This is a genomic window from Haloarcula halophila, from assembly GCF_029278565.1.
Taxonomy (GTDB): domain Archaea; phylum Halobacteriota; class Halobacteria; order Halobacteriales; family Haloarculaceae; genus Haloarcula; species Haloarcula halophila.
Map to the genome: position 1 here is coordinate 57,139 of NZ_CP119562.1, position 54,652 is coordinate 111,790.

General features: G+C 58.6%; 64 protein-coding genes and 1 pseudogene (1 of these 65 cut by a window edge). 19 read left to right on the plus strand and 46 right to left on the minus strand.

Annotated features, from left to right (window positions below; all coding sequences use genetic code 11):
- From P0204_RS20630 to P0204_RS20675, 10 genes are all read left to right on the plus strand, one after another.
- Positions 1-229: the 3' portion of a hypothetical protein gene (locus P0204_RS20630; protein ID WP_276224403.1), read on the plus strand. 38 nt of this gene lie to the left of the window's left edge; only the last 229 of its 267 coding nucleotides appear in the window; its start codon lies beyond the left edge, outside the window; its stop codon occupies positions 227-229.
- Positions 222-713: a hypothetical protein gene (locus P0204_RS20635; protein ID WP_276224405.1), complete on the plus strand. Its 492-nt coding sequence runs from the start codon at positions 222-224 to the stop codon at positions 711-713. The genes P0204_RS20630 and P0204_RS20635 overlap by 8 nt, the downstream gene beginning before the upstream one ends.
- 49 nt (positions 714-762) lie before the next feature.
- Complete coding sequence (locus tag P0204_RS20640) at positions 763-2,712, plus strand: DUF8186 domain-containing protein (protein WP_276224489.1); 1,950 nt, start codon at positions 763-765, stop codon at positions 2,710-2,712.
- Positions 2,713-2,734: 22 nt separating this feature from the next.
- Complete coding sequence (locus P0204_RS20645) at positions 2,735-3,574, plus strand: hypothetical protein (RefSeq protein ID WP_276224491.1); 840 nt, start codon at positions 2,735-2,737, stop codon at positions 3,572-3,574.
- Positions 3,575-3,681: 107 nt separating this feature from the next.
- The gene (locus tag P0204_RS20650) at positions 3,682-6,324 is read left to right on the plus strand and encodes a TrbL/VirB6 family protein (RefSeq protein WP_276224493.1); all 2,643 of its coding nucleotides are present in this window, start codon (positions 3,682-3,684) and stop codon (positions 6,322-6,324) included.
- Positions 6,321-9,656 carry a VirB4 family type IV secretion system protein gene (locus tag P0204_RS20655; RefSeq protein ID WP_276224494.1) on the plus strand — a complete coding sequence of 1,112 codons (3,336 nt, stop codon included), beginning with the start codon at positions 6,321-6,323 and terminating at the stop codon, positions 9,654-9,656. Before P0204_RS20650 ends, P0204_RS20655 begins: the two co-directional genes overlap by 4 nt.
- Positions 9,653-10,036, plus strand: coding sequence for a plasmid mobilization protein (locus P0204_RS20660; protein WP_276224495.1), 384 nt, complete (start codon positions 9,653-9,655; stop codon positions 10,034-10,036). The genes P0204_RS20655 and P0204_RS20660 overlap by 4 nt, the downstream gene beginning before the upstream one ends.
- Entirely contained in the window at positions 10,033-10,458 is a 426-nt protein-coding gene (locus P0204_RS20665; RefSeq protein ID WP_276224496.1) for a ribbon-helix-helix protein, CopG family, read from the plus strand. The genes P0204_RS20660 and P0204_RS20665 overlap by 4 nt, the downstream gene beginning before the upstream one ends.
- 22 nt (positions 10,459-10,480) lie before the next feature.
- Entirely contained in the window at positions 10,481-11,092 is a 612-nt protein-coding gene (locus tag P0204_RS21295) for a relaxase/mobilization nuclease domain-containing protein (RefSeq protein WP_465260850.1), read from the plus strand.
- Positions 11,089-13,647, plus strand: a complete 2,559-nt coding sequence (locus P0204_RS20675; RefSeq protein ID WP_276224500.1) for a type IV secretory system conjugative DNA transfer family protein — start codon at positions 11,089-11,091, stop codon at positions 13,645-13,647. The genes P0204_RS21295 and P0204_RS20675 overlap by 4 nt, the downstream gene beginning before the upstream one ends.
- A 1,021-nt stretch (positions 13,648-14,668) precedes the next feature.
- Here the strand turns inward: P0204_RS20675 and P0204_RS20680 are convergent.
- Both P0204_RS20680 and P0204_RS21300 read right to left on the minus strand, forming a co-directional pair.
- Positions 14,669-15,103, minus strand: a complete 435-nt coding sequence (locus tag P0204_RS20680) for a TRAM domain-containing protein (RefSeq protein WP_276224502.1) — start codon at positions 15,101-15,103, stop codon at positions 14,669-14,671.
- 101 nt (positions 15,104-15,204) lie between these two features.
- On the minus strand, positions 15,205-15,354 hold the full coding sequence (locus P0204_RS21300) for a DUF7837 family putative zinc-binding protein (protein WP_465260851.1): 150 nt from the start codon (positions 15,352-15,354) through the stop codon (positions 15,205-15,207).
- A gap of 475 nt (positions 15,355-15,829) precedes the next feature.
- On the opposite strand from P0204_RS21300, the gene P0204_RS20685 reads away from it, so the two are divergent.
- Positions 15,830-16,195, plus strand: a complete 366-nt coding sequence (locus P0204_RS20685; RefSeq protein WP_276224504.1) for a hypothetical protein — start codon at positions 15,830-15,832, stop codon at positions 16,193-16,195.
- Positions 16,196-16,952: 757 nt separating this feature from the next.
- On the opposite strand, the gene P0204_RS20690 is transcribed toward P0204_RS20685, so the two are convergent.
- The 7 genes from P0204_RS20690 to P0204_RS20720 all read right to left on the minus strand — a co-directional run bounded on the left by P0204_RS20690 (position 16,953) and on the right by P0204_RS20720 (position 20,772).
- On the minus strand, positions 16,953-18,002 hold the full coding sequence (locus tag P0204_RS20690; RefSeq protein ID WP_276224506.1) for a single stranded DNA-binding domain-containing protein: 1,050 nt from the start codon (positions 18,000-18,002) through the stop codon (positions 16,953-16,955).
- Positions 18,003-19,253: 1,251 nt separating this feature from the next.
- Positions 19,254-19,409: a hypothetical protein gene (locus P0204_RS20695; protein ID WP_276224508.1), complete on the minus strand. Its 156-nt coding sequence runs from the start codon at positions 19,407-19,409 to the stop codon at positions 19,254-19,256.
- A gap of 120 nt (positions 19,410-19,529) precedes the next feature.
- Positions 19,530-19,697 carry a hypothetical protein gene (locus P0204_RS20700; protein WP_276224510.1) on the minus strand — a complete coding sequence of 56 codons (168 nt, stop codon included), beginning with the start codon at positions 19,695-19,697 and terminating at the stop codon, positions 19,530-19,532.
- 50 nt (positions 19,698-19,747) lie between these two features.
- On the minus strand, positions 19,748-20,194 hold the full coding sequence (locus tag P0204_RS20705; RefSeq protein WP_276224512.1) for a hypothetical protein: 447 nt from the start codon (positions 20,192-20,194) through the stop codon (positions 19,748-19,750).
- A gap of 1 nt (position 20,195) precedes the next feature.
- Positions 20,196-20,330 (minus strand): hypothetical protein, encoded by a 135-nt coding sequence (locus tag P0204_RS20710; RefSeq protein WP_276224514.1) that lies wholly within the window; start codon positions 20,328-20,330, stop codon positions 20,196-20,198.
- Between the two features lie 42 nt (positions 20,331-20,372).
- On the minus strand, positions 20,373-20,585 hold the full coding sequence (locus tag P0204_RS20715) for a hypothetical protein (protein ID WP_276224516.1): 213 nt from the start codon (positions 20,583-20,585) through the stop codon (positions 20,373-20,375).
- Complete coding sequence (locus P0204_RS20720) at positions 20,578-20,772, minus strand: hypothetical protein (protein WP_276224518.1); 195 nt, start codon at positions 20,770-20,772, stop codon at positions 20,578-20,580. Before P0204_RS20720 ends, P0204_RS20715 begins: the two co-directional genes overlap by 8 nt.
- 74 nt (positions 20,773-20,846) lie before the next feature.
- Between P0204_RS20720 and P0204_RS20725 the strand changes: the two genes are divergently transcribed.
- Positions 20,847-21,074, plus strand: coding sequence for a hypothetical protein (locus tag P0204_RS20725; RefSeq protein ID WP_276224519.1), 228 nt, complete (start codon positions 20,847-20,849; stop codon positions 21,072-21,074).
- Positions 21,075-21,366: 292 nt separating this feature from the next.
- On the opposite strand, the gene P0204_RS20730 is transcribed toward P0204_RS20725, so the two are convergent.
- The 13 genes and pseudogenes from P0204_RS20730 to P0204_RS20795 all read right to left on the minus strand — a co-directional run bounded on the left by P0204_RS20730 (position 21,367) and on the right by P0204_RS20795 (position 32,040).
- Positions 21,367-22,086: a hypothetical protein gene (locus P0204_RS20730; RefSeq protein WP_276224521.1), complete on the minus strand. Its 720-nt coding sequence runs from the start codon at positions 22,084-22,086 to the stop codon at positions 21,367-21,369.
- A 511-nt stretch (positions 22,087-22,597) separates the two neighbouring features.
- Positions 22,598-22,852, minus strand: coding sequence for a type II toxin-antitoxin system HicA family toxin (locus P0204_RS20735; protein WP_276224522.1), 255 nt, complete (start codon positions 22,850-22,852; stop codon positions 22,598-22,600).
- Between the two features lie 10 nt (positions 22,853-22,862).
- Positions 22,863-23,108, minus strand: coding sequence for a type II toxin-antitoxin system HicB family antitoxin (locus P0204_RS20740; RefSeq protein ID WP_276224523.1), 246 nt, complete (start codon positions 23,106-23,108; stop codon positions 22,863-22,865).
- Positions 23,109-23,190: 82 nt separating this feature from the next.
- The gene (locus P0204_RS20745) at positions 23,191-23,430 is read right to left on the minus strand and encodes a hypothetical protein (RefSeq protein WP_276224525.1); all 240 of its coding nucleotides are present in this window, start codon (positions 23,428-23,430) and stop codon (positions 23,191-23,193) included.
- A gap of 294 nt (positions 23,431-23,724) precedes the next feature.
- Positions 23,725-25,104 carry a Cdc6/Cdc18 family protein gene (locus P0204_RS20750; protein WP_276224527.1) on the minus strand — a complete coding sequence of 460 codons (1,380 nt, stop codon included), beginning with the start codon at positions 25,102-25,104 and terminating at the stop codon, positions 23,725-23,727.
- Positions 25,105-25,934: 830 nt separating this feature from the next.
- Complete coding sequence (locus P0204_RS20755; protein WP_276224529.1) at positions 25,935-26,963, minus strand: hypothetical protein; 1,029 nt, start codon at positions 26,961-26,963, stop codon at positions 25,935-25,937.
- An 88-nt stretch (positions 26,964-27,051) separates the two neighbouring features.
- Positions 27,052-27,681, minus strand: a complete 630-nt coding sequence (locus P0204_RS20760; protein WP_276224531.1) for a hypothetical protein — start codon at positions 27,679-27,681, stop codon at positions 27,052-27,054.
- A gap of 92 nt (positions 27,682-27,773) precedes the next feature.
- Entirely contained in the window at positions 27,774-28,580 is an 807-nt protein-coding gene (locus P0204_RS20765; RefSeq protein ID WP_276224532.1) for a hypothetical protein, read from the minus strand.
- Between the two features lie 57 nt (positions 28,581-28,637).
- Positions 28,638-28,919 carry a hypothetical protein gene (locus P0204_RS20770; RefSeq protein WP_276224534.1) on the minus strand — a complete coding sequence of 94 codons (282 nt, stop codon included), beginning with the start codon at positions 28,917-28,919 and terminating at the stop codon, positions 28,638-28,640.
- 354 nt (positions 28,920-29,273) lie between these two features.
- Positions 29,274-29,519 (minus strand): DUF7389 domain-containing protein, encoded by a 246-nt coding sequence (locus tag P0204_RS20775; RefSeq protein ID WP_276224536.1) that lies wholly within the window; start codon positions 29,517-29,519, stop codon positions 29,274-29,276.
- A 63-nt stretch (positions 29,520-29,582) separates the two neighbouring features.
- On the minus strand, positions 29,583-30,407 hold the full coding sequence (locus P0204_RS20780; protein ID WP_276224538.1) for an N-6 DNA methylase: 825 nt from the start codon (positions 30,405-30,407) through the stop codon (positions 29,583-29,585).
- A 964-nt stretch (positions 30,408-31,371) separates the two neighbouring features.
- Positions 31,372-31,479: pseudogene (locus P0204_RS21245) on the minus strand (IS1595 family transposase); the annotation flags it as partial.
- Positions 31,480-31,587: 108 nt separating this feature from the next.
- The gene (locus P0204_RS20795) at positions 31,588-32,040 is read right to left on the minus strand and encodes a hypothetical protein (RefSeq protein WP_276224540.1); all 453 of its coding nucleotides are present in this window, start codon (positions 32,038-32,040) and stop codon (positions 31,588-31,590) included.
- Between the two features lie 106 nt (positions 32,041-32,146).
- Between P0204_RS20795 and P0204_RS20800 the strand changes: the two genes are divergently transcribed.
- The gene (locus tag P0204_RS20800; protein WP_276224543.1) at positions 32,147-32,512 is read left to right on the plus strand and encodes a hypothetical protein; all 366 of its coding nucleotides are present in this window, start codon (positions 32,147-32,149) and stop codon (positions 32,510-32,512) included.
- On the opposite strand, the gene P0204_RS20805 is transcribed toward P0204_RS20800, so the two are convergent.
- Together P0204_RS20805 and P0204_RS20810 are read right to left on the minus strand one after the other, a co-directional pair.
- Entirely contained in the window at positions 32,509-32,817 is a 309-nt protein-coding gene (locus P0204_RS20805; protein ID WP_276224545.1) for a hypothetical protein, read from the minus strand. The two genes, P0204_RS20800 and P0204_RS20805, sit on opposite strands and share 4 nt — an antisense overlap.
- A complete protein-coding gene (locus tag P0204_RS20810; RefSeq protein ID WP_276224546.1) occupies positions 32,814-33,260 on the minus strand; it encodes a DUF8030 family protein in 447 nt (148 codons plus the stop codon). The genes P0204_RS20805 and P0204_RS20810 overlap by 4 nt, the downstream gene beginning before the upstream one ends.
- 542 nt (positions 33,261-33,802) lie before the next feature.
- Between P0204_RS20810 and P0204_RS20815 the strand changes: the two genes are divergently transcribed.
- A complete protein-coding gene (locus P0204_RS20815) occupies positions 33,803-34,573 on the plus strand; it encodes a hypothetical protein (RefSeq protein ID WP_276224547.1) in 771 nt (256 codons plus the stop codon).
- Positions 34,574-34,703: 130 nt separating this feature from the next.
- Here P0204_RS20815 and P0204_RS20820 read toward each other — a convergent pair whose 3' ends face one another.
- The 16 genes from P0204_RS20820 to P0204_RS20890 all read right to left on the minus strand — a co-directional run bounded on the left by P0204_RS20820 (position 34,704) and on the right by P0204_RS20890 (position 44,426).
- Positions 34,704-35,600 (minus strand): transcription initiation factor IIB, encoded by an 897-nt coding sequence (locus P0204_RS20820; RefSeq protein ID WP_276224549.1) that lies wholly within the window; start codon positions 35,598-35,600, stop codon positions 34,704-34,706.
- 56 nt (positions 35,601-35,656) lie between these two features.
- The gene (locus tag P0204_RS20825; protein WP_276224551.1) at positions 35,657-36,322 is read right to left on the minus strand and encodes an SWIM zinc finger family protein; all 666 of its coding nucleotides are present in this window, start codon (positions 36,320-36,322) and stop codon (positions 35,657-35,659) included.
- A 58-nt stretch (positions 36,323-36,380) separates the two neighbouring features.
- A complete protein-coding gene (locus tag P0204_RS20830) occupies positions 36,381-36,620 on the minus strand; it encodes a DUF8129 domain-containing protein (protein ID WP_276224572.1) in 240 nt (79 codons plus the stop codon).
- Positions 36,617-36,922 carry a hypothetical protein gene (locus P0204_RS20835; protein ID WP_276224573.1) on the minus strand — a complete coding sequence of 102 codons (306 nt, stop codon included), beginning with the start codon at positions 36,920-36,922 and terminating at the stop codon, positions 36,617-36,619. The genes P0204_RS20830 and P0204_RS20835 overlap by 4 nt, the downstream gene beginning before the upstream one ends.
- On the minus strand, positions 36,919-37,221 hold the full coding sequence (locus tag P0204_RS20840) for a hypothetical protein (protein WP_276224574.1): 303 nt from the start codon (positions 37,219-37,221) through the stop codon (positions 36,919-36,921). The genes P0204_RS20835 and P0204_RS20840 overlap by 4 nt, the downstream gene beginning before the upstream one ends.
- Before the next feature lie 88 nt (positions 37,222-37,309).
- Positions 37,310-37,651, minus strand: coding sequence for a DUF5615 family PIN-like protein (locus P0204_RS20845; protein ID WP_276224575.1), 342 nt, complete (start codon positions 37,649-37,651; stop codon positions 37,310-37,312).
- Positions 37,651-37,932 (minus strand): DUF433 domain-containing protein, encoded by a 282-nt coding sequence (locus P0204_RS20850; protein WP_276224079.1) that lies wholly within the window; start codon positions 37,930-37,932, stop codon positions 37,651-37,653. The genes P0204_RS20845 and P0204_RS20850 overlap by 1 nt, the downstream gene beginning before the upstream one ends.
- A gap of 86 nt (positions 37,933-38,018) precedes the next feature.
- The gene (locus P0204_RS20855; RefSeq protein WP_276224576.1) at positions 38,019-38,354 is read right to left on the minus strand and encodes a hypothetical protein; all 336 of its coding nucleotides are present in this window, start codon (positions 38,352-38,354) and stop codon (positions 38,019-38,021) included.
- A 45-nt stretch (positions 38,355-38,399) separates the two neighbouring features.
- Positions 38,400-38,768, minus strand: a complete 369-nt coding sequence (locus tag P0204_RS21250) for a zinc finger domain-containing protein (protein ID WP_419181166.1) — start codon at positions 38,766-38,768, stop codon at positions 38,400-38,402.
- Positions 38,657-39,454 carry a hypothetical protein gene (locus tag P0204_RS20860; RefSeq protein WP_276224577.1) on the minus strand — a complete coding sequence of 266 codons (798 nt, stop codon included), beginning with the start codon at positions 39,452-39,454 and terminating at the stop codon, positions 38,657-38,659. The genes P0204_RS21250 and P0204_RS20860 overlap by 112 nt, the downstream gene beginning before the upstream one ends.
- Before the next feature lie 39 nt (positions 39,455-39,493).
- Positions 39,494-40,168 carry a hypothetical protein gene (locus P0204_RS20865; protein WP_276224578.1) on the minus strand — a complete coding sequence of 225 codons (675 nt, stop codon included), beginning with the start codon at positions 40,166-40,168 and terminating at the stop codon, positions 39,494-39,496.
- A gap of 81 nt (positions 40,169-40,249) precedes the next feature.
- The gene (locus tag P0204_RS20870) at positions 40,250-40,906 is read right to left on the minus strand and encodes a hypothetical protein (protein ID WP_276224579.1); all 657 of its coding nucleotides are present in this window, start codon (positions 40,904-40,906) and stop codon (positions 40,250-40,252) included.
- The gene (locus P0204_RS20875) at positions 40,899-41,744 is read right to left on the minus strand and encodes a DUF6884 domain-containing protein (RefSeq protein ID WP_276224580.1); all 846 of its coding nucleotides are present in this window, start codon (positions 41,742-41,744) and stop codon (positions 40,899-40,901) included. Before P0204_RS20875 ends, P0204_RS20870 begins: the two co-directional genes overlap by 8 nt.
- Before the next feature lie 150 nt (positions 41,745-41,894).
- On the minus strand, positions 41,895-42,221 hold the full coding sequence (locus tag P0204_RS20880; RefSeq protein ID WP_276224581.1) for a HalOD1 output domain-containing protein: 327 nt from the start codon (positions 42,219-42,221) through the stop codon (positions 41,895-41,897).
- Positions 42,222-42,463: 242 nt separating this feature from the next.
- On the minus strand, positions 42,464-43,402 hold the full coding sequence (locus tag P0204_RS20885; protein WP_276224582.1) for a DUF6610 family protein: 939 nt from the start codon (positions 43,400-43,402) through the stop codon (positions 42,464-42,466).
- A 67-nt stretch (positions 43,403-43,469) separates the two neighbouring features.
- Positions 43,470-44,426: an ArdC-like ssDNA-binding domain-containing protein gene (locus P0204_RS20890; RefSeq protein ID WP_276224583.1), complete on the minus strand. Its 957-nt coding sequence runs from the start codon at positions 44,424-44,426 to the stop codon at positions 43,470-43,472.
- Positions 44,427-44,628: 202 nt separating this feature from the next.
- Here P0204_RS20890 and P0204_RS20895 point away from each other — a divergent pair, with 202 nt between their 5' ends.
- Positions 44,629-45,012 carry a hypothetical protein gene (locus P0204_RS20895; protein ID WP_276224584.1) on the plus strand — a complete coding sequence of 128 codons (384 nt, stop codon included), beginning with the start codon at positions 44,629-44,631 and terminating at the stop codon, positions 45,010-45,012.
- A gap of 57 nt (positions 45,013-45,069) precedes the next feature.
- On the opposite strand, the gene P0204_RS20900 is transcribed toward P0204_RS20895, so the two are convergent.
- The 3 genes from P0204_RS20900 to P0204_RS20910 form a co-directional block, all read right to left on the minus strand.
- A complete protein-coding gene (locus tag P0204_RS20900) occupies positions 45,070-45,327 on the minus strand; it encodes a DUF8069 family protein (protein ID WP_276224586.1) in 258 nt (85 codons plus the stop codon).
- A gap of 126 nt (positions 45,328-45,453) precedes the next feature.
- On the minus strand, positions 45,454-46,212 hold the full coding sequence (locus P0204_RS20905) for a beta clamp domain-containing protein (RefSeq protein ID WP_276224587.1): 759 nt from the start codon (positions 46,210-46,212) through the stop codon (positions 45,454-45,456).
- A 175-nt stretch (positions 46,213-46,387) separates the two neighbouring features.
- Positions 46,388-46,729 carry a hypothetical protein gene (locus P0204_RS20910; protein ID WP_276224602.1) on the minus strand — a complete coding sequence of 114 codons (342 nt, stop codon included), beginning with the start codon at positions 46,727-46,729 and terminating at the stop codon, positions 46,388-46,390.
- Here P0204_RS20910 and P0204_RS20915 point away from each other — a divergent pair.
- The 4 genes from P0204_RS20915 to P0204_RS20930 all read left to right on the plus strand — a co-directional run bounded on the left by P0204_RS20915 (position 46,614) and on the right by P0204_RS20930 (position 49,966).
- Positions 46,614-47,615, plus strand: a complete 1,002-nt coding sequence (locus P0204_RS20915) for an outer membrane protein assembly factor BamB family protein (protein ID WP_276224657.1) — start codon at positions 46,614-46,616, stop codon at positions 47,613-47,615. The two genes, P0204_RS20910 and P0204_RS20915, sit on opposite strands and share 116 nt — an antisense overlap.
- Before the next feature lie 120 nt (positions 47,616-47,735).
- Complete coding sequence (locus P0204_RS20920; protein WP_276224588.1) at positions 47,736-48,260, plus strand: hypothetical protein; 525 nt, start codon at positions 47,736-47,738, stop codon at positions 48,258-48,260.
- 636 nt (positions 48,261-48,896) lie between these two features.
- Positions 48,897-49,070 (plus strand): hypothetical protein, encoded by a 174-nt coding sequence (locus tag P0204_RS20925; RefSeq protein WP_276224589.1) that lies wholly within the window; start codon positions 48,897-48,899, stop codon positions 49,068-49,070.
- Between the two features lie 86 nt (positions 49,071-49,156).
- Positions 49,157-49,966, plus strand: coding sequence for a hypothetical protein (locus P0204_RS20930; RefSeq protein WP_276224590.1), 810 nt, complete (start codon positions 49,157-49,159; stop codon positions 49,964-49,966).
- Positions 49,967-51,147: 1,181 nt separating this feature from the next.
- On the opposite strand, the gene P0204_RS20935 is transcribed toward P0204_RS20930, so the two are convergent.
- From P0204_RS20935 to P0204_RS20945, 3 genes are all read right to left on the minus strand, one after another.
- On the minus strand, positions 51,148-51,975 hold the full coding sequence (locus P0204_RS20935; RefSeq protein ID WP_276224591.1) for a hypothetical protein: 828 nt from the start codon (positions 51,973-51,975) through the stop codon (positions 51,148-51,150).
- A gap of 190 nt (positions 51,976-52,165) precedes the next feature.
- Complete coding sequence (locus P0204_RS20940) at positions 52,166-53,173, minus strand: arsenic resistance protein (protein ID WP_276224592.1); 1,008 nt, start codon at positions 53,171-53,173, stop codon at positions 52,166-52,168.
- 546 nt (positions 53,174-53,719) lie between these two features.
- Positions 53,720-54,535 (minus strand): IS5 family transposase, encoded by an 816-nt coding sequence (locus tag P0204_RS20945; RefSeq protein ID WP_276223952.1) that lies wholly within the window; start codon positions 54,533-54,535, stop codon positions 53,720-53,722.
- Positions 54,536-54,652 lie beyond the last annotated feature (117 nt).

A 54,652-nucleotide genomic window follows, 5' to 3' on the forward strand; every position in this document is an offset into this window, starting at 1 on the left:
GGAGTTCGAAGAGAACGCCGAGAGCTTCAACATCTCGGGATTTGTCCGGCAAAAGCTCGACGAAGAAGTCATTCCAAACGACCAGATTCCCGAAGAACATCTGCCTGACCCATCGTCTGGCATCACACTCCACGATTATCAGAAGGAGTTCATCCGATGGATGCTGAGTAGACAGGCCATTCCGGACACCGACACGTCTGAGACACCTACCACAGTTACCAATGACTGACGATACTACTGATCCTGATACCCCCGCCGACGAACCGCTTTTCAAGACACTGCGATCGCAGGCCAAAACCCACGCCGAAGCAACCCTCCAAGATCCACTCGCCCACGTCACAGCACAGGCCGGGTTTCTCTGGATGCTCTTGGGAGGCCAAGCCTCCCTCTACGTGATGCCCGTCGTCGCAGCGAACACCTCGACGATCGGGAGTGTATTCTGTTCAACTCCAGTTGCCGACGGAATCGGACTCATCTTCGGCGCGATCGCCGGCCTGGGACTCCCAGCGACGATGTTCTTCATGGGCCGTTCGGGCCTCTCATACATGCGATCCTCGGGGAACCCGAACAAGAAAAACAAGGCCCGGTCCGATCTGATCCTGACCGCCACCGGCTTCGGGATCGTTGCCCTCGCGATTGTCGCTCCCGAACTCGTCGACAAGGTCGGCAGTACGATCGGCTTTGGCTTCTCCAGCTGTGTGATGCCATACTAATCCCGGATACTGCCTCGTCCCCATGTCCCCTGTGCTCAAAATCGGTCTGTTGGTCCTCTCCCTCGCTGCGATAGTCGGTCCGGCCGCCGCCGGTTCGGCATCCCAGACAGCCAGCGACGCGGCTGTCAATAGTGAGATATCCCACGATCTCGGCAGTGAGTACCGACAGGTCGACTGCTTCAACGGGTCCTCTTCGCCCACGAAACATCCGAACGCGACGAAACTCCCCTCGCGGGTTCACTCACTCAACGAGACACAGTTCCGCATGTACTGGTCCGGTGACATGGATTATACGAATCCGAACATCAGCCGGAGCCAGATCCGAGGGCCTGCCAGCTTCCGGGGAGCGACCGCCTGCCAAGACGATATCTGGTTTCCCTCCCCGCCCGACATGAGTGGGTGGAACAACCAGGAGTTGAAGCGGTACAACTCGCTGGGAAAACGAATCTCGGTCTATCCAGACCGTGCAAAGCTGAAATCCAACGGATCGATCAGAGACGCCTACATTGAGATAGTCCGGGTGACCCCTTCCACCGTCGTTCATCACAGCAATAACACAACGCAGTACGTTCGGTCAAATGGGTCAGTGAAGGCGATTGCGAACTATCGTGTCGAGACCCCTCCGCCGGTCATCAAGCCAACACGGACCGTCATATGGACCGTCTTGGACGCTGAAATCGAAGATCCGGAATTATGGATCAACGGCTCAATCGAGGACTCCGTCTCCTCGACGACAAAGCCGACGTTCCAGTTCACGAACACTACCGGGAACTCGACCCTAAAAGTCAACGGGACAGTCGATGTGGCTCTGCAAAAGACGACGACGTTCAGCGCCAATGGGACGGTCAAAACCTCGAAGCAGGTTGTGACCCAGGATATCTCAGATACGCGGCGAGTGAGGACTCAGCGGCTGAACGGAACGACAGTGTATGGAGAGACAGCTGTCCATCGTAACAGCACAGGCGCCGTTGTGAATGTCCCCCGGATGTGGCAAAACATCAAGTTCACAACCATCGACCGGACTGTTCACAGCCGGTGGTTCTTTTACACTCGGAGCCCGCCTGGATGGGAACACTGGTCGAAGTCGACGAGCCCACGGAGCAAACCAGGTGGGCCGCCGTTCAATGAGATCCGGCCGCTACAAGTTCACGCTGTCCCAATAAAAAGCGCTCCAACAAGCGGATTACGAGAGGAAAAGCGGGGAGCGGATCGCACATTCCTCGATGGGAGCCGGGGCTACACCCGGAGCAACCGAGAGTTCCGCGTCGCAAAAGCGACCGGGCCAAACACGTCTGGTCCTGTCAACACCTCACAGACAGTAAACATAGACGTATCTGAAGAATACAGGAGGACCAAACGAGTCGAAGTTCGGGACGCTGGCTCGAACAACCCATACAAGTACCAAGATATCATGGTGAAGGGGATTGTCCGCGGAAGCCAGCAATCGGCCCGGCTTCGGAATCCCACTGTGGTCCACCCGGCTAACCTGACTGCCAAGGTAACGAACCGGAGCAAGAAAGGGACAGAGTTCGAGATCTCAATTCTGTCGCCCACCGACCAGCCGGTTAAAAAAGGGACGCTGATTCTTGATCCTGGGCAGCCAGGTGCGAGAACTGGCATTAATATAACTCACGCATACACAACCGGTGGCGCTCCCCGGTCCCCTGCGACAGTCATAAACACGTACGCCAGCGGCACCATCGTCGTTAGAATCCCTCAGACAAACATTCGGGAGTTCGAGATGCTGTATATCCCACCGGAGCCGTGGTGGGATCAGTACATACGCCTTGGGCCGGTTGTCGCGGCGATGGGGAAAACTAGGACGACCCTGCGCGTTGGAACAGGGCTCCCACCGTTCAAACGCTTGATCGAACTGGCAGTGGTGACATTGCTATGGTTTGGACCGCTGCTGGGGATGCTATACCTCGCAGATGTATTGACAAACGGACGACTCATCGGACTGTATTCCAATGACTCACAACACGAATTCGCAGACTGACCCACGTATCGACCGTCGAACCATGCTCAGCCTCACCGGGAGTGGGATGACCGCTCTAGCTGGCTGTATCGGTGGCTCTGGATCGTCATCACCAGATTCAACGGCCACTCCAAGCCCAACGGAAGTTGAAGAAATCAGGAAAATCGAGTATAACACCCCAACCGAAGCGACGCTTGGTTCAGATATCTGGCTAGATATCACTCTCCGCGAGGGACACGGGATACGGAAAATAAATCTAATTTCTGATGGTGAATTATTTGATTCGGTACGCCTGGCAGAAGGAGAAACCAAGGCTCGTCTTTCAATCATTGGCGCAGATCCATTCACTGGAAACAGTGCCGGTAGTATCTCGCCAAACGATACTGAGGTCATCCTCATTAGCAACAAGGGAAAGACAAAGACACCACTGCGTTACAAGCCGGAAATCAAATTCAAACAGGTACTGGCCCCTGGCGAACATGAAGATCTTAGCAAATATGATCCCCACATTGGGATTCTTGTAGAAAACCCGACAAACAAGCCGGCCTTACTAAAACAGGTCAGGCACCGCTATTCAGGTGGGACTCGGGGCACCGACTGGATGGAAACTTACTACCCATTAGAACAAATTATCCCAAAAAATTCGGAACATCTCCTTATTGATAAAGAATTTCTTAATGTCCGACTATGTGAGGATCTTTCGGGAGAGACACACGATGAAAGGATCTCAATTTCGATGGCGTTTGCCGAGGATTTGGGTCTGAAAATTCCAGTGTCCTACAATCAGGAAAATAAAAGCGATGGTTGCCAGACTTCGTTAGCCGGTGAAGCAGAAACAGCTCCTCCGAGGACTGAAACTCCGACAGAAACTGATCAGGGGTAACAATGATAGAGGGGACTACAGGACGGTACACAGACGACTCACCGGATGCGCTAGCCGAACTTACAAGCTCAGATACCAGTGTCACAGCGGCCACTGGAGAGAGTGGCGTGACTACCGAGTCGGCTACCACTGCTGGGATCAATTCATCAACGGTTCAATCAGCTGAAATAGCATCACAACCCAGCAACTCGTCGATAGCTGAGGCGTTGGTCTCAAATTCAAATCTGTCAACATCTGCTTCGGTATCTGCACCCCCGGGTGGCGGAGTCCCCCAATCGGGCTTTCTCCCGAACGGGTCACTCACGAATGCAACATACCTTTCCGAAGGGGTATCAAATGGCGTTGGAGGTTTATTCACCGGTATTCTCACTGGTATTATAAAAGAAATTGAAAGATTACTTACTGGAATGTTGAAGACATTGGTTGGTACACCCGGTCCCGAAGGCGCTGGGAGTGGGATCAATATCGCATATATGAGTGCTACAAATTCGCCGTGGAAGGCGCTGATAAACGATCTGTATTGGCAGTATTCCTTGGGTTTAGCGATCGGGATTCTAATAATTGTTCTCGCATTCGTTGGACTCCGATATAATGCGATAGATCCAGGAGTCCGAAAGAAACTCACTCGGAGGATTTTCTTTGCATTTTTGTCGATTTTTTTCTGGTTGCCGATGGCCTCGCTCGCAACTCAGTTTCTCAATGAAGTGGGAATTGTGATCGCTAACGGAGCTGGAGGGGGAACCAGCCTTACAACGGTTGAAACATTTATTCTCGAAGGTGTCAACCTAGCGTTAAATAATAAGAAGGGTCTTGGTCAGTTCTTATTTGTATCTGGAATTGTCATATACATATACCTCAAAGTTATATTCACCGCACTTGGGCGCTGGGCCGGGATATTCCTCCTGACGATCTTTATGCCTGTTTTGGCGGTCTTCTGGGCGCTAGAGGTATGGCCATTAAATCGCTTTGCTGGACTCTCAAAAAGGATTGCGGGAGCATATCCAGGCCTCATAGCTGGTGGCCTCCCAGCCGCAATGTTGGTCCGCCTCAGTGTTATAGGGGGCAATTGGGGGCTACCAGCCGAGGTTGGGGCCTATGTCGATATCCTCGCTTTGTTTATCGCGGTCAAAGCCCAGCTGGTCATGGTAAAAAAGAGCAGTAAGCTTGCTGCAAAGCCTGCGAAGATTGGTGGCGCAATGCTGGCGACAACTTCCGTTGCAGCCTCGTACGCTGTCGGAGGTCCTGCTGCCGGTGCAGCAGCCAGTGGAGCACAAAAGGCTGCAAAGGGGCAGACCGGGGGGATGGAAGCATACCAGCTTCACCGGGCAATGTCCTCCAAACAACCACCACAGATCGGGTCCCAGAATAAAAGCTCTGGAGCACAAGATGAAGAGACACCATCGGGTAGCAACAGTTCGTCACCTGGGGACAGCTCCAATAGTACATCTGATGAGGGGGAGCTATCTGGAGATCTCTCTGGTAGTTCTCCTGATGAGGAACCGACAGAGAGTGGCGGCAGTGAAACCCCCAATACGGACGACGGCGACACCCCCGAAGATTCGGGAAGGAACACCGATCAAGAGACCCCAGGTCAATCTGCGGAGGGTCCAGAACAATCTCCCGACACTAATTCGACCGGGAGCGGTTGGTTCAGTGCGACGGAGTCCGGCCAAAGCAGCTCCGAGATAGCCGACGCTTCACAAGAGGGCTATTCTCAGGGCGACCGCGTGGTAATCGACTCAGAGGACTTCGATCACACTGATAAACGTGCTGTCGTCACCAGCTCCGTCCCTGGTCACGTCAAAGTCCGGCCCGAGTCGCGTGAGCGATCTGAAGACATGACACTGGAAGCCTCTGAGGTTGCGATGTACGAACCCGGACCAGAGGTTGACCGCCAGTTCAATCCCGGGGATCCAGTTCGGATCACTGCCGATGAATTCGAGGCTGCTGATAGCCGGGCGACCGTCACAAAGCCCCCCGTCCCTGGGAAGAAAGCCACCGTACGGCCAGTCAATCTGCCCGGAGAGATCGAAGTGTCAGAAGCTGACCTCGCTGCTGTCCCCACAGAGAGTCCCCAGCCGACAGATACCAGCGAACCAGAGCCTGCCGTTCCCGAAGGCTGGGACGGCGATGACGGCCGCGATTCACCCGTTGAACCGGAACGGATTGCTCCAGTTGGACCACGAACTACCACTACCCAGTCCGACCCCCTCGCTGATCTCCAGGGCCAGGACTCCGGCCAGTCTGTAGTAACCGAATCGAGTGACACTAGCACGTCTGCTGGTGAGCACGGCTCCGAGCCCCAGGGAGAGCGCAGTGGATCGGAACCAGTGTCGGCTGATCCACCCCAGCCTGGTGATGAAGTTCCCAACACCGAAGGGGTCGAAACCCCCGGGCGATCGGCAACTGAAATCACAGATACCTCCCCAGGTGATCAGCCCCCTCAAGAGAAGAAGACAGCCACAACATCGGAACTCGATCCATCGGATCTCGTCGCGAACCCAGATGCCGAAAAGTATCAACAAGGGTTCGACGACAGGTCCCAAGAGACGACCCAGGACGCACCGGAAGCAACCGAACGGAGTTCTCAACAATCCGACTACCGCAGTTCGGAGACTGAAGACACCGACGTGGGCTCAGACTCCAGCCAAACCATCGACGAAGCACTCGCGACCGACGACGACATACTCGGTCGTGAAGCCTACGCAGACCCCTTCGAGACGGAAACTACCGAGAGTGATGACTCATGAGTGAGACAAACACCGAGTACAGCACGAACATCATCCACGAATCCCTCGGAAGCAAAACCGAGTTCTGGGGAGAGTATACCCTAGCAGAACTCGCCCTGTTCGTCGTCCCGATCTTCGGGTATTTCCTCTTCCTAGGCATCCCCTTCGTGCCAGCAAGTGCGTTCCTGCCAGCAACAGGCGCCGTCATCGCCCTCGAAATCTTGCTGTTTGCACTCTTCCAGGTCAAACCCAGCTACTACCGACTGACCGAGTGGCTCATGGTGAGACTGCGATTCGCCGTCCAGAAAGAAAAACACACCATCGACGACGGCAATCAAGATACCCGCCATGTCACTCGCCTCAAACGGATCATGCCCCACGGAATCGAGCGCATCGACGGTGCCCACGTCGGGGCTGTCGAAGTTCGCCCGGCAAACATGGCCCTCGAAGACGGCAAGCAGTGGGCCAATGCCGTCTCCTCGCTCACAGACCTCGTCACTGCCCTCGAAGGGACCGCCGAAATCTACGTTACGACCACCAACGTGAGCAACCGGCCACATATCGAAGCCCACGAAGAGCGCTTGCAGGACCCCGATGTCCAGAGCCTCCCCATGCTTCGAGGCGTCCTCTCCCAATGGGTCAACCGCTATACCAACGATGACGGCGAAATCCAGGATTCCACCGAGATGCAGCGGGAATACTATATCATCATCACGGTCACCGACAGCGACATCGACGAACTCGAGCGGGAGTCGACATCGCTGCTGGGCTACTTCGAAGACCTTCCCGGAATCGGCAGAGCCGTCTCGAAGCTTACCCCAGAGACGTTCACTGACGCCGAGCGCGAGAAGTACAAGGCGAAGAAACTGAACGACCGCCTGGGGAACGTCTCGCGAGCGGTCGACAACCTCTATCGCTGTCGTGGGAATGCCGTCTCGCCGTTTGACCTCGCACAGCTTACCAAGGACTATTGGGCCTGCGAGTCCCGGCCGCACTCGGACTTCGCGTCGACGGCCGGCATCTCACCGATCAGTTACTCGGACGACCAGGACAACGGCGGCGACGACGTCAACGACGCGCTGACTGCCGAGGACCTTGCTGACGATGATGATGCTGACACTGCTCCAGCGGACGCCGGCGACACCGAGGAGACAGAAGCTAAGGAGACCGAAGCCAGAGAAGATCTAGAGCACGTCGAGGAAGCTGGCGAAGAAATCGAATACATTTCACCGGATGTCTCCCAGCCGGGTCGGAAGCATCAGTCGATCGTAGCGCCGACGGCAATCGACTGGCAGACGGACTACACGCTGATCGAGAACGAGACCTATGCGCGGACCTTCTGGATCGAGACGTTCCCAGAGCATCCGACCAACGGCCTCTTCGAGCGGTTGTTGCTGGATACCGATCTGCGGGCCGACGTGAACATCCACGTTGACCCCTACGACTCCCAAGATGCAGTCCAGGTCATGTCAGAGTGGATCACCTCGCTGCGGATGGTCCAAAACGACATGGGCGAACTCGAAGCCGAGGACATTCGCGACGATATCAACCGGGCAAAATACCTCCGCCAGTTAGTCCGGCGCAACAGAGCCTCGCTCTACCAGGCCGGCGTCTTCGTCCGGATTACCGCCGACTCGAAAGAAGAACTGCGAACACAGACCAACCAGCTGGAAACCCTCCTGCGGGACGCCCCGGCGAACTGCTCGGTCAAACGAGCAACCCGACGCCAGGAACAGGGCATGGTCACTGTCTCGCCACTAGGCGGGAACGAACTCGGCCGTGGCCGGTTGTCGGCGATGACCGGCGAAGCCCTCGGCTCGATGTTTCCGTTCTCGTCGAATTACCTCCGCATGGAAGACGGAATCGAATACGGCACCCACGGCCACAACGGGTCGTCGCTGCTGATCGATCCCTGGGAACTGGAGACTGGCCACTCCGAATTGGTCACCGGAATGCCCGGCGGCGGAAAATCCCACGGGACTCAGGCCCGATCGATCAGGATGATGAAAAAACGGTCGGACGTCAAGCAGGTGTTTATCGACCCCGTCGCCGGGATGCGTGGGTCGGCGAAGATGCTCAACGCCAAGACGATCACGGTCAGCGGAGAGACGCCGCTGAACCCGTGTGAAATGCATCCCACACCGGAACACATCCTGCGAAAGTCTCCGGACATGCAGCCGGTCGCCTCGAAGAAAGACGAGGTCTTCGGGGTAATCGAGAACTTCCTGAAGAGCCGGAATATCGACCTGGAGATGCACTCGGGGCTGATCACGTTCCTGATCGATGCAATCTTCGAGCAGTCCGACATCGACCCCGACGACCCGTCGACGCACACGCCGGAGAACTCCCCCAGCATGGCGGACTTCCTGGACCTGATCGACGATATTCAGGAGGACCCGTCGCTGTTCCCTGGTGCAACCACCGAGTCCTCGCGACAGAAGATTCGAGAATACGCCAATGAACTGTCGGTGGCACTACACCCGTTCCGGCAGGGCTCGACCTACGGAAACCTCTCCGAGGAGTCGAACCTGAACCTGATCGAAGACGACAGCAAGGCGGTCTATCTGGACCTCCAGCAGATCGAGGGATCCGGCAGCGGCCTAGGCAAGCAGTCGTTCATCATGCAGTTGCTGCTGAGCAATCTCTACCAGCAGGCCAAGAACATGGACCAGAAGGTCGAGATCATCATCGACGAAGCCCATTACCTGTTCAACGACGATGCGAATCTAGCATTCCTGAACCAAATCGCCCGCCACCAGCGCCACGCCGGGCTCCGGCTGGTGATGCTCTCCCAGACGCTCCAGGAGTTCTACGACGAGGGTGTCGCCGAAGAGATTGCGGGGATGTGCCCGATCATGGTCCACCATCGCGAGCCGGACCTGGGCGAGAAGACGGCGAACCGGGCCGGACTCACGAGCGAGCAACAGCACTACATCAACACGGCCGAGGCCGGCAAGGAGTCGATCGGTGAAGGCCAGGGCTTCTCCCAGGCGCTGGTCCGGGTCGACGAACACGGAGACTACCCGCTGACGATCCGAACTTCGTGGGAGGAAAAGCGGGTGATCGACCTTGACGCCCACGGCCGGGACGCACTGGCAGCGCTGGTCGATAGCCAGCCAGAACAGATCAAAGAGTTCGAGCAGTTCGTCTACGCCCACGGACTGCGCCATGAGTTGACCGAGCGGTTCGGGTTCGAGCCAGAGCAGGCAGAAAAAGTGCTGTCCGGGCTCTCTCAGGAAGAGCTGATGGATTCGGTTCGTGTGGCGCTCGAACAGAATGGAACGGCGACAGCGGTTGCTGACGGCGGCTCAACTGACACAACCACCGCAGATACTGGAGGCTCTTCAGAATGACTCGAAAGAAGATCACGATGTATGGAACCGAGGAACAGAAAGAGCAGATCGAACAGCGCGCCCAACAGTGTGGGGTGAGTGTCTCTGAATACTGTCTTGAAGCGGTTGAACAACGAATCGCCCGAGAACTACAACAAAAGCGGATGTCCGATATCGGGGTCGAAAACCGGATTGATGAGATCAATGAAGAGCTCAACAACAGAGCGGACCGGATTTTTGGTGGTTCAACCGACCAAGAGCAACTCTATGGGATTGCCTTATGGGAACTACTGAGTGGTGAATTCTCTCGAGAAACCCGGAAAGAGTCAATGAAATCAGCGTCTAATAAGTTAGATAAAGGTATAAAGAAGCTACAGAAAAAGGACGGTGAGGTCCAATGACCCGCGACAATCGAATCCAAGTATATCCATCCGATGAATTAGCTGAGAAAATAGAAAGAAGGGCTGAGGAGGCAGGCCTCAGCATTTCGGAGTTTTGTTCACAAGCTCTCGAAACCCATCTTGAGCAAGAGACCAGGGAATCCGAGGAGAGTCGATATAACCCTAGTAAGCGGCTTGAGGTGAAAATCGAACAGGCCCGTCAGGAGGTAATGGAGACCCTTGACGAACTTGAGTCGGAGACTAGTGAGGAGATCGAACAGCTCCAGGCCCTTCGGACGATGTACGTGATTTCGTTGTGGGAATTACTCAAGGAGGATTACGGGCCTGCTCAGCGAAAAGAAGCAATGGAACGAGCCTCAGAACGCCTTGCTGATCGGCATTCGACTGATGAGCAGTCTGGGTCAGCGATAGACGCGGAATAACCAGGCTTTCTGAGAGCGAGCAATGATTACGAAAACAGATTTTCAGCGAGGTGGCGCAGGCAACATTGTCAAGTATATACGGAGAGACCGAGCCCAAGATTCGGGCCGTAAAGTCCCAGTCCGGGGACCAACAGGGAGAAAACTTTCTGATCAACAGGTATCTGATTTCGTGTCGAAGAGTCGCGACTTCGGGTTTGAGCGGCATATTATCGTCTCTCCTGATCCACAAGCAGGTTACTCCCCTTCCGAGGTTACCCAGCATACCCAGCAGCTGATGCAGCACGAGCTTACCTCAAACCCGACAATGGACTACCTATACGGGGTACACAGCAAAGATTGCCACCCTCATTCACATATCGTTGCGACCGGGAGAGAGGCTGAATTGCGGATGGATCGCCAAGAGATTCAGCGGTTCCGTTCACGGGCTCGGTCACAGTTCCGCGAGAAAGAACGACTCAAAGAACGCGACGTCGACCGAAAGCAGGAACGTACTGAAGAGCGTCGCGAACAAGCCCACGAGAAAGAGCTAGATCCAGAGGCCCGGAAAGAAACCAACCCCGATCGAGAACTCTCGCCTGAGCCAGACCGAGAGCAAGAACCAGAGCGTGACTTCGGCATGGGTGGTGCGCAGTGAGTTCCGACCCAACCACCCAGCCGGGCCAGAAGAACACGGAGGTCCCGACCCAACTGCGTGACGACGGCGTCGTGATGTTCTTCTGGGCGTTCTTTATGTTCGTGTTCCCCGCGATGTGGGTTGATGCCGATAAACCACTCCACAAACGCTTCTGGGCCTGGCGGTACCTCTATCTCGGCTTCACGGCGGTCACAGCGATATTCTTCCTTCCGGCACTGCTGAACGGGCAGTTTCTCTGGCTGCTGTTGGGTCCGTTCGCCCACATCGTCGCAGGGCTCTCGATCATTGGAATCTTCGCCGGTTTCCAATTTCCCGGCATCTCACTGCCATACGTCTCGTATACGATCTCAACCGGGCTGTATAGCGCCGCTCTCGTAGCCGTGGCCGGCGGCGATCTCTTGCGACGGACATCCCCAGCCTCGCTCTCGATGGACCCCTACGACAGTGACGAAGACGAATTAGTTGTCCCATTGGATGGCGTCAACGATAAGAGCGACGACGCCCCAACACCGCCGAAAATCGACCAGGACGTGTCAACGGCCGTAATCGGCGAAACTGGATCGGGGAAGACCTCGGCTATGCAGTTGCTGGCCTACCAGTTTCCCTATCACCGGGACACGGCGGTGATCGCACACGACGCCGGCCAAGACTTCCAGCGCTTCTATGAGGACCTTGGCTTCGACGTCAAGCGGATTAGCGCTCAGAATGGGGATGTGGTCTGGAATCTGTTCAAAGACGCTGACAGCCGGCGTGACTTCCGAGAGATTGCCCGCACAATCTTCGGCGAGCCCGACGGGCACAACCCGTTCCACACGCCGGCCAAACAGGTCTTCGAGGACGTCCTGATGTACCTCCATCTGGAAGCACAGAAAAACAACCGCCGTGAGGAACTCTGCCACCTCGATCTCGTGCAACTGCTCGAGGAAGGTCATACCGAACTATATCAGAAACTTAGCGAATACGATCAACGGCTGGACGCTGGCCATCTCGACCCAGAGCAGGGCAAAGGGGCACGGAACGTCTATCAGACGCTTCGCGAGCACACTCGTCCGGTGTTCGTCGACGACTTCGCGGAGTACGGCGAGTTCTCGCTGAACGAGTACATCCGAAGCCCCGACGGCCGGGTGCTGATTATCGACTCCGAGCCTTCACGGATGGCGACCCTCGGTCCGATGTTCCAGTTGCTGCTGGACTGGTCGATCCGCTACGCCATGGAAGCCCCGAATCCGACGGTCCATATCCTCGACGAGATTGACCAACTCCCGCCGCTCTCCCAGGTCACGAACCTCACCGCCCGTGGCCGGAAGGAGAAAGCCCGTGCGCTGGTTGGCGTCCAGACGGTCGGTCAACTGAAAGACACGTACTCGACTGTCTCTGGCATCCTGGGCAACTGCCCACAGGGTGTCTACTTCGGTCCCGGCGACCGGGAGACCACCCAGTTCGTCCTCGACGAGGTTGGCGACCACCGGACCTTCGAGACGCAGGAGATGGTTGCCGTCTCTAGATCGACCGGCGACCGGTCCCAGAGCGAGCAGAATCGTCGCCGTCACCAGGAGAAAGACCAGAACCCGCTGACTCCCGGACAGCTCCGGAAGTTCGGGCCAGGGGAATGTGTCACCGTCCGCCGGACTGACTGGTGGCTCGGACAGGCTCACGAACTCCACGAGGTCCGTGACAACCTCCCTGAGAGGGGTGTCGAGTCACCGGTCTCGTTGGACGACACGAAGGATGATCTCGAAGATACTGACAGCTGGCTCGCATTACTACGGTCCCGGTTCGGCGAGTCTGATATCGACGGTGAGGTTCAAGACCAGACCGAGTCGGGCGAAAATAACTCGGTTGATCCTGACGTGTGGGCTGCTGATAATGTCGAGTCTCCGTCGCTGTCGTTCTCCTATGCGAAATGGGACGAAGCACTCGACCGACTCGATCTTAACCAACCACCGATCTCCGACCCGACACATATCGACGCCTTCGAAGACATCTGCTCGATGCTTGATGATCGGGTCCTCTCGCTCCAGGTGGGTGCCGACGCGACCATCGAAATCAAGGAACTACTCATGGACCTCCACAACCAGACTGGCCTGACTCCCAAGGAGGTCCTCAACGAGGTGACTGCCCACACTGAAGCCCTCCGGATGAGCGACGAGTTCCGCACTGAGTTGCTCGAGCAAGTCGATGTCGACGACGAGCAGCCGACGTCTGATGACGCTTCAGAATTGTTCGAAGAAGACAATACTGAGGGAGGGGATGACTCCGCTGACTCCGAAGGTGAGCAAGAGACCAACCCTGACGAAATGACCAATGAGCCCAAGTCACCCGGCTCAACTGAGGCTGAATCTGATAGGGCAGATAACTCAATTGCCGACACTAATCACCAGTCTCCAGAGGAGGAAACTCACACCCCAGATCACGAGCCAGTCCATGACAATGAAGATATAGAGAAACTGTTAGAATCGGATAACGAGAGTGATGGTGACGAGAAAGAAGCGGATCGCGACGAAAACGATGACGACGATAGTGACGACGAGATCGACCCTGCGAACTTCATGTGAGTTGGCATCTTTCCAAGCGGTATATTTGCGGGTGGTTCTCACACTCGCTGTCCAGTCACCTTCCTCGTACTGGTACTGACCGATTGTACCATCGCTAATAGGTATGAGAAATTTTGAGACCAAATCTGAGTATCTCCAATCTAGAGGGGGGGGCCAGCCAATTACCAGTCTTACCATGGGTAATGTCAATCTTCCAGTTAATTCATTTATTTCTATAGTATTGAGTGTGAAATCGCAAGAGGGGAGCGGTATAACTCACAAACACGGTGCGAAAAATCGGTCTGACTCACACCAAACCGCAAGACGGCAGCCGGATTTTTCGCTCACACCGTGTCCCTTTATCTTGCCCCACAATTTTCGGCGGTAGCGCGCACCCTAACCATCCGTGAATTACCACGAAACTGACTATCAACTGCGGCGGCGCCTAGCCCTGGGGTCCCCGTTCGATGCACCCTGGCCTGCCCGGCCAACCGGCTGTGTTAGCAACCCAAGAAGAATCCGAGGCTACGCTTCGCTGCCTCGCCCAGCGACCAGCGATAACTCCTGCTATTCGCGCTCAACGATCCCCGAGTCTGGCCCAAACCTGACTCAGTACTTCCCCGCCATTTGGAGGCCTCAGCCACCTTCTCCATCACAGTTCCAGGCCCCGTCTCGTCTAGCACACGATCACCTATGAAATACGATAGGTCTACCGGGTCCCGATTCTCTGCACGAGTCATCGACTGGAGGGTCGCTCGTTCGAACCGCATTCCCTCTGGGGCACCATCCGGATGGACCGCGATCTCTTCGCTTTCGTCGTCGATGGCGGTCACCGTCCCAAGCACCTCACCGTCGAAGCCATCGCGATGGATCAGCACTCGATCACCCTCTGACAGTGGAGGCAGTTATTTGGATGGAGCACAATTATCACTTGCCATGGTTCGCTCTTCTGAAGGACGTTGGTGATGGACCGAACTGCTAAGTGTAAGTTGATGCGCGTATCGAACTCAAACACCGGAACGGATCCGGAACTAGAGAGGAGTCAGTCGTCGTAACTCAGGCGTTCTACCACTTCTCCGAAGGCGACGTTCTCGCGCACATCAGCGATCTCGATGGTTACACGCTCCCCCTGTTCGGTGTCAGGGACAATAACGACAAAGCCGCGTTCGACACGTGTGATACCGTCACCCTGGTCACCGATATCTTCGATCTCAACATCCCGGTGTTCGCCTTCGTCGACAGGTGGGGTCTGCGGACTGCGTTCTGTTTGTGATTCACTGCGTTCTGTTTGTGCTTCAGTGACTGACTCATCGACCGTCCCAGTTGATGGCGACGACAGTAGCGCCACTCGGTACGTCTCATCGGTCTGAATCTCGCCGAGTTGAATCTCTTGGTCCGGGACCTCGACAACGTACGACCCATTCTGTTCTTCAATCTGCGCAGAAAACAGACACTGAAGTTGATCCGAAATTTCCATCAAATGCCTCTGAGAAGAGATACGTGAAGCAGAGTACTTGATTCTGGCGTCGACTGAGACTCTGTAGAGGAGACAATGACGCTAAAGCCCAGACCCAGCCATCACTCTGGACTGACTACCCGCTCGCAGCTGGGACACTCAGCCCAAATCCCAGTCGTTCCATTGTCCTTCTCGTATTCAACCAGCAGCCACGCCCTCGAAATCCACTCGCCACAGTCTGGACAGCAACCGAGTGACGCGTCACCGTTCATGCAAAGAGGAGAGGGAGCGTGTGACAGGTCCCTCCAGACAAAACTCTGTTATCCTCAAGTGTAAGCCTTTGGCGGCTGAGCATGCTCTGAACACACAATTTCGTCAAAATAAATTATCCAGTAGCATTAATGTGCCTCTCTCTGTGCTCGGACATATGGAGGTCCGGACAGTCCTTACCCGACTCCTCCCGGGTAACCGACCGGACGTGATAATCGAATGCCGCCACTGTGGGACGACAATTGACCCACCGAGTGAGGCCTGTCCCGAGTGCGGCACAACTGAGTTTTGTCGCTACGAGATTCCACAATAATATTCGATATAGTGGAGCACTCGGTCGTGAGAAGAGTGTTTAGGCGTCCAGTAACAGTGCAAGCTGAGAATCAACACTCCATCAATCGTCGACGACCGGTGCGGCCTGGTCTCTGCACAAGCGCTTTACCTGATGCCGGGCAACGTCTGCACGCAACGGTTCTCATGTCCAAGACACATCCATATCCAGAGCGACAGCTACCCGAAGACCAGATTGTCCCGTCCATGGAGACAATCGGCCCAGTGGTCGACCAGGTCGTCGCGATCGCTCGCCAACAGCTCAAGCGTCCGATCTCGGTCCATATCGAAACGTGGGAAGATCAAGAGTTTGAGGTCCGCGTCACGCATTGGTCTGCGCCGGGCGTAAATACCCGGTACGGATACGAGTCAATCATCCAGTATCACAGTGATCGAGAAACAATCCGTGGCGTGCTCATTGAAGAGGACACAGAGACTGATGAGCGCGAGGCGCTGTTACAAATGGACTTCAATCCCATCCGGGACCCAGTCGCGGCAAAAAATAGGGACTGATTCAACCAGCGTCAACGGACCACTTCTCGGTGGCACCGTTCGCAGAGCTGGTCATATGATTCATCCCGTTTGGAATCGTAGAATGATCCCGACCGGAATCGCGGGTCATGCAACTCGATGATGAACGTGCGGTTGCACCGCGGACACTGGATTTCTCCCATAGTTCTCACCTCCTGGCGACCCTGAGTTGGCCGCCACCTGCCTGCGGCCGCACAAAATCCACGCTGGCGAGTAGCGGGATACGAGCGCTCCCCCGACGCTTAACCAACACACCCGCGATTATCCGACCCCAGTGTTGGTTAAGACCACTGCGCCACTCCCGCCCGCGTCCAGATCTCGACGAACCAGCCATGAATGCGGGTCCCGTCTCCCCTCCCCGCGGTCGGCGGGGATCGCGCGCAACGCAGTAAGCACGATGGACCGACCGCGAGGCGCGCGATCGCGCCGAGCGCAGCGACCCGTCGGCGCCGCGCGCTGACACGACCATCTGATCAGGCCACCGGCTTCGCCCCGCTGGCTGGCCCAGGTCAACGTCCATCCAGTCGTTCATCGCGACCAGCACCCGGCCAGACTGACCCACGTCGAGCGCGGTCGCTGGCGACTGCACCCAGTCCGTGCGCGCGGTCGTCTCGCCGCCGCCCCGGCCTGCCGGTGGGCGGCGGCGAGGCCGCGTGCGCGAGGTGGCTCCGCGCCGACGGGGGTGAGGACCGCTCCCCCACTAAGCCAGTCGTCGAGGCGAGGCGAGGAACTCCCGCGATTAGTCCGAGAGCGTCACCTCAACAGCGTTCTCCATGTCTACGTGGGAAATCCACTGGTGGGTGTCACTCTCAGCGTCCCACGGCGCGGTCCGCGGGCTGTCACCCGAACAGCCCCACGAGGCCCGTCGGTCACCCGTTGGTGCCGGGCCATCGCCGTCTTCGAGGATGCACATGGTCGACTTGCTCGTGACCGCGACGGTCGTGGTACCGCGGTACTCGCCGGGCTTGCCCGCGTAAATCCGTACCCGATCCCCTTCGTGAAGCGTGCGGACCATGGTGCCGTGGAGAGCCTTGTCCCAGACAGTGAGTTTACAGCTCGTGCCGGCGTCGTCTTCGAGGTACAGAACTTGGTACTGGTTCCGACTGGCCGGCTCCTCGATGATGTGGGTGACTTCTCCCTCGACAGTCACCTCACCGCCGTCTGCGTCGACTTCCGCGAACGGGACCGGCGAGTTCATGCTGTCGCGAGCGGCCATCAGCGCGTCGAGTTCGCCGTCTAGGGGACTGCCACCGCCGGCCACCGTCTCAGCGATACAGCGCCCCGCTGCGGCGCTTGTGATGGTCGTCTGGCGAGCCACCCGACGGGCGCGTTCGTTGACCTCCGCGAGCGTCTCGGCGTCCATCTTCTCGCGGGGGTCCGTCTGGCGCGTGGCGATGTCCGGGTGATCGAGGTCCGTATCCGCGTCGGTCAGCTGGCGGCTGGACCGAGCGCGTTCCACACCGTCAGCGTGTGCCGCGTGTGCCGTCTCCCGGTGCCGTGCCTGTTCGGCTTCCTCGCCGTGTCGCTGTTCCTGCATCGCGAGCGTCTCGCCGTGGCGACGGTTCGGGCCGACTTCGGTGTCCCGCGTCCAGTCGTAATCATTCTGCCGCTCGTAAAAGTTCCCGCGAGAGTCCAGGCCCCGGTTAGGCCGGTAATCGAGTTCGTCCCCGTTCTCGGTCTCTGCGACCTGCTGAAGTAGATGCTCAGGGCCGTCAACACGCGCACTAAGCTGGATCGTCTGGTCAACGTCTGCCGATGCCTTCTTACCGTTCGAAGAGTTAGCGTACATTGTCTTTCTACCACCACGGAAAGACACTTGCCGGATGTCTCAGCATCCGGTTTCCTGCGACACGAAACCGCTTCGTGAGTGCCGCGTGTGTCGTGCCTTCCCGTACATAAGGCCATGGGTGCCTATCACTTAAAGACTGTGGTTGAATAGCTTCGCTTCAAGTGCAATATTCGGACATTTTAGTGGTATCTGAGCGGTGTTTAGGTTTTCTCGTTTCGTCCCGGAATAGTATATAAAGACCAGTGCGTGGGTGACATCCCGGCGGGCGGGGGATATCTTGTGCGGTCGCAGTTGAGCCAGCATCCCGCGCGGCCAAGCGAGTGCCGGATGCCGAAAGCCCGGAATGGCGCTCGGGCGGTGCTGAGAGAGCGCCACATGCCCGTGAACGGAGGAGCAACAGAGAGTCGCCAGCGTCGGCGGCAGGGCGTCGATGCCGCCAAGGCTGACTCTGGTCAGCCGCCGGCGGATCGGCGGCCTGCCGTCGTAAGCAAGACTCTCCGCCGCGACGTGCTCGTTCCGGCGAGGGAGCGCAGGCCAAGCAGGTTCCTCGTTCAGAACCGTGCGCGAGAAACGCGCGCGCCGTCTCCGCCGTACTGTGCTGTCGGGTGGGACTGAAAGGGGCACGCCGCTGGCGCTTGCTGTGGTCGGGGCAGCGACCCCTATCGCGCGCGGTTTGCGCGATATGTCGCTGAGCGACCGCCAGCGGCGTGGGGCTTTCAAGGAGTGCTGGTCGGACTTGTTCGTCGACGTCGTCCTGGAGGATCTGACCACTGCAGTAGTCCCGACAGTCCCGCTATCACCATGAGTGAGAATCGTCCCGTGCCCAGGAGTGCCGACAGACCCAGCAGTTCCACGAGAGTCTCTCGTACCAGTGGTTTCAGTCCCCTCGAAACCCTCCCAGTCGCGATACCCATCCGTCTCTGTACCAATCCCATCCACCCAACCGGCGCCGGCGACAGACAGACAGCCGCCCAGCGGCGGCTGCGCGGCCAACAGGCGACACCCAGCCAACCGGCCCATCCAGCCCGCCCGTCAGTCCCACGCCGACACACGCCGTGCTCTCGCCCGCTGCAGCCGCCTGCCAGCCCCACGCTGGGATCCACCAGACAGCCGCCCGTTTCCCCCGGCCGTCTGCCCCATCCTGAGAGGGACCGACTGCCAACGCCAGTGCAGTCGTGTCCCTCTCGTCTCCAACCGCGCGCGACCCCGACGTGCGCGAGGTCTTTCCGTTTCAAAAGGAAGCCAGCGAGCCTAGACGACCCGCTGGTGACCCTCCGCGCAGGTGACGACCGGCTCGGTTCGTGGATCGCGAGCTCGCGGGTCGAGCGTCCCGACCGTGGTGATCTCGCTGTCGACGATGTCGGCGCTGCACTCCTCGGCTGGACAGGACTCTGGCAGGTCTGGCATCGAGTATCCCTCACCCTCTGGGGACGCAGAAAATCGCCGTCGGTGTCGCGATCAGCTACCAGGAGAGGCGTGTCTGCCGGGCGACCCTGGGGGCAACCGACGGTCGCCCGGCAGCGGGCCTCACAGCGATTCTGGGACGTCCTCGACGGTGAGGTGGCCGTTCGCGCACGTCGCCGCGTACCGGCCGACAGTCGCGGTTTCTGGGTACTCACCGTCGACGCAGGCGACCCGTTCGGACTCAGTAATCTCGGCGTTGGACTCCTCGCGTGGGCAGGTGTTCTCGGGCATGGTCCCTCACCCGCCGGGGACGCACAAAGCCACGCCAGGCAAGCGGCCAGCTACCCCAGCTGGCCCAGGAGCCTGGCCAGGCGTCCCTGGCTGCTGGCGTCGGCCTGGACCTGCTCGTGGTCTGTGACCTCGATGTCGATCTCACAGGGACAGATCAGGGGCTGTCCGCCGCAGGCGGGACACTCCTCGTAGTCGCAGAGGTGATGATGGTACTCGCCTTGCTCGACGCCACAGGCGGGACAGGAGCGGTTGTTCCACGCCTCTGGATCGGTCGTCGCGACGAAGCGCTCGAGTTCCTGGCGGACGTCGGCTTTCGAGAGACGGCCACGTCCCCCGGAGTGGACCTCCGTTTCGAGTGAGGTGACCTGCTGCTCGTAGGTTCGGAATCGGGCTTCCTCACCCCACGGGATCGGATCGTAGGTCGCTCCGTCGATCTGGTATCGCTTTCCGACGCAGGTCGTCGACGGGTATGGACGCTCGCAGTCCGGACAGACCATCTTACCGCCCTCCCCGCTGCTGGCCCTCGAAGACCTCGCCGGTTGTCTGTGCCTCCTGGTGTTCGGCCTCGATGTCGATGTCGTCGGTGGTGTGTTCTGGCGGCTGTTCGTCGACGGCTTGGTGCTCAGTGCTCATATCGGGAAACCCCTCACCCTCCGGGGGTGCAGAAAACCGCGGCTAGCGTTCGGTTTTCTGCAACTGCTCGTGGGAGTCGGGATTGACCACGGGGACGACGCCGGCGACGTCCTTGTCGTAGTCCTCCTGGAGCAGCTCGAAGATATCGTCCGCCAGCGCGACCGCCTCGTCGCGCTTGTTCGGATCGGTCTCGTGGACAGGGAAGTCAGCAGGACCGACGCCCTTGACGACGAGGATGAGTCGATCGTCAGTCATCGCCATCGACCTCCTCGACGACCAGGACTGGATCGTCCCCGCCGAGCAGTTCGATGCTGAGAGACTCGGATGTCTCGAGCGTGTCGGCAACGAGCTGGCGGAACTCCGCGTCGACGTCGCCGAACTCGACGATCGCCTCGGGATCTGGCTGCTGTGCAACACGGGCTGGAGTGTCGTCATCGGACATCGTTCTGTGTCGGGACGCTCTCTCTGGACCGCCCCTCACCCCCTGGGGGCGCAGAAAATAGCCGTCGACACCCGATGAGGTTAGTGCCCAGCCATAGCGGCCTCGATGAGTTCGTCTTCAGAGGGAATATCCCAGTCGTGGAACCTCCGGGCGACATCGCGAGCTCGTTTGACGTTCACGATCGCATCGTTGGGATGGCGACGTCGAAGCTTATCGGGATGCTGTCGAGAGTAGCCACCGAAGCCGACCCCGGCGCCGTGGGTAGTATCGAGAGACAATGCGACGTAGCCACGCAGTTCTGACGGACCCTTGTATTCACTGGACATGGTTCTGTGTCGGGACGCTCTCTGTGGGGCGGCCCTCACCCACCAGGGGCGCACAAAATGGAACGAACAACAGAAGCCTCACACTGCTGTGAGGGACAGAACCTGTCCGTGCCGACGATTTCTGTGCGGACAGCCGTTGACACGACTGTCCAGCACGAGCGGTTCCCGAATGCTGCTGCTAGCGAGAGGGGGAGAAGGCGACGGTGCGGTCGGCGGTTAGTGTTGGCCTGGCCAGGGTCCTGGCGGGATCGGTGCGTTCCTCACACGCCTATGCCGGTGCCGTCCTCACAGCGTCGTGAGCCTGCTGTCGTTCGATACGTCGCACGAGGTCCTCGTCGAAGACGATGCGTTTCTCGCCGCGTCGCTTCCGAACGGTCGCTGCGTCGTCGACAAGGTCCTCGAGGATCTGGAGCACCCGGCGGACGGTCTCGCTGTGTGGCGTGATGTCCAGGCCGGCTTTCAGCACTGTCCCGACCTGGCCGGCGGTGAGACACCACCCAGCTGGCGCTTTGTCGGCGTAGTCGCGGACGTCCCTTGCAAGGAACCGCGCACGCTGCTGGTTGGCCGAGAGCTCGGACTCGGCGACGGGCTCGGGTAAGGCGACGATGTCTTCCAGTGGGGTCTCTGTCTCGATCGCCGGTGACTCCCGCTCCGCGTCCGATTCAGCGAGGTCGCCCTCGGCGAGTCGGTCGCGAAGGTCGTCGAGGCGCTCCTGAAGATCGGTCTCTGCGACTTTCGTTTTCACTGCCCGTCCGAGTGGGTACCGAGTTCCATCGGTCGCGACAATCTGGATATCACGCTCGTCGCCACTGTCCCAGTCGATGTAGGCACGGGCTTCGAGTTCGTCGACGCGCTCCTGGAGACGATCGCGTTCGGCCTCGGCCGCTTTCCGTTGTTCGCGTTCGGCCTCGAGTTCTGCTCGCAGCTCGGCCGTCTCCTCGGCGACGATCTCCTCAACCTCCTCGCGGGTCAGGCAGTCCTCACACATCCGGGTCCACCTCCGTTGACGTGCTTTCGCCAGTCGTTTGATGCCGATTCGCCCTCTCGCTGTAGGGAACAGCCAGGTGCATACTGCAGGCCTGCGTCTGGAATCGAACCAGGTCTTGCCGACCACGGCGCGGGCAGGACCAGAGACTGCCCGGCTGTCGGGCCGAGCGACGGGACGAGTTCTGTGGAACCCCTCGACAGCGAAGGTCCACGCACAGCTCTTGGTGGACGATGAGCGTGGATTCGGATAGTCGACGAGTCCCGCAGCGACGTAGCGATGTCTCTGGTCGTGGGGAAACGCTTATGATTCGGGCGTCAGAAGCAGGAGGTGTCCAACCTTAGGGGCTGAATTAACAGCCCCCTTTCCTGCTTCTAACACCCATCAGCAGTGGGTATCGTGTGTTCTTGTCTTGACGTTAGCCCGCTTTTCGCGGATGGTACTTCAATTTACTGTCTGACGAAGCTGGAAAATACACTAGAGTTTTGGATGGAATCCTGTATTTACAGACTGCTCAGCGGTTACGTTTGATCCATTTACAGAACTCGTTGAAGTCGTTTGCACCAGCCTGCTCAGCAATTTGTCTGAGTGTCCCAGTGTCGATACGATCGTGGTATGGAACAGACACGGTGCGTTGATCTGTATTATGGTCAGCCGGAGGTTCCCAGACCAAAATGTAGTGGTCACCGTTTATCCGGTCGAGAGTGAAATTACCGACGTTGCAGAGCACGCTGACGATATCTGCTCCGCTGAAGTCGCGAGAAACCATCGTGACGAGATTATTCGAGGATGTCGGGGAGTTCGCCACCCGACTCGTTCTCTTCGGGGTCAATACCCAGTTCCCGAAGTTCTTCCTCAGTCGGTGGCCGTCCGGCACCGCGGTAGCCTTCGACCGCTTCGTCGAGGTTTTCTAGGGCCTCTTGTCGACTCCGTCCCTGGCTCGCAACACCCGTTTCGGCATCGACGGCCGTCCAGAGGTCACTCCCTTCCCTGTTTTTTAAGCGAATCTCTTTCCCCGAGCTCATGTGTTTTGACATTTGAAGTGCTTCGATAAGTAGTTTGTGCGGGCTCTGCTTCCCGCCACACCTGTGGGGCGCAAAATTCCGGTTAGATGGGCTCAATCCACTCGGGAGCGCAGTCATGGGTTCCTCCGAAGATCGACTGATCAGGATACTGGTCGTCGTCTGCTTCAACGCTGACGATCACATCGCCAGCGCTGAGTCCAATATCCATGACAGTCCCGATGATCTCGTCGAGTGGTCCTTGTCCTTCAGTCCAGTCGACGCGAACGTGGTCTCCTTGGTCGAACCCGAACTTCTCGAACGACGGTGCTTGTGTCGTGGACATGTCTTGACTCTTCCACTAATCTGAGAGTCAGAAAACCAACGACTCTCCATATTCAAGCTCCTGGAGTGGCTCCCACCCCCCACTTTTCACGAGAGTGTCCTCAGAGATACGGGTGTGAGTAACCGATGGTTGCTGACTTCTGGGGGCGGAAGTTGAGTCTGCTGACAAGTTTGTGGAATCTTCGGCACCAGCTTGCTCAGCGAGATCTTGGAGCGTCCCCGACCAGAGTGGCTCACTCCTTGGGACGGAGACAGTCCGTATTTGACGGTAGTGGAATGCTTGTAGCGGAGCGATCTAGCGGCTGACAATATCGATTAGCTGTTGACGCATCCTAGTGTCAATAGGAATCTGTGAGCACCTATCATCGAGGCCGATGGATTGAAGCAAGAGACTCGCTTCGTCCAGCAGTGAGAGCTGGAGATACGTTCCTTCCCGATACCCGTCACTTGTTCGGGTCATATCGATGATTTTCAGCGTCTCGTACTCCCGAAGCTGGTCTGTGATTCGCTTCTGGCCTAGGACATTCATGTCGATCGCTTTGGCGAATTCACGGTAGACTTGGTACATTTCAGTTGCTTTAAAATGAGACTGATTTGTATATTCATCCATCGCAGCGAGCGCGGAAATCGCAACCTTCGCCTGCGTTGGACACCCTCGGATAAGATCCTGAATCCGTGTTACTTCGGCATCATCGTTGGCAGCGCGGACGTGTTCTTCACGCACGTGGTCCGCATCATCGTCCCGAGCGATTTCGCCGGCGAGTCGAAAGAGGTCGATCGCACGCCGTGCATCGCCGTGTTCCTGGGCAGAAAACGCCGAACACAGCGGGACAACGTCGTCCGAAAGGACACCCTCATGATAGGCGTCACGACGTCGGTCCAGGATGTCTCCGAGTTGGTTTGCATCATACGCTGGGAACACAATCTCATCTGGAGCGAACGAGCTCTCAACACGAGTGTCCAGCCGGTCGCCGTATTTGAGATCGTTGCTTATACCGACGACCGTAATACTGGCCTCAACATCATTCTCCTCACCTGCCCGAGACAGCTGCATCAGAAGTTTGCTATCGTCGGCCTCCTCTGGGGGGACATTTTGAGTGTCATCAGAAGGTGCGAGACGGTCGATTTCGTCAAGAACGACAATAACAGCGTCGTAGAGTTCGTCGATAACCGTCCACAAACGATCGTAATAAGCTCCCGTCGCGATACCCGACTGTGGAATCTCTACACCCGTTTTGTCGGAGTCGTTCAAACTTCTCGAGAGATGAATGATGGTCTGGACCTCCGAGCGACGTTGCGCACAGTCGATAATTGCACGTCCAATGCGAACATCATTGCTCGCGCCTCGTTCTTCGACTTCGCGACTGACATACCGAGTGACAAGTGTTTTTCCAGATCCAGACTTACCCAAGAGAAGTGTTCCTTTTCCTGATCCACCAGAAATCGTTGGTTTGAGCCGACGAGCAACGGTTTCGATCTGATCATTTCGGCCGACGATTTTGTCGTGGTCCGGAATATGGTCGATGCGGAGCAGGTCTTCGTTGGCAAAGATTGGATCTTCTTCATCAAGGACAGAAAGCGGATCATCACGAGAGTTGGAGCGAGAGTACGCAACAGCTCCGTGTTCGGCAGCATAATCACCCAGTGTATTCATCTGCTCCTCACCTGAAGCCATGCACCGGATTTCAAATGAATTCGACTTAGTTCTTTCCACTAATTCTGTCGTTTACTCGGATTTAGCCGAGCATCGGCTTCTTATCTCTTGCTCGTTCTCGAACCGGGACTTATCAAATATAGATTAGAATCTATCTGTGGGACACCGTATTTCGAATGATTTGCCCGTGTGAACAGACCCTCCAGGTGGATATTCCAACCCCACACCAGATTTCAAATGAAATCGCGGTATAGTTACTCTTGGATAGAGTTGTGCTATACCCTCACCCCGGATTTCAAATGAAATTGGTTCCAGGTGAAGGGGAGGGGTGGCTCGGGAGAAAACTAGGTTAGTTACCTGAGAGGGTTAATCGCACGATATAGAGCTTTTACCTTGCGAAATTAATGCTTGGACTTCATGTGGAGACTATTCGTCTTTCCACGTTATTATATATTTTACTGTATCGGTAAAGTAGTAGTAGTAATAAGCCTGTAATAGAGTCGTTTTCGAAAGGTAGAGCAAATATAGATCGATCTCAAAACAATCCTAGAGACGTGTTTATATACTCTGTCTACTAGGTCTCATGTTCTACTTGTCCATAGAGAAATATCGTACACTCTATAAGAATACCTACTGAAGCAGTGCCCCTTTCGGATGATCCCACTTAACAGACCCTCTATCTCGTGGTCACCGTACCTTCTGGGCATAATTCGTTATAACATTCTGGCTATGCGGGGCTTCTACTCTTGGCTAAATTCATTTGAAATCCGGGGTGGGGGAGTCAGTCGACAAGCAAGAATTGTTACTGTCTCAGCCCCATCTCGCGAATACTTACGGTTGCTCCCGTGACGCTACTCCCAGGGATAGACACCGTGGCGCTCGCGATGGGCGGCCATCTGGTCTTCGAACTCCTTGTCAGCCAGATCCTCGGGAGTCGGATCGTTGCCGTGGACGTCGTCTTTGGTCAGTCCGTCCGGGAAGTGATCGGGCGTGTCCTCCCCACTGTCGGACCTGGACTCGGTTGGTTCGTGACGAGGCTGACAACAGCTGTTGCAGACCCAGATCGGCCGGTCCATGTAGGGGTGGTCTGCGAACCCGTCCGTTTCGATGTGCGTGTGGGTCCGCATGTCGGCACAAGTCCGGCAGTAATACTCGTACTCGACAGACGACTCGCTGACCATCCGGGTAACAGCATCGCCCTCGGGGTCGATCTCGTAGCGCTTGACGAACCCCGGGACCACCCAGTAGTCGTCCTCGGCGAGATCCATCGCTGCCGAGAGGGCTTCGTAGGCTGTCGAGTTGGTCAGGGGCGTTCCGTCCTCGCGATAGATGACGGGTTCGGTATCTGGCGCCCCCCAGTCGGTTGCCTGGACGGCGGTCTCCAGGATGGCCCGCCCTTCGGGCTGGTCGACCGGTGCTTCCGGCGGGAGATCCGGCCACCCCTCTGTGAGTGTATTCGAGGGCTCCGAGTTGAACTCCGCTCGTGGCATGACCTCCGCGTAGGGTACGTCGAAATCGCGAGCCAGGTCGTCCTCGCTCGCGACCGAAAAGGCCGCAGCTCCCAGGGCTCGTGCGTGGTAGTCAGAGTTGGCTTCGACGACGGCGATCACCACGCGGCCGAACGACCAGGGCTCGACGGTCGCCTCCTGCATGCTCTCGGGGACTGACGACTCGCCGATATCCTCGTTGGCGCAGAAGGGACACTCAAGCTCCCCCGTGGGAATGTCCCGCCAGCAGGTCGCACAGGTACTGGTGTCGTCCCCGTCATGGGCCGGGTAGTTCCCAGGTGGCCGCTCCTCGTCGCGACGGCCGCCATCGGGGTCCGAGCTCGCAGCGCCGCGGATGTCAGCAGGATCGAAATCAGGGTTGCGATCGGTCACACATCTTCTTCTACTCGTCATATCTTTTAAACCCTCGCCCACCTGGGTGAAAGTAAAACAAAACAGTTCGATAAAGGGGTGTCCTGTCCTACTCGTCGTCCGCGTCGTCCTGCAGATCCTCGAGGAACTGTTCTTTCGAGTGATCCAGATCGTACTCGTTGATCAGGTCGAGTGCTGCCAGCGCTGCACCGTCGCCGGCGATATCCGCACCCAGGAGCTGGCTGAGATGTGCTACAGCGTGATAGGCGTGCTCGTGCTCTTCGGAGCCAGTCTGAACGCACTCCAGGAAGAACCGTCGCCACGCAGTCGCTGTTCCACTCACACTGACCGTCCAGTGGGGCGGGTCGTCCGACGTCGACGACGGACGCTCGTAGTGTTCTGAGAGTTGGTCGAACAGCCGGTCGACGATATCGCCCTTCCAGACCGTGGGACGGTGCGGATCGAAATCTGCGGAGATGAGGTCGGTCCACTCGGCGTAGGACTGGAAGTCGTGGGAGAGCGAGAGCCGGACTTCCTGGGTCTCCAAGGCCTCGGTGTGCTCCCAGTCGCCGACCCGGCGGAACCGTTCTGCAACGCCGCGGGCGTTGACGGTTAGGGAGGGGAACGCATCGTCTCCGGCCGCCGACGTCGCCTTGTCGGTGTCCTGCTCGTCTGCGTCTGGCTCTCTGTACTCCTTGCCCTTCTCTGCTGGCAGTGTCGGTTGCTCTTGCGTCGACATAGCTCTGTGTCGGGAACGTTCTCTCTGGAACGCCCCTCACCCGTCAGGGGCGCAGAAAACCGCTGTCGACGGCCAGTCGGACGAAAGAGGAGCTAGAGCTGGTGGGCTTCCATCTCCTGGTCAGCCATCGCTTCGGCCTCGAAGGTCAGCAGGTGCGACCGGAGACGGGCGTAGGCACTGGCGCTGTTGCTGGCCACGCAGAAGCGGTTGGGCTGGGCATCCCGCGGATCGCCCCCGTTGTCGATCCACTCCTCCAGGGTGAATTCCCGTGCTTTCAGCTGGCCGGCGGCGGCCTCGAAGACGGTGGCGACCGACGGCGTGTCATGGTTCTGAGCGACGTAGGCGACCTCGACGGCGTCGTGGCTGGCATCGAAGCGCTCCCAGCCGTCGACCTCGGCAGGCGGGTCCTCGGCAAACTGCTGGATCTCGCGTCGGACTCGCTCGTCTTCGGCGGCCTCGCGCCAGGCCTGCTCGATATCCACGAGTTGGGACTGTTCGATTGCTTCGAGGGCCTCGGAGGGAACGCAGTCTGCTGCCCAGGCCAGCACTGTCTGGGCTTTCTGGTGTTTCACCTCGGGTTCGCCCGTCAGTTGCCCGATGTTCCGCTCGCGGGGAGACATCGAGAACACCTGGTAGCGCCAGAAGCCGGGGTCGTCTTCGCGGTCCTCGTCGCGATCGGGAGCCCACTCTTCCATCGAGATTCGGATGTCCTCGTGGTGGTGGAACCCGGTTCGGAAGCCAGCGGCACAGAGGATGCGTTCAGCAAGGTCGATAGCACGCTCTTGGTCGTCGGCAGGCACCTCGTCGGGCCGCTCGACGTCGACGTGGAACGGGAGTCCGACGTCGCTCGCGATGGCGCGCTGGAAGTCAGGTTCGAGCGGGGTGTCGGTCGTCTTCATAGATCTGAGCCTCCACCCCGTGAGGCGACAAAAAACCGACGCCGTCGTCGACTGGATCTAGAGGTACTGGTCGACAGTCTCGCCGTGCTCCGATTCGAGGATGTCCCAGTCGACGGCTTCCTGGTACTCGGTGCGGATCTCGCCGTCGACGAGCATATTGTCGGCGAAGGCTTCGACCTGAGTCTCGACGGGGGCGTCCTGCAGACCGCGCTCTCTTGCGAGATATCGAATGCCAAAGAAACTTCGACCGTCGACTGCAAGCTGCCAAAGCAGCAGTTTCCGATTCCCGTAGGTAGCCAGTTCTTCGAGCAGTGCTTCGTCGTCTGTCGTGGTGTTCACTGGTGGAATCCTCCACCCTCTCGGGGAGACAGAAAACCGCCGACTCCCCCAGCCGGCTGTCGCCGACGGGATTTTGGCTACGCTCGCCTGTCCCGGTGGCCTCCCACCACGGTTTCCCCCCGACACCACGATGGGGATCGGGTTTCGTCGTTGGAATCTGCCGGTGTGTGCTGAAAACCCCGGTTGTTCCGATTGCCTCGGGCACCGGGAGCACAGGCGGGGCCTCCCCTGCTAAGCTACGGTGGGTTCTCGTATCGAAGCCGCAGCGAGCTCCTGTCGGAGCCGGTTGGCCCCTTCAAGCGAGCGGTGTCTTTTGTTTCGAGTTTCCAGTATAAAAAATCTACTAGGAAGTGCTTAGGAATCCGCCTTCTCAGGCTGAATCCCGCGGAGTCGGTCGCTGATGTTGTCGTCGTACTCAGCGAGCAGTTGGTAGAACTCGTCGATGGTCTGCTCAGCGTCCTCGGCCTTCGCTTTGATCGTGACCTGGTCCTCGTCTCGGGTTCCAGTGCCTCGCTTGAGCCGGGCTTCCATGCTCGTTCCAATATCCGTTCGCTCGATACGCTCGACGTCGATGTCGGCTGAAGTGTCGTCGTCGGACATAGTTCTCTGACGGGAGCGCTCTCTGGAACGCCCCTCAGCCCCTGGGGGCGCAGAAAAGAGCGGTCACTGGTCGCGGTCGAAAGCCAGCAAGGACGCCTGCTCGCCGCCAGACAGCGTCGAGACGGACACCGACTCACCTTCCTTCTGGCGCTCCGAGTCCTGCCCTGCGTCGTCTGGGGCGACCTCCTCGGCCGTGTTCTCGAACGCCCCGGTCAGCGAGTCCCGGAGGTCCTCGGTCTCGTCCTCGTCGAGTTCGCGAACGCTCCCGCCCATCGGCGAGTGGGTGGTCTGCCACGCCCGCTGGTAGTCGATGGTGAGCGAGTCGCCCTGGACGATGTAGGCGTCGAGGTTGAAGAAACAGCAGTTCAGTGCTGCCATCTTTGCACAGAGCGGGTCCTTGTCCTGGCCGACAAACAGCGCCTCGGGGTGTCGCCGACCGCCGACCAGGAGCATCCGCCCGCTCCCACAGGCTGGGTCGAGGACCGTCTGTCGACCGTCGGTTTCGCTGTCGTCGACGATCCCCGAGATCCCGGCCATCATTTCGCACACGGGGTGCGGGGTGAAGTGCTGGCCGAAGGCGTCGCTGGACATCCCGTACTCTTCGTAGACGGCGCCGAGAACGTCGGCGTCAGTCTCGGCCATGCGTTCCTGAAGCTGGCCAAACGCCGTGGCGAAGAGGTCGGGCGAGCGCTGCCCCTCGGGCTGGTCCAGGTCGGCCCGCTCGCGATAGTCCTCCAGAATCTCCAGGTAGGGTTCGTCCCGGCGCTGGAGAGCGTATAGCATCAACTCGACCCAGTCGCGGAAAACTGAGTGGGCGCTGTGGCCGCGCTTGCGGATCTGTTCGAGCGTCGCAATGAGGTCGTCGACGTCGACGTGTGGAGAAGCCATCCTCTCATCCTCTCGGGAGGAACAGAAAACAGGGGAGCGCTGTGTCTTAACCAATACACCCCACAATCCCCCGCCCTCGTGTTGGTTAAGAACGGTTGCTCCATTCGTCTTTAGCTAATACTCACAGTAATACTGAATAACCGCGTATCGAAGGCGAATTGCGTCGCAGCACGCTCGCTACAACCCGAAAACACAGCTTCCAATCTTCGTGTATCGCCTGTTCTCGATAGCAAGAACATCTCAGTCGCTGGTTTCCTCGTTCTAATACTGAAGGGAATAATACCGTCGCAAAATATTATCACCAGTCTTAGCTAAAGACGAATGGAACGGTTGCTCTTATGTAGAACTACGGAAAGCCCGATAACGAGACACTGAATGATTAGCTAGGTTGAGCGAGCGATGATGCCGAAGGTGTGAGCGGCCTGTTTCAAGTCCTGCTTGGACAGGCTGCAGACCTTCCACAGCCACCGCCTGATGAGAAAAAAGATTTCTCCGCATGGAGGCGGAACAGGAGGATGTCAATCGATTTGCCCTCGGATTAGTAAGAGAAGTATCCAAAGACCGATCCAGAAGGAGAAATGCAGGACTGTGAGGGCGGTTGTTGAGAAAAAGTGGAACGACGTCGTTATCTCGATTAATTCTGAATACAACCAGAACCCAGCTAAAATTGTCAGTATGAAACTTATACTGCCGAATATCCAGAAGTCACCGAATCTGGTTTCTTGTGTCGGCCGTGACTCTGCCTGCCTCCCATTTTGTTGTGGTGTGTTCACACATACCTCCCAACCGTATAGTACATTATAGACGGTTATAAATACACCGGGGGATTGGTAGGCCGTGTTCACTGGCATTGTTTAGTTAAACATCTCGTCAGCTGATATTTACCGATTGGTTGATGTGAGCGTTCTACGCCGAATACTCGGAGACTCCCTTTCGTTTCTTGAAGCGAACAGCCGGTCGCGTGAAGCCGACGGCGAACGCCTGCATCGAGCGGCTCCGTGTTGACTTCAACAACGCCCAGCTCGATCAGCTCTCGAAATATCCCGCCGAACGCTGGCTGAGCAGAACCCATATCGCCACATTAGCGCCGGCTCAGTGTAACTATACGGTCTTTCCGCAGCTTTAGATAAGATGGGTTGATCTTAACCAACACACCTACGTGTTCCTGCTCCGGTGTTGGTTAAGCACAGCGACCGAGGTCGTACAGATCATCCAGCAGGCGCTGGAACATTTGCTGATCCGTCGGCCCGACGGGATCGAGTTTCTCGGGGCGTTTGGCGAGGACACTGGCGAAGTCCTCGTCGGGAACCCAGCCGCTGGACTTCTCTGTCGCATCCCACTCCCCGACGATCGCCTGCGTGGCGTCTTCCGTGACGTAGACGGCTCGGATTGCTGGCCGCTCGCGCAGCGGTGATCCGGTGACTTTCCGGCTGGCGGGTTTGACCTTCCACTCTAAGAGGAGCCCGGTGCGAACCTGGACTGCATACACGGGGACCTGCTCTGACGTTGGCGACTCGCGACGGCCGCCGTCGGCCCAAGATTGCGGCAGTGGTTCGGGGTCCGATTCGTCTTTCCAGCGCCACGTTCGCTCCTGACTCGCGTTCCGTGAACTGGATTGATAGGCACTACCCATAGCGGATCTCTCAGTTTCCCTGAGATGCAGAAAATCAGGCGTAGATTACGCCTATCCTAACTTTCTTGCACTTAGCGCTAGTAGGAAAGACCACGAGGACTCCCCGATGAAAACAGCCGAGTCCCCCATCCCGACCAGCGATTGTTCTGCCCCGAACCAGTGGGTCGCCCGCCAACCTGAGGGCACGCGCAACCTCGATTTCGAGACGATTCGCCAGTCCCGGTCGACGACCTGGAGCGCTGCACTTGAGGCAAGCGTCGACATTGACCGCGGCGGTCGCCTGGACCTGTTTCTAGTGGCTGTCGACGGCGACTGCCCGGCCAACTGCTCACTCGCCAAGTATTCCACTGGCGAGCATGCTGGCTGGTGTAGCTGCCAGGTCTTCCAGTCGACCGAGGTCTGCCCGCATCTGTGTGTGCTTCGCCAGCGGGCTGCTCTCGGCGATCTCTCCCTCCCGACTCGCGAGCGCTAGTGGTCCGGCAGCGCCTGTGCCTTCGCTGCTCCGCGGATCGCTTCGACGATCCGGAACAGGACTACTGCCAGCAGCAGGAACGAAACGATCCCAGCACCGTATCCGAAACGCGTCCCAGTCTGGATCGTCGCGACCAGCAGGGGCGACAGTGCCAGTCCGATGCCTGCCGAGGAAACCACCACTGCCGCGGCGCCGGCGACTGGCTCGGAGTCGCCCATCCACCGAGACAACAGGATCTCCAGTCCGATTCCACCGAGCGTTCCAACGAGCCCACCGGCCAGGGCGACGATCTGGAACTCGTTCATCGCTGGTCCCCCAGGGTGATGGCGGCCAGTGGCTGGACGTCGATGCGGCCGAGTTCCTCGTGATCGAGACACTCACAGAGCGCCTCCCTGACCGTTGCTCGCGAGCAGGGTTCGATGTCGACGCCGTTCCGGGGGTCGTCCCGGAGCTGGACGTACTCGGCGTCGACGGTCAGTCCCGTGTGCTCGGTGCGACACCAGATCGTCGCGACACCGCCTTGCGTCTGTTTGGTGCGGTACCGAGCGGCCACTGGTTCGTGGCGAAGCTCGACTAGGACACACTCGACGAAGGCAGCCACCTCCGTTGGCGAGCGAAGCGTCGGGACCTTCGCTTCGAGGGAACTCCAGGGATCGTGGTGTGCTGGTGCATCGACCTCGTCGACAACGAGATCTGCGGGTTCGCTTGCTGGCTGTGCGACTCCGTCGGCCTGGCTGTTGACAGACATCGTTCTGTGTCGGGACGCTCTTGTGGACCGCCCCTCACCCCCTGGGGGCGCAGAAAATCGCTGTCAGGGTCATCTGGCGACCAGTACTACTCTGAGGGTCTGCTATGAACAGCCTCAAAACCGTATTTCACATTGTAGAACAGTGAATGACCCAACCAATTTGTGTACCATTGGGTTGATAGTGAATTTCACGAGAGAAGGTCTCTGGTATGCTCATGCTCGTACGGTGTTTTTATGAACTCGAAACGTAACAATCTCAGCAGTGACTAACCCTTGCAACTAGAACTGATCCGATGGATTGGAGTCGGACTCGTTGTCTTCTCCCTTGTTCTAGCGATGGTTGATTCGTCTCGCCAGTCCAATGAAACGACCGTCATGTTGTTCATGGCTGGGAGTGGTGTTCTCCTCCTGGCGGGGATCGGATACTTTGCTCCCGACTTGCTACTCAGACTGGCGTTCGTGTTCAATATCGGTAGTTGGCTCTTCTATGTGGCTGCGCTCGTCGCGCCAGTCTATTTCGCCAGTCGAATCTTGGTGATGGGATGATTCCAGCCAATGTGCCTCTCCTTCAGTTATCATTGCTCCTCGACTACGTGCCCACTTGGTTGGGACCGCTACTGCTCGCTGCTGGACTCATTCTCGTAGTCGTGACGTTCGGATCGTTCTCGATTGCTGGTGAATCACGTTCAGTCACACTCACCGGTGTGATGTTGCTCTGTGCGTTCGTCGGCGGCGGGTTGATGCTCGTTCCGTTCTATATGCGTCGGACGTACATTTTCGCCGCTGGGCTATTGCTTGCCGGGCGGTGGATAGAGGGTGTCGCCGCGACGCGATTAGTAAGCAAGATAATCCGGTTCGTGAGTGGGACAGGGTCGGGTAGTCTCTCTGCGACAATTAGGCGCCGATTCCGCCGTGCAGCGATCATCGTTGGGGTGTTACTGATTGCCGGTTGGGCTGCAGTATGGGTGCTGGTACTCGGGCCAGTCGTCGTTTCTCAAACGTACGATCTTACGCTTATCTGGACGCTCTTGGTCGGCTTACTCTCCGTTTTCGGACTGGGATTCAAATTCTCATCTGTTGACTCTCGAATTTACTCGGTTGAACCACGTTTCATTCCAATGGTTATTGGGCTGATTCTGTCAGTTACCGGGGCACAACTGTACAACTTCGAGCTGTTTGAACAAGTTCTCTCAGCGGGAGCAGTCGAACTTTCAATCTCGGCGTTGGATCCGATACTGTTGCTCGCAGGCAATGGAATCTATGTATTGGGCTACTACTGGTCTGCCCGCAGACGATTACAAGAGCTCAAGTGATGAAGTAGCCTGTACAACAACCAGAGTCGTTGTGACGTAATTTTCAGATTAGACCGATCAGCCGTATTTTAATACTTAGTAATACTGTACCGATCAACCTTCGTCTTACCAGCGGCCGTTGTAGAAGCCCCTAGTCGAGGATGTGATTCTGGAGACGCTGGAACCAGAGCCGAATTGTCGTTGTCGAGAGATCGGTGGCCCCGCTCAGAGTTTCCTGCGTGATCCGCTGGTCGGCGTTCCGACTGGCGAGATACACCGCGCCAGCTGCGATTCCCACCGGATTCCCGTTGATCTGGGCCGACTCGGTGGCCTGCTCGGCTAGCTGGCTCGCGCGCTGTTGCACGTCGTGGGGCACCCGTCGGGGAACGTCCGAGCAGACTTTTGGGACCCAATCAACGGGCAGCGTGACAGGAATCGGGAGTTCGAGATTCGCCTGAAATGCCCGGTAGCAGGTCCAGATATGCCCTTCTGAACACCGAGCGACCTCGGCCACGTCGCTCATGCGAACGACGCCGTTGCACCGGCCAGCAGCGTACACGGCGGCCGCTGCACCGCCTTCGATCGACCGCCCGTGCAGGAGGGTGGCGTCTTGGGCCTGCTGGAAGAGCGTCGCGGCCCGCTCTCTGACCGCGTGAGCCTGTTCGAGGGCGCTGACCATCCGCCGGATCTCGCCAAGTCCGTGTGCGAGGTTCCGATCGCGCTTGCTCTCGAATTTGGACTGGCTGTGGAGTCGCCGCTGTCGAGCAAGTCGCCGGCGCCGACTCGCGGAGATGTCAGACCTGTCGGCAGCCCCGATGGTTGTCGAGAGGCCCCGGTCGTGGCGCAGGACTGTTCGGGGAGCGCCGGTTCGCTTGCACTCCTCGTCGTTGTACGAGCGCCACTCGGGGCCGTGGTCGACGGGCTGCTCGTCGACGACCAGGCCACACTCCGGACAGTGTGTCTCCTGGCCGCCCGTGGCCAGGCTGGCGCCACACTCGGGACAGTTCTGCGTCGATGCGTCGAGTCGTGTCTGGACACGCGAAGACATGGAGAATCGCTCCTCTACCCGCCTCGGGAGTCAGAAAACAACCGCGTCACTGCTGGTCAGGCGTCGGGAAGCTTGCCGTCGGGGCGGGGCACCAGCCCCTCGCGAATCTCGATATCGACACGCCGGAGGTGCTTGCACCGATCGGCGGTGTCGGGACAGGTACACGTCTCCTCGAGGACGTCGACCTCGTAGCGACTGTCCGACGCCGAGTGGACCTCGTACACACCGGGCTGTTCCAAGAAGGCGACGTCGATAGACTCGCGCTTGGCCCGCTTGGTCCGTGGCTCGTCTTCGGAGCGGACTGCGAAGGGGTCCTCGGCTGGGTCGGTGATACCGCCATCGTCAACGCGGGCCTGCGCGACACCCCCGTCGGCCACCGCTCGGCGCGGCTCGCCGTCGACGTGCATCCCGAACTGGTCGTCCAGGGCGCCGGCGTCGATCCACTCGGGGATGGGTCGCTCGCCGGTCGCGAAGGCGACCCGCTTGCGGTGCTTGCACTCCTGGTCGGGGTTGTACTGTTGCCAGGGACACTCGCACGTTCCCTGGTAGGTGTCGACGAGATACTCCGAGCCAGAACTGGAGTTGACCAGGAACAGACCGGGTGCGTCCCGCACCCGACCGATGGAATCTAGGACTGTCATCACCTCGGTGAGTGCGGCGACGGTGCGTTTGTCCGGGCTAGCCTCCTCGACGTCGATCTGCGTAGTGTGGGTGGTAGCCATGTGTTGCAGGCGGGACGTCCTCGTTGGGACACCCCTCAGCCACCGGGGGTGCAGAAAATCAGCCCGGAATCTGCTCACCTGATTCGGCTTCTTCTCGACGAAGCTCCCGCGCTCGCATCCGCAAGTTCGATTGCACTGGTGTGCGGTTCCGGTGCTGGTTCTCGTAGGCGAGATACTGCTGGACGGTCTCGACAGAGTGCATACAGCGAATCCCGGCTATGATCGGCTGGAGGTGGTCGCCGTCCAACAGCCGCTCGGGCGGGAGTTCGTCGAGGATCGCGTCGCGATCGTCGCTCATCGCCGCCCCTCCGGGCGCTCTTGCATGTGCTTGCGAGCTAAGGAGAGTCCCTCGTCGAGTGTCTTGCAGGACCCGATCAACTTCCCAGCCCGCCGAAGCACCCAGCCCTGGTCCGTCGACCGAAGGAGCAGCGCCGCCGTCGTGTCGGGAACGTGCCAGCCGATCATGTTCCGCGTCCGGGCTTGGAACTCCCACTGGCCTACGGTAGCGTCGATCGCCGCCTGCTTCTTGTCGATCATCGCCTCCGACCGTCGGCCACCGGCGCCGAAGTCGCCCAGCGTTGCGGTCCCCTCCGAGCTCATTCCGGGGCCTCCTGTTGGGGCCAGCTGGCGACCGTTGCTTCGATGGCGTCGACGATCGTCGCGACGCGGGCCTCCAGCGGCGCCGTCTCGTCGAGGTCGACGTCCAGGACCGTCCGCAGTTCCAGTACGTCCGGCAGATCCAGGATCTCCGAGTGCCGGGCGACCGCCCGCAGGACCACGGCTTCGAGGTCGTGGTCGCTAGCGTCTTCGCGAGCGCTCCTCGCGATGGACTCGATGAACGCCGAGTGGTTCTGACACGAGACACCCACACTGCCGGGTCGAGACTGGTTTCGAGACATCCTCTCACCTCCAAGGAGGCACACAAAACCCGGGGGAGAGAGCTAGTCTGTCTGTAACGGTAGGAAACCGACGAGCTGTCAACCCCTCTTACAGCCAGTTAGAACTGACATATTCCAGCGTGACATCCTTTTGATCGAGATACTCAGACATTTCGTGGACGATGTCGCCGACTTCGCGTGCAGCGAGCGTCTGGTCTTTCTGGAAGAGAACCCCTGGACTCTGAGAGAGGTCCATCTCGGTAAAGAAATCATCATCCTGGGTCAGAATCAGCCGATTTCCGGCCGTCGCGTAACTGGCGATAGCGGTATCAGAACTACCGACACCAAGTTCGGAGACGTCTCGAATCCACTCCACGTCGTGACCGAGCTTCCGGAGATACGTGACCGTCGCACGCTCAATATTCTCGTCGGCCAAAATACGATACGCCATCAGTCCCGGACGTCGTCAGGATCGGTGGTCAGGTGTTCGTGCTCTTCGATCGCTGCCTCTCTGTCGGCTTCTACGACCTGCATCTCTTCTGGGTGATCGTAATAATACGTGAGTGCACGATACACATCTGCGACATCAATATCATGGCGGTCAGCGACAGTTCGGGGACTGAGACCACGGTCTTCGATCTGTGTCTTGATGAACTGAACCGTGATTCGTCGTCCCTCTAGATGTGGCTCGTCATGGAGTTCACGAACGATCTGACGTGCCACTTGACTCATATTATTCTGTACACTCCGTCGGTACTTGAATTGCAGGCTTCAGAATATCAGCTACTGTACCAGGGGGCCACAATCGAGGGAGTTCTCTAACTGGTATTCAACGGCGGGAACCGAACCGACCCTCCGGCCCCGACGGCGTGGCTCACCGGCTCGAAAGGAACCGTGAGACTCCGAAGAATGTACTCCTCGCCATCGTACACGAAATTGAGTGAGGCTGTTCCCTGGGACTCGTACCCGCCGTCGCCGTGCTCGAAGACTGCCGTGAACCCACAGGACCGGAGCGTGGTCTGGCCGTCGCCCTTTGCGAGATCGACATCGTTGTGTGGCACATCTTCGAACCACTGAACAGCCACGTTCCGGGCCGCCTGCCGATCCGCCTCCAGAGCGTTCACCAGACTTTCTTTGACAGTTTCTGGTAACATATTTTCCCACTTCAACAGGAATATAAAATAAAAATATGGATTAAGTTATCGCTTAGAACACTGCGTAATATCTGTCTGCGACCGGTCGACGGCCGTGTCGGACTGCTCTGGGTCCGCCCCTGGACACTGCTCGTAGCCCGCAACTTCGCGGAGCGCTCGCTTGTCTCGCCCAGCATGGACAGCGCAGGGATGCCCGCTGGGCCGGCGACACTGGCTGCCGACGTCGGCGCCACAGGCGGGGCAGTCGACTTCCAGCGCTGGATCTCGCTCCCACTGCTCCCCGCAGGTCGAACACTGGACGGTCACTCTGACCACCGTCCGAGCGTTGACTGCTCGCGAACGCGCTTGACCGGGCAGAGAAACCGCCACTTGAACCGCTCGCGAACGCGCTTGACCGGGCAGAGAAACCGCCACTTGAACCGCTCGCGAATCGGCTTGTCCTCACGGTTGCTCGCTTGCCCTGGCTCCCGATACCCGGTACAGGTCCAGCCTTTGTCTCGGAGGGCCCGAACCATCGCGCCGTCGAAATCGGCTCGCACCCAGGTCAGAAGGAACCTGATACCGCGGTCCTCGTGGTCGCGAACGAAACGCTCCTGGGAGCGGGCCAGCGCTGCCGAGGCGAGGTTGGGCATCCGGACACCGAGACAGATCCGGGCGACCTCAACGATCGTGTCGCCGGCGACGACTTCGCTGTCGACAACGGGCTCGTCCGTCGACGGGAGGACCCGGCGGGCTGTTGGCCGAATGCCTCGTGGCAATGCCTCGACGTCGACGGGTTCGGGACGCAACTGGCCGTCGACGCCGTACCGGATTCGCTTCTTCGAGATCAGCGGATACCGGTACGTAATCGCGCCGACGAGCGACTCCTGGAAATACAGCCCGTGGTGGGCGAGGTTGACCGACGGCAGCGAGTCCATGTATGAGTGGTGGGCCTCGTAGACGGCGGCTGCGGTCTCCCGGTTGATCGGGGCGACGTCGACGTGGTCGGCGAATCGAACCCCCAGCGGCACCGTGAACGGGTCGCCGCCCGCATGAATCGGACAGGTACAGCTCGTCGACGGACGATGCTGGAACGACTGCGTGGGTGGGTGAGTAGCCATCCTCTCACCCGCCGGAGGAACAGAAAACCACCCTGTGAGTTACTGTGAGGACTGTTTCGGAGCGACGAGAACCGCGCTGTCTGGCCCCTCCAGCAGCATCCCATCATCGCCCAGGAAGTACAGCGTGTACCGCTCAGGCGTGTACCGGTGGCCGTCGACGAGCGTTGCGAGCGCTCGCGACAGCAACCGCGCCGAGAACAGTGGTCGCCCGGAGGGGAACGTGAGTCGTCCGGATTCCAGTGGCTCCCAGGCGTCGAACCGGAACCCAGCTGGCGGCGTGTATGTTGCCCGGGAGACGGCGACGAGATACTCCTGCCCGTCGACGACCTTGCCGGTGGAACGGCCACGACCCAGGCGGAGCTGGACGAACCCGTCACACTCGTCGGTCACTTCGTCCTGCCAGGAAATCGGGGTCGGGGCGTCGGCGTTGGGCACCGGCGGCCCTTGGACTGCCTGCTCCCGAAGGTGGGTTTTGGCCGCTGCTTCGCTCTCGAACTCCTCGCCGCAAGTACAATGAAATTCCTCGTCCTCGACATAGTAGCCGTCGGTGTCCTCGATTCGGACTGTATCGCCCTCCCGCAATTGGATACGGTCGACGTACCGCCAGGAGTACGCCGCCTCGATCTCGTGGTCGCCGGCGAGCGTGATGAACTCGAAGCCGCCGGAGTAGTCGTGAGCCGTTTCCTCGGTCGGAGTGGAACTGTCTGTCGACATCCTCTCACCCTCTGGAGGAACAGAAAACGGGGCTGGCTGCGTTGTAACCAACACACCCACAGGAACCCGACCCAGTGTTGGTTAAGACCAGCGCCGGAGGTCACTCTGTGCGTCTGTCTGTCCCAGGAACGATAGCCGATCGGAGTCGGGGACACGAACCGCCTCGCCGTCGCGAGTGACGTACTTGTTGAGGTATCGGTAGTCCGCTTCCCGATAACTTCCGTCTTCGTTGGTCGCGGCCTCCGGCGAGACGTACACGATGCTGAACGCGGGCAGGCCGAACGATCGGGTGCGAGAGACCTGAAGGACCATGCCGTCGCCAGGGCTATGGCACTCGAGAAGGTCTCCCCGATGCAGTTCCTCGTCGAGAGGTGGCCGCTCACACTCCGCTCGCGTGAGCTTCTGGCCGTCGTAGCTGGCCTTCCACGGCTTGAGCGGGTCCAGATCCTGATCGGGACAGACCCGTGCCGTCGTGTCGTCGAGCAACTCGACGACGAAGGGGTACTGGCTGCCAAAGTGGTAGTCGTAATCCGGAGACCGTCGGGCTCGCTCGACGTGTGTCTCGACTGCCTCGCTGGCCATCTCTCGGCTCGGGAACAAGCCCTGCCAGGAACAGTGGTGGTCAGCACAGACGGCCAGGAATCCAGTCTCGGTGGATCTGATCGTCTCTCGATCTAGCGGCGTCCCGACGCGAACGTCGGCTGCCCGTTCGATGTGACGCCCTCGTGGACTACACATCTTGGCCTCCCTCGCCGCCGTCGGTCGCGAGGCTCGTCTGCCTCGTGGCAAGGAATCGTTCGGGGACGTCTTCGAACGCTTCCAGGCCTGCCTGCTCGGTGCCGTCGACGTCGACGCTACTGTGGTCTGTTTGCCACGAGGCACGTTTGCGCTCGAAGCCCCCGTCGAAGGCTGAGAGTTCCGATTCTCTGGCGGGCGTGGCGGCTGTGTCAAGGTCCTCAGCCCGGTCGGAGAGCCACGCCATCTGGTCGAACATCCCGTCGAACTCCCGCTCCTGGAAGGGGAACCGGACAGTCGCTTTCGGCGGGAGCGCTCGGTACGTCTCGCGATCGGTCCGAATGGCGGTCGGCCGTCCGTCGAAAATCTCGCGCTCGCAAAGCGCATCGACGTAGTCACTGCCTGCCAGTACGACCAACTCCCGGCAGGGCGACTCCTGTTGATCGGCGGCAAACGGGCGGCGAAGCCAATCGCCCAGAGCCGAGTGGACACGAAGCGCCCACTGATCTAGACGGGTTGCGACTCGGTCTCCCGACGGGAGCCGGTAGTGTGGTTCTCCGTCGATCGGTTCGCCCCGCAGGTCCTCGACCGTGGTGTCGTAGGGAGCGACCGTCTGGCGGGGCAGCAACACGCCGTGTTCGGCGGAGAGGACGCCCCAGGCGTTTGCTCGTCGGTCGGCGGTTCGTGCCCACTGGACGGCCGCTTTGGCGTACTTGCGCTTGACCGCAAAATACGAGGACGTGTAGAGGTTGCGAGCGTCGGCTGGATCGTCGGTTTTCGCGTCGCCGCAACCGATGAGTACGAAGCGGCCGCGGGTTCGTTCTGTCTGCGTGGTGGTCATCGTTGACTCCCTCACCCCGTCAGGGAGTCAAAAAACCGCTACTAGAGGCTGTTGGCGGTAAACTAACGTGCGAGATACAGAGGTTCTACGCAGCACGACGGCCCGTCTCTTTCAGAGACGCTCTACTGACTCAACTGCTCAGTGTGCGTATCAATCACAGACCGGTTTTTCGAACACCGGTTCGGGATCGGTTACATGGTTTGGGTCACATACCCGGATAGCACCGTCATCACGAACAAAAACATCCCATTCATTCACGGAGAAATGGAGAAGGTTCGGCGTACCGTCAGGGCCTGTGAGCAACTTGTCTATCGATTCTAAGTCGATCTCGTCGGACAATGGGTCAAGTTCTATCGGGCTGATGCCCTCGGCTGCTGCCACCGCTTCGATAATTGCCAGAGACGGGGGGCGTCCGCGTTCACCCTCAAACCGTGTCCCTACTACGGGTGTGCACTCACAGACACTCTGCTCGGTCATGATAGACAAAACGTGTAGCGGGTGGTATTTGTTTTTTAGGGAGAAAGAATAGCAAGGAGATAGTTGAAGACACGTTTTGGCTATTACGTGGTCGGTTTAAGCGGTCGGTGAGCAGCCTGTACTGACCGATTCAAGCGGCCTCTTTCTGGCAAGGATTTCATGCGAGATACGCGCCCTGTATGCAGCAAGTCCACCGAGACCTGTCACGGACCGATGGTTTCAGAAACCAATGCTAGCTGGCCTCAGTATTCGGCCTTCGGCGTCAGCCCCTCCCGGTATTCGATTCGCTCTCGCTCATGCTGATCGCGATAGGCGAGTGTCTGGCCGTTCTCGTACTCGATGACGATGGCGTCCTCCAGAGCCTCCGCAGTCGCCCGGCTGCCGTCGACAGCCCAAACGGGGTCCATCGGCTCGCTCTCTAGCGGGCTTCGAGCGTCTCCGCTGCTGGGCCAGACGCCCTTGTCCTGCCAGAATCGCTTGATCCACTCCAGGCTCTCGCGAACCGTCTCCCGGATCGAGAGATGGTCAGCCGTGCCGTAGCCGTGGGGCGTAAAATACTCGCCGTGTAACGCCGCGAGATGGATACCATTCCAGTCGACGCCGACGATATCGGCTGGCTCCTCGCCGGTGACACGCGGCTGTGTCAGCGCCTCCATGGCCTCGTACTGTTTCGGGGGACTCGCCCCCAGTAGATGCACTCGCCGGCCCCGCCAGTCGACGATATCTATGTACTCCTGGGCGGTCTGGTCGGAGTAGCCCAGCGGGTACCCGAGTACGATGTCCTCGTCGATCTCGTCGATAGCCTCTCGGCACTTCGGGACGACAATAATCTCCGTCTCCGGAAACTTCCGTGTCAGCTCCCGTGCGGCCTTGTTGTAGCGTCTGGCCTCCTGGCGATCGTACGCATCGCCGAGTATCCCGACCGACGGCTCGTAGGTCTCGAACCGCTCGATGTACCGGTCCAGGTCGGGATTCCGAAAGTCGTTGTCGAGGATCTCGACCGGGATGTCGACGTTCCGGAGCGACGATTGATAGGAGTAGTCCTCGCGAACGCCGACGGCGAATCCCCGCGCGTAGGCGTCGATCACGAAGGGCTCGCGATGGAGGAATCCGACGTAGTCTGCGTGCTGTGCGTCGCCGATGGCCGTCGCTGACCAGGAGTGGATCGCCTCGGAGGACATGGAGTATCGCGCGCCACTATCGGGCGCGCCCAGCTGGCCAGCGCGCCACAAAATCCCACCCTGGTGGTTACTCGTTTTCGACGGCGTCGATGAGATCCGCTGCTGTCGAGGAGATCCGATCCAGGCGGTCCCGCAACGTCTCGGCTGCGTCCCCATCCCAGGCAGCGAGATAGAACGCCGAGTTGTCCGGGTCCAGCCCGAAGTGTCGACTGACGATGTAGGCGACGGCCTCGGCTTCGACCTCACGCTTGTCCCGTTCCGTGTCGTCCTGGACGTCGAAGTGGAGCTTGGCGTGGGCGAACTCGTGGATCAGCACGCTCGCGACTGCTGCTCGGTTGTCCTGATGCTTCACTTCGACCACAGGATTGGTCGTCGTCACGCTTCGGCGCGTGCAGACCCCCTTTGCGGCTCCGTGGTCCCACTCGTCGGACTCGACAAGTTGGGCGTCGACGCCGATTTCGTCGGTCCCAGCCAGAAGGTCTTCGACGAGTCCCTCCGGGTCGCCGTGGGTCTCTGTCTCCAGTTCGGGGAGTGGCTCGCCCTCGGTCTGGGAGATGTCGAAAACGCTAGCTGGCCGGAACCCGACCAGTCCGCGGGACCACTCGTCCGGGTCGGTCTCGTCGTACTCGCAATCCGTGTTCTCGTGGTACGACGGCGAGTTCCCGCACTCGGGACACTTGTTCGTGATGATGGGCGCCCAGATCCAGATGGCCGACTCCCCTTCCTGGACGTAGCGATCGAACTCGTTCTTCCAGGTGTTGTACCCCGCAACGCGGGTCGCGTTGGGACACTGCATCTTGATGAGCAGCGTGTTCCGGGCCGAGTAGTCATGGAACTTCGACTGGACGTCCAGCCAGCGCTGGAACTGCTCGCTGGCCTGGGCCTCGTCGGTGAGGTCAGCGAGGTCCTCGACCCACCCGTTGAGGCGCTCGCGCATGTCGTCGGCACGGCTGTCCGAATCGTCGAAGGTAGTGGTCTGCTGGCTGTGCTCCTGGTCGGGGAGGTTGCTCTGTGTCGTCGACATGGTTCTGTGTCGGATCGCGCTCTCGGGCACGACCCCGCACCTCCCCTGGGGGGCAGAAAATCCCGCTGCTGTACTGCTTGAGGGAGCTGGCACAGGCTGTCAGAGAGCAGCGCTGTTTTCAGAGCTACTGGGACGAACCAGCTGATCAGTAGGTGTGCGCATCCACCAGAAGCGACTTGAGCTCTAAGATCCAAGAAAAGATATGGCGTGGTTAGCAGAGGGACTGGTTTCGCTGTTCTTTCTGGTTCTGATCGGCCAGTATACCTATCGGGAAGCCAAGAGGGAAGGTCGGTCGTCGCCTGCACTCCGAGGAGTCTTCTGGATTGCGTTTGGTGTCGTCGGTGTCGTTCGCTACCTCGTCCATATCCAAGAACAAGACCCGAAGAAACTGGGATGGGTCGGGCTTTCGGCGCTGCTCTTTACGCTGTGGGCCATCAGAACCTTCGGGATATGGGGGCTGAGCGGTGGGTTCTATCTCTGGGGAGGGCTGTTCGCCGGGTTCTTTGTCATATACTGGCAGTTTAACCTTGAACAGGATAGAGGGGGCATAGATGACTTATCTTCTCCAAGTACGGCTGTCGAGTAGTACCGCTGTACTGACCTCTGAAGAGATGAAGAAATCAGTAAAGATTCCGTTGTTTTCTTACTCGCTTTCCGCTGATTCCCACCCCTTGTGGAAGTACGCCAGCGCGGTGTTGGACTCGAACAGTTTGCCCGACGGATCGTGACAGATCACTCCGGCCTCTGGAATGAACGAGACCGTCCCCTCGTCGGCTAGTCGCTGAACAATATCGCGGGCTCGTTGCTCGTCGACCTTGAAGGTATCTGGCCGCTGTCGGTCTCGGTCCTGTGCGATTTGTCGGCGCTCGAAGCGTTCGTAGTCTGGTATTGCAGGGTCCATTGTGCTCACGAGGGTTGGCCCTCACCCGCCAGGGGCGCAGAAAATCGGCTTAACCAACAGACGCGACAAACGGGTCTCAGCGTTGGTTAAACACACCACCGCTTCCGGAGAAAACCACCCACTCAGCTACTCTTCGGGCATTTTCGGCGCGATAATGAATTGACAGGCTCCGTCTGCGTCGGGGAACTGCGACTTGACGACCAGCGGCAGTTCGTCTCCGATATGGAGAACACGGTTGGCCCCGCTGGGCAGCCCCTTGCTTACCGATGTGGCCAGATCGGCGTCAAAGGCTGCCTGGACGTCAGCGGGGTCGAATGCCACCAGATCGGTCGCCTCGCGCCGGTAGACCATGCTGTCGGTGTCTCCAACAGCCTCGAACCGGAGTTCGCCGGCGTCGGGGTCGACGGTCAGATCGAAACGATCGTTGGCCTTCTTCGCCGCCCTGAGTGCGAATTTGAAGTCTCCCTGGTCGAAGTGCGCCGTCGCTGGCAACTCCACGGGCGGAATATTCGGTGGGTTGCGGAGCAACTCGACTGGTTCGAGGTCTACAGTTCGGGAAATTCCGTTGATCGTGATCTCCAGCGCTCCACTTGCGGCTTTGAGAGAGAACTGTACGAGGTCGTCCGGCTCCCCGATCGAGAGTGCTTCCCGGACTCGGCTGACAGTCACCCCCAGCGTCCCCGGACCCGCCGTGAACGTCTCGAAAGAGTCTCCGTCGACACTCAGGTCAACCATCAGGTGGTTCATGACGTCGCCCGCTCTGATCGCGAGCGTCGACGTCGACACACCAACTCGAACCTCGTCCGCAACCGCCCCGGCGGCGGTGAAGATCTGGTCGAACACCTGGATCTCGCCGCTGATCCGGAGATGGCGGGGCGCATCCAACGTGAACAGAGATGACGATTCCTGGAAACAAATATGGTGTGAGTTCCCGTGAGATGAGTATATGCATTTCCCACCAACTCTTCGTCTGGTTATGAGGCGCCCGATGGACCCCGTGTAACACACAGTGGGGTATCTCTCTAACTGAGAGACTCCACTGGTTATTTTTGTAAATCGGTCAGACACCGTAATTGATGCCCTCCACGTTGCGACGTACGTTCCTCGGGACAGTCGTATCCGGTGCGGTCGCCGGTATCGCCGGTTGCTCCTCGTCCTGTCCAGACACCGACACACCGGAGCCGTCACACACCGTCGGGACGGCCGACGGGTCGGCGTTCGAAACAATCCCCGATGGCGTGTGGCCGTCACCGAGGTTCGACGCGGCGAATACAGGGTACACTCCAGTGGAGTCTCCGTCACCGACGCCGTCAGTCCAGTGGCGGTCGACTATCTCCGTCAGTTCGGGAGACGAGACTGAGCGGCTGACGAGTGGACCGATCGTCGCCGAGGAGACGGTCATGGTAGCCACCAGAGCAGGGCTGTTCGGCCTGTCGCTCCGTGACGGCACCGAACGATGGCGCCGCGACCTCGTGCCGGCGGCCGTTGAGTCAGCACACGGGTACGGCCAGAACCTAGCGTCCCCGATCGTTACGGACGAGACGGTGATTTGTCCGACGGCCGACGGCGTCATCGCCCTCGACATCGCGGACGGGAGCACTCTGTGGCGTGCGGACAACGTGACAGGTGCGGGGACGCCGGCGCGAACCGGTGAGGGGGTAATCTGTCCGACAACGGACGGGCTAACGATGGTAGATACTCGTGACGGCAGTCCACGATGGACGGCCTCAGTCGACGCCAGGGACCCAGCGGTGGCCGACGACACGATCCTTGTCGGCGAGGATCGGACGGTCGCTCTCGACGCTGAAACCGGCCAGCGCCGGTGGACCGTGCCGACGGGCACGAATGAGCACGCCGTCGTCGCGGACAGGACGGTGTATCTCAGCACGGGGAACGATCTAGTCGGTCGAGCGCTGTCGGACGGCTCCGAACAGTGGCGGATCGATCGTGGTCGGTTCTTGGCCCCGCCGGTCGTCACGCCCGAGAGCATCTACGCGGTCGAATCACCGGGCGAGGCCGGCGACGCGACGTTCGCGTTCGACCGGGCGGCCGACGGGAAGCCGACGCCACGGTGGTGCTCGCAGGTCGGTAGCGGTGCCGTGACCGCTGCCGCCGGCGACGGCCTGTTCACGCTCCAGTCAGCCGGGTTGGTCGCGTTCACGAGTGACTTCGGCGACGCCACCTGGCGATACCCGCTGCAGGACGGGCTACAGCCGCCGGCGGTGCTTGACGATGCCTTGGTAACAGTTTCGCCCGAAGGTGTCGTCGCAGCGCTCGGAGGTGACTGACCGTGTGGCGTCCCTCATCACGGAGCGGGGGACCGCTGGCCGTCGTCGGCGCGCTGTGTCTGCTCGGCGCGATGCTCCCGCTCGGGGTCTGGCCTGCCCCCCCGGCCGGGGGATTCGTACGTGTTCGACCCGGCGCCGTTCAGCGCGGTCTGGGCACAGCGTGTCGTCGTCCCGGCGTTGACCGTCAGCGCGAACGTGTTCGTCCTTGCCGGGCTGTACGCACTCTACCGACGCGACGGCCCAGCGATGCCGGACTGGCAACGTTGGACCGCCCGGGTGACGCTTCTAGTGGCTCTCGTCTGGCTGTTCGGGACCGCTCTAGTCACGTCAGCTGGCCCGAACGACTTCGTCGGCGGTGTCTACGGTGGGCTGCTGGCTGTGCTCTCTCTGATAGTCATCGTCCCGGGACTCGTCGCCTGGGGCGGGGGCTATCTCCGGAGCGGACAGGTGCGACTCGGCGCCGCCCTTGCCGGCGGCCCGTCGTTGACGGCCCTTTACGTAGGTATTTCGCTGTCCGGCGTCGACTTCGACCCCGCCGGCGGACTTCTGCTTGCCGTACCGACGGCCGCGATGGCGGCCTTGGTCGGATACGACCTGTTGGTCGTGACTGCGTCGCCAATCAGCGGCGGGCACACCGAATCATAGTAGTATCGTAATCAATTTCAGCTTGTCATAGGAACTACGATGTGGTCCCCGCAGATGATTGCTAACGCTGTTGTCCTCCAGTCAGGTGTTACACTACAGTACGGCGCGACTGATCCAGTCGGGATGGTACTCACTGTTCTTCTCGTGCTGGCGATCAATGTCGTGATCTACTCTTTCAAGAAAATTCGAGACCGATATTTAACCGGCGATGAGTGAAGCCAACAACGCCTCGGATCCTGCTCTGGCCTGTTGGTTCGAAATTAGACTGCTCGTTCGTCGCGTTACTGCCCCGCATCATATTGGGCTGGATCGGACTCGTCAGTAACAGAACGTACAAGCAGCATGATGAACAGACGAGTACGAATCAGAACCCATCAAACTCGAGGGTAGCAATACCGACCGTGTAGCGCCCCGGACGGCCGAGTACGACGGTCAGACTCACTCCCGTGAGTCCGATAACTATGTAGCTGTAGGATGGATCTTCGTCAGCATCCACATCCACCGACGCATACAGTTCCCTCCGATCGTCGACAGTATATATACACGACCCCTGGAGGTGGTCAAACCGGTAGCCCTGCTGGGGTCGTCCCTCCGAATATAAATTACTAACATCGATCATCCGTTTGTTGATACCGTATGCCCTCCATCCTTGAGAACCCGCTCGCGCACTACGGCTTCCCAGCCATCAACGCTGTCGTCATCACAGCCATCGCGTTCACGTTTCTGGACGGGGCCATCAGGTGGGCAGCACTCGGCATCGCTGCCCTCGAGGTCATCGTCGTACCGCAGATACTGAAACGCGCTGCGTGAGCACGACTGTCGCTCTGCCCGAAAATGCCTACCATACCAGTCGAAAGACGGGGACCTCCGGCACACGCTCTGCGGCGAGGTGGATCATGAGTCCAGTCAGTCCGAGTGTGATCGCGTACGGGTTCGGTGCGGTCTTCGGTATCCTCGCGGTCGTCTACTTCGCCCGCGATATTCTGCTATCCCTCTCGGTTACGTCCAAACTCGCCCTACTGTACGCGGGTTCGCTGTCACTGTTGTCCGTCGGTGTATTCGGGGACGGAGCCGTCTCACTCGTCGGCTTCACAATCGGTGGCGCCGGATACGCCGTCTCGTCGTTTTACCTCGTGAAGTGGTACAATTGGCAGCGGATCGGCCGGTTCGCGATCTCCGCAATCTCGGCGGTGCTGTTCGTGTGTCTGGGCTGGCTGCTGAGTTCGGGTGTCCTCGCCGGCGGGATCGAACTGGCCGGTACGGCCGGAGTGGTTCTCGTTGGCGCGGCCCTAACACTCGCCGCTGTCGACCGTAACGAAGGCGAGGTGGTACGGTACGAGGTGACGATCGCCGAGACGATCGAGACACGGACCGATCGGATCGGTACCGTCGAAGTCAGGAACGAGAGCGGGTTGTTCAGACACGCGTTCGAGTTGCCGAGTTTTCGCTGCGTGGTGGGGAACGGAAAGGCGGAACAGACGATCCCTGTCAGAGTGGGTTCGGTCGTCGACTCAGGCGCGTCGGCAACTATCGGTCCCAGCGAGAGCCGGGACGCCCCGATCCGGATCGAGTGGCGAGCGGTCGAAAAGCGACTCGAAGAGGCCGAACTCCCATCTCGCGATTCATACGAGGCATCCATCGCTGGGGAGGACACACACAGGCTCACCACCGAAGCTGGAGAGACGATCACCGTGGAGCTCTGTTGAGTGCGATCTTCCACTAACAGCGAACCCACCGCCAGGTCGCCGAACCAGACACCCTACAGCGGAAGCGGATTCGCGACCACGGTACCCGCCGTCGCGATTATCGACGGTTTGGCCAGCGGTTGGCTAAGCATCGCTTGTCGTCGGTAAACCACAATGAATCAGGATTTTGGTCTGAGATATCACCCAATCACAGGTCCGGGGTCCAGTTCTGACCGTCCTTCGGGCCGGCGACCGTGGCACCGGCCGAGCACGCTTTCGGAAACAGCAGCTTTCTCAGTGCCTTCTCGACCATGCGGTCGAGCATTGTAGAGTCACCAGTGTACCTTAGCTCGATCAGCGAGTAACTCACCGCACAGGGTCGACCTGTGATCTTGCGGACAGTATGTCAAACTTTTATTTTACGAGGTGTCAAACTGTCGACCACGCTGAGATGGTGATTGACGATATCTTTGGACTTATTCTGGATGTGATACTAGAATTTGTCCCCAATATAGTATGGAAGCTTCTGTTTTTATTGCTCGGTATCACAACGATGGCAATCGGTACGACCATGCTTGATGAATCACCGCAAACAGGCGGAGGGTTGATACTCGTTGGCGCGCTTCTGCTGATAGGTTCGCTGGTTTGGTTGCTCCGAGACTGAACGGTAGTTCGACTGTGCTGCGCGATTCGGCCTAATCGGCTCCGTAGTTTTTCTCGTGCAAGATCCGCGCTCTCTATTCAGCATAGAGTTCACGTTCCAGGGTCTTCCAGAGAAAGGAACTGCAGGGCTTTGTGAACGAACACGGGGCTCTGGCTACGCCCGAGGTGGTGGAGGTTTACGGACTACGGCGTAAAGAAGCCGAACAGCGTCTACAGAATCTGTCCGATGTTTCGTCGTTTGAGGGCAGCACCAGAGACTTCTGGTTTTGATCACAATTTCTGCGAGAAGCACGGCCAGTTTTCTGGAGAGAGTTGCCACCGTGAATACGGGAGTCAACGGGGCAAATCGAATACATAGAGACGGAGTCGATGGGCCGTTCCCACAGAGTTGATTTCAGCACCGCTGGGTTGAACCAGCTGTTCAGTGGGTATGCCTCCCTACCACCATATTCAATCAGTTTCACGGTGAAATCAACAAGCCTGTGGTTTCAGTTTTTAAGGGCGCTTGGCTAAAAACGGCGAAACAAGATAACAGACCGTCAGGACCTCCGCGTGGCGGCAACCGCTATGAGCAAAAGCGTGGTGACAGTCAGTTCAAGTCCGAAGCCGGGACCGGACCCGCCGGTCGTCGTGTCTACGAGGTCACTTTTTTCTTGCACGTCAGGGTCGTTCGGGGCGTAATCTTCGGAGTCAATCACGCCGTCCCCGTCGCTGTCTTGGATGGTGTCTTCCTCCGTACCTCCGTTCGTATCACTTACAGTGACCGTATCGGTCGTGGTTGGAGAATGGGTCGCGGTCGGCGTCGGGGTTTCGGTAGGCGTGGGTGATGGAGTTGGGGTCGGCGCCGATCCATCGGAAGCAGGATACCACCGGTGTTCGTTGTTCTGGCTGATCGTGAAACTCCATTTGTACTCACTCTGGAATCCACCGTTTTCGAACATACGGAGACAGATGGGACCGTCTTCTTCCGCATATATCTTGAATGACGCATTCTCCGTCGGCTCCGAACGCTTGTAATAATCGGCGTCAGTACGGTACTCTTCCATGTTTTCTAATTCGGCAGCCGACGTGTCTGGACTGAGGTCAAACGTGAGCCGCCGTTCCGCGTCGCCAATGTTCTCATGGAAGATAGTCACGGCGAAATAATCGCCTTTCTCAGCCTGAAGCGACAACGCGTCGGTATCTCCGGGTGAGTTGATCGCGCCGCCGACGGCTGTCGCGTTCGCGTCGTATTTGTCCTCAAGTTCCTCGATACTATACGGCGTGTAATCACAGTTATCAGCGATCTCGTCGTCAGTCGCCTGTACGACTGCGGGCGTGGCCGCGACCAGAACCAATATTGAAATGACAACAAAGGCCTTGTTCATTCAGTCCGACTATTTAACACTGGATAATAAAATATTCCGAAAGGCTCAGCTTTTTCCACAGTTCGTACTGTTCTATGTCCACTTCGATACAGTCGTGTTCATTCAATAGGACTCTTTTATACTTGAGATGCTACTTTCTTCCTCTGTAGTGAACGTTCGAGGAATATGGTGGAGGAGAGTAATATACGGGTTACTTACCTTGCACGCCGTCCACACTGAGAGATTGACCAGCGGTATCAGGTACAAGCTTACTCGGCACAACCCGTGTGAGAATTACCATGCCCGACAGTTCGACGAGTGTTTGGGTTACGACGATGGCTGGCGCAAGCGAATAACCTGATGGCAGTGCGAGTGCCAGGGGAAGGACGACAAGCGAATTCCGTGTCACCGATGTGAATACCAGCGAGCGGCTTTCTCCAACTCCCATTCCGAGGAGTCCAGCCGCGAGCCGTCCAAGGAGCGGCATGATGACCAGAAAGGCGACGTATATCGGGACGACAGCAGCGATCTTCCTGATTGAATCTTGTACCCGAGGGAGCTGTGAGGCGATGATCACGAACAGTGTTACGCCCATCATCGGTACCGAGAGCCACCCCATCACGTCTTGCCACGTTTCGCCACGGGGAGAACGCTCTGCGAAGTATTCCGTCGCCCACGCGAGTGAGAGGGGGATGGCAATAATCACGATGAACGCCTCGATGAATGGGCCAGCTTCGATGAATTCGGCGACTTGCTGACCCATGAACAGCCAGAGATACAGCGGGAGCAACACGAGCTGAATCAGCATGAGAGCGGGTGTCGCGGCCGTAATCTGTTCGGAGTCGCCCCCACCGAGTTCTGTGAACGTGATAACGTAGTCGATACACGGCGTCAGCAACACCATGAACGCGCCGACAAGAATTGCCGGCTCTTGTGGCAGGAACCGTGTGAGACCAAACACGACCACCGGAACGACGACGAAGTTCATTCCGAGAGCTGCCCCCATGAATCGCCCGTTCCGGAACGCTCGGCGGATGCGAATGAACGGGATCTCTAAGAACGTCACATACAACAAGACTGCCAGAACAGGATTTATCAGCGGTTCTAGGACCGCGCTCGCACCCGGTATCCCGAGACCGATACCGATAGCGAACAGGACGGAAACGGCATACAGTGCGACCTGATTGTGCTGAATCCACCGTTTCGAGAGCCCACTCATAGCCGTACTACTGTACCCCGGCGGCTAAGTCAGGAGAACCAATCATAGGGATGTCCAGCCTCGTGTGGCGGTGCGCACATGCATTTTTGACTGTGTATCATGCGAGGTGTCTGCGTCTGAAAAGTGAGCGGATTGTTATCGTAGAAACCAAACCGCGGCACTTGTGTAACGCATTAATCGTTACTCTGGACGGTCAGCTGTTAGCCTGTACCGACCGTCAGTTTGCTTGGTCGAGTATGCTGGGAGAAGCACGACCAGTTTCTAAGGAAGGGGCTACTGCCTTTGAGTAGCGTAAAAGGCAGGATTGCAATTCGAGGCTCTGTTGAACTCCTATTGCCTTGTTTAATCACAAGACAACGGCCGGATAGGGCTACTCAGACACATTTTCACAGCGTCAGCGGCACAATTTCGGGACCAGACGATGCAGTAGCTGTCACTACTGGTGCTTGGTGAATGATCAGAACTATGGCATTTTGTTCCCACGGTCAAGTGACGACGGCGATACCTCTCCTGGATATGTCCGGAGAAGGGGAGCAGGCGGCGAGCCTAACTCGCCGCCTGCGTTAGGTTATGCACGATGCACTTGCGTGTGAGCTCCCGGAACTGGCCGTGCCAGCTCCGGGAGCGGAGCTTCTCGCCGTCGTCTTTCTTCAACTGCGAGAACCCGGTTTCACTCATCCAGCGCTGGTTGTAGTCCTCGTTCATTCGTGCATTGTGAGCTTTCTGTAGCGGTGTCTGCTCTCGGTGCTTGATCAACGGCCGCGTTGAGTTGGAGCGACACTCCTCACGGAGGTCGCTCCAAGAGTAGTTGGCGTCAGCAGACAACACACGCAGGTCTTCCGCGTTCCGGCGGAAGACCTGCATCCCAATATGGCCGTCCCACGCCTTCTGCGTCGTGTAATGAGTATCCTTGATTGCTAGCGTGTTCACGTCAATCAGAATCGTCGTCTTCATCTTCTGGAATGAGAAGTCTGCGCGGTCGCGGTAGTGGTAGCTCGTCTGATCGCGTTGGAAGCCACTTGCATCAATCGCTGCTTCACCGCTCCAGCCCGCCTGCTCCGCCGAAGTGCGGAGCAGGCGGCGGAGCTCACGCATCCGATACTCATCCTCCCACCGACAAATCGAGCTGTAGTGTGGAGCCTCCTCAAGGCCGAATACAGCTAAAATACCGGACATCTCGTTGAGATAGTCTTCAGTTTCTCGTAGACTCTTTTCCAGTTCGACACGGAACAGAATCAACGCTATCTGTGTCCACTCGGCGTACCCGTCCGCGCCTTCCGGCGCGGCGGGTACGTCAGGATCGTCTACGTGTTCTTTGGCAAGTTCTCGACACATCCACGCTAGCCGTCTGAGCGATACCATATCGCCAGACGGCGTCCATTTCCGGGTTAGCTTAACGGAATATTCCCGTCTGAGCGTCTGAGGCTGCCGCCATTAGCAGGCAAAACAAGGCAACTCCTATTGAATCCACACCTTTCC

What these genes read in the sequence shown, in the direction of transcription:
- P0204_RS20635 (WP_276224405.1), top strand. Translation starts at nt 222, where the DNA reads ATGACTGACGATACTACTGATCCTGATACCCCCGCCGACGAACCGCTT.
- P0204_RS20645 (WP_276224491.1), top strand. Translation starts at nt 2,735, where the DNA reads ATGCTCAGCCTCACCGGGAGTGGGATGACCGCTCTAGCTGGCTGTATC.
- P0204_RS20655 (WP_276224494.1), top strand. Translation starts at nt 6,321, where the DNA reads ATGAGTGAGACAAACACCGAGTACAGCACGAACATCATCCACGAATCC.
- P0204_RS20660 (WP_276224495.1), top strand. Translation starts at nt 9,653, where the DNA reads ATGACTCGAAAGAAGATCACGATGTATGGAACCGAGGAACAGAAAGAG.
- P0204_RS20665 (WP_276224496.1), top strand. Translation starts at nt 10,033, where the DNA reads ATGACCCGCGACAATCGAATCCAAGTATATCCATCCGATGAATTAGCT.
- P0204_RS21295 (WP_465260850.1), top strand. Translation starts at nt 10,481, where the DNA reads ATGATTACGAAAACAGATTTTCAGCGAGGTGGCGCAGGCAACATTGTC.
- P0204_RS20680 (WP_276224502.1), bottom strand. Translation starts at nt 15,103, where the DNA reads ATGGAAATTTCGGATCAACTTCAGTGTCTGTTTTCTGCGCAGATTGAA.
- P0204_RS21300 (WP_465260851.1), bottom strand. Translation starts at nt 15,354, where the DNA reads ATGAACGGTGACGCGTCACTCGGTTGCTGTCCAGACTGTGGCGAGTGG.
- P0204_RS20685 (WP_276224504.1), top strand. Translation starts at nt 15,830, where the DNA reads ATGTCCAAGACACATCCATATCCAGAGCGACAGCTACCCGAAGACCAG.
- P0204_RS20690 (WP_276224506.1), bottom strand. Translation starts at nt 18,002, where the DNA reads ATGTACGCTAACTCTTCGAACGGTAAGAAGGCATCGGCAGACGTTGAC.
- P0204_RS20695 (WP_276224508.1), bottom strand. Translation starts at nt 19,409, where the DNA reads ATGCCAGACCTGCCAGAGTCCTGTCCAGCCGAGGAGTGCAGCGCCGAC.
- P0204_RS20700 (WP_276224510.1), bottom strand. Translation starts at nt 19,697, where the DNA reads ATGCCCGAGAACACCTGCCCACGCGAGGAGTCCAACGCCGAGATTACT.
- P0204_RS20705 (WP_276224512.1), bottom strand. Translation starts at nt 20,194, where the DNA reads ATGGTCTGTCCGGACTGCGAGCGTCCATACCCGTCGACGACCTGCGTC.
- P0204_RS20710 (WP_276224514.1), bottom strand. Translation starts at nt 20,330, where the DNA reads ATGAGCACTGAGCACCAAGCCGTCGACGAACAGCCGCCAGAACACACC.
- P0204_RS20715 (WP_276224516.1), bottom strand. Translation starts at nt 20,585, where the DNA reads ATGACTGACGATCGACTCATCCTCGTCGTCAAGGGCGTCGGTCCTGCT.
- P0204_RS20720 (WP_276224518.1), bottom strand. Translation starts at nt 20,772, where the DNA reads ATGTCCGATGACGACACTCCAGCCCGTGTTGCACAGCAGCCAGATCCC.
- P0204_RS20725 (WP_276224519.1), top strand. Translation starts at nt 20,847, where the DNA reads ATGAGGTTAGTGCCCAGCCATAGCGGCCTCGATGAGTTCGTCTTCAGA.
- P0204_RS20730 (WP_276224521.1), bottom strand. Translation starts at nt 22,086, where the DNA reads ATGTGTGAGGACTGCCTGACCCGCGAGGAGGTTGAGGAGATCGTCGCC.
- P0204_RS20735 (WP_276224522.1), bottom strand. Translation starts at nt 22,852, where the DNA reads ATGGTTTCTCGCGACTTCAGCGGAGCAGATATCGTCAGCGTGCTCTGC.
- P0204_RS20740 (WP_276224523.1), bottom strand. Translation starts at nt 23,108, where the DNA reads ATGAGCTCGGGGAAAGAGATTCGCTTAAAAAACAGGGAAGGGAGTGAC.
- P0204_RS20745 (WP_276224525.1), bottom strand. Translation starts at nt 23,430, where the DNA reads ATGTCCACGACACAAGCACCGTCGTTCGAGAAGTTCGGGTTCGACCAA.
- P0204_RS20750 (WP_276224527.1), bottom strand. Translation starts at nt 25,104, where the DNA reads ATGGCTTCAGGTGAGGAGCAGATGAATACACTGGGTGATTATGCTGCC.
- P0204_RS20760 (WP_276224531.1), bottom strand. Translation starts at nt 27,681, where the DNA reads ATGTCGACGCAAGAGCAACCGACACTGCCAGCAGAGAAGGGCAAGGAG.
- P0204_RS20765 (WP_276224532.1), bottom strand. Translation starts at nt 28,580, where the DNA reads ATGAAGACGACCGACACCCCGCTCGAACCTGACTTCCAGCGCGCCATC.
- P0204_RS20775 (WP_276224536.1), bottom strand. Translation starts at nt 29,519, where the DNA reads ATGTCCGACGACGACACTTCAGCCGACATCGACGTCGAGCGTATCGAG.
- P0204_RS20780 (WP_276224538.1), bottom strand. Translation starts at nt 30,407, where the DNA reads ATGGCTTCTCCACACGTCGACGTCGACGACCTCATTGCGACGCTCGAA.
- P0204_RS20795 (WP_276224540.1), bottom strand. Translation starts at nt 32,040, where the DNA reads ATGGGTAGTGCCTATCAATCCAGTTCACGGAACGCGAGTCAGGAGCGA.
- P0204_RS20800 (WP_276224543.1), top strand. Translation starts at nt 32,147, where the DNA reads ATGAAAACAGCCGAGTCCCCCATCCCGACCAGCGATTGTTCTGCCCCG.
- P0204_RS20805 (WP_276224545.1), bottom strand. Translation starts at nt 32,817, where the DNA reads ATGAACGAGTTCCAGATCGTCGCCCTGGCCGGTGGGCTCGTTGGAACG.
- P0204_RS20810 (WP_276224546.1), bottom strand. Translation starts at nt 33,260, where the DNA reads ATGTCTGTCAACAGCCAGGCCGACGGAGTCGCACAGCCAGCAAGCGAA.
- P0204_RS20815 (WP_276224547.1), top strand. Translation starts at nt 33,803, where the DNA reads ATGATTCCAGCCAATGTGCCTCTCCTTCAGTTATCATTGCTCCTCGAC.
- P0204_RS20820 (WP_276224549.1), bottom strand. Translation starts at nt 35,600, where the DNA reads ATGTCTTCGCGTGTCCAGACACGACTCGACGCATCGACGCAGAACTGT.
- P0204_RS20825 (WP_276224551.1), bottom strand. Translation starts at nt 36,322, where the DNA reads ATGGCTACCACCCACACTACGCAGATCGACGTCGAGGAGGCTAGCCCG.
- P0204_RS20830 (WP_276224572.1), bottom strand. Translation starts at nt 36,620, where the DNA reads ATGAGCGACGATCGCGACGCGATCCTCGACGAACTCCCGCCCGAGCGG.
- P0204_RS20835 (WP_276224573.1), bottom strand. Translation starts at nt 36,922, where the DNA reads ATGAGCTCGGAGGGGACCGCAACGCTGGGCGACTTCGGCGCCGGTGGC.
- P0204_RS20840 (WP_276224574.1), bottom strand. Translation starts at nt 37,221, where the DNA reads ATGTCTCGAAACCAGTCTCGACCCGGCAGTGTGGGTGTCTCGTGTCAG.
- P0204_RS20845 (WP_276224575.1), bottom strand. Translation starts at nt 37,651, where the DNA reads ATGGCGTATCGTATTTTGGCCGACGAGAATATTGAGCGTGCGACGGTC.
- P0204_RS20850 (WP_276224079.1), bottom strand. Translation starts at nt 37,932, where the DNA reads ATGAGTCAAGTGGCACGTCAGATCGTTCGTGAACTCCATGACGAGCCA.
- P0204_RS20855 (WP_276224576.1), bottom strand. Translation starts at nt 38,354, where the DNA reads ATGTTACCAGAAACTGTCAAAGAAAGTCTGGTGAACGCTCTGGAGGCG.
- P0204_RS20860 (WP_276224577.1), bottom strand. Translation starts at nt 39,454, where the DNA reads ATGGCTACTCACCCACCCACGCAGTCGTTCCAGCATCGTCCGTCGACG.
- P0204_RS20865 (WP_276224578.1), bottom strand. Translation starts at nt 40,168, where the DNA reads ATGTCGACAGACAGTTCCACTCCGACCGAGGAAACGGCTCACGACTAC.
- P0204_RS20870 (WP_276224579.1), bottom strand. Translation starts at nt 40,906, where the DNA reads ATGTGTAGTCCACGAGGGCGTCACATCGAACGGGCAGCCGACGTTCGC.
- P0204_RS20875 (WP_276224580.1), bottom strand. Translation starts at nt 41,744, where the DNA reads ATGACCACCACGCAGACAGAACGAACCCGCGGCCGCTTCGTACTCATC.
- P0204_RS20880 (WP_276224581.1), bottom strand. Translation starts at nt 42,221, where the DNA reads ATGACCGAGCAGAGTGTCTGTGAGTGCACACCCGTAGTAGGGACACGG.
- P0204_RS20885 (WP_276224582.1), bottom strand. Translation starts at nt 43,402, where the DNA reads ATGTCCTCCGAGGCGATCCACTCCTGGTCAGCGACGGCCATCGGCGAC.
- P0204_RS20890 (WP_276224583.1), bottom strand. Translation starts at nt 44,426, where the DNA reads ATGTCGACGACACAGAGCAACCTCCCCGACCAGGAGCACAGCCAGCAG.
- P0204_RS20895 (WP_276224584.1), top strand. Translation starts at nt 44,629, where the DNA reads ATGGCGTGGTTAGCAGAGGGACTGGTTTCGCTGTTCTTTCTGGTTCTG.
- P0204_RS20900 (WP_276224586.1), bottom strand. Translation starts at nt 45,327, where the DNA reads ATGGACCCTGCAATACCAGACTACGAACGCTTCGAGCGCCGACAAATC.
- P0204_RS20910 (WP_276224602.1), bottom strand. Translation starts at nt 46,729, where the DNA reads ATGACCGTCTCCTCGGCGACGATCGGTCCACTCGTCAGCCGCTCAGTC.
- P0204_RS20925 (WP_276224589.1), top strand. Translation starts at nt 48,897, where the DNA reads ATGCCCTCCATCCTTGAGAACCCGCTCGCGCACTACGGCTTCCCAGCC.
- P0204_RS20930 (WP_276224590.1), top strand. Translation starts at nt 49,157, where the DNA reads ATGAGTCCAGTCAGTCCGAGTGTGATCGCGTACGGGTTCGGTGCGGTC.
- P0204_RS20935 (WP_276224591.1), bottom strand. Translation starts at nt 51,975, where the DNA reads ATGAACAAGGCCTTTGTTGTCATTTCAATATTGGTTCTGGTCGCGGCC.
- P0204_RS20940 (WP_276224592.1), bottom strand. Translation starts at nt 53,173, where the DNA reads ATGAGTGGGCTCTCGAAACGGTGGATTCAGCACAATCAGGTCGCACTG.
- P0204_RS20945 (WP_276223952.1), bottom strand. Translation starts at nt 54,535, where the DNA reads ATGGTATCGCTCAGACGGCTAGCGTGGATGTGTCGAGAACTTGCCAAA.